Source organism: Streptomyces sp. NPDC017448, from assembly GCF_044330565.1.
Lineage (GTDB): Bacteria > Actinomycetota > Actinomycetes > Streptomycetales > Streptomycetaceae > Streptomyces.
The window spans coordinates 1-57671 of sequence record NZ_JBIRLM010000015.1 but is presented as its reverse complement, the minus strand read 5'-3'; the positions used below and the strand labels follow the sequence as shown (position 1 = coordinate 57671).

Annotated in this window: 23 protein-coding genes (1 of these 23 running past the window's edge); 14 read left to right on the top strand and 9 right to left on the bottom strand. The window is 76.1% G+C overall.

Features of this window, described 5'->3' with window-relative positions; all coding sequences use genetic code 11:
* Window positions 1–685: the final stretch of a pyruvate dehydrogenase (acetyl-transferring), homodimeric type gene (gene aceE / locus ACH4K1_RS23025; protein ID WP_398091157.1), read on the top strand. 2048 nt of this gene lie to the left of the window's left edge; 685 of the gene's 2733 nt are visible here — the last part of the coding sequence; its start codon lies beyond the left edge, outside the window; its stop codon occupies window positions 683–685.
* A gap of 65 nt (window positions 686–750) precedes the next feature.
* On the opposite strand, the gene ACH4K1_RS23020 is transcribed toward aceE, so the two are convergent.
* Both ACH4K1_RS23020 and ACH4K1_RS23015 read right to left on the bottom strand, forming a co-directional pair.
* Window positions 751–1164, bottom strand: a complete 414-nt coding sequence (locus tag ACH4K1_RS23020; RefSeq protein ID WP_398091156.1) for a peptidase inhibitor family I36 protein — start codon at window positions 1162–1164, stop codon at window positions 751–753.
* Window positions 1165–1343: 179 nt separating this feature from the next.
* On the bottom strand, window positions 1344–2837 hold the full coding sequence (locus ACH4K1_RS23015) for an MFS transporter (RefSeq protein ID WP_398091339.1): 1494 nt from the start codon (window positions 2835–2837) through the stop codon (window positions 1344–1346).
* 250 nt (window positions 2838–3087) lie between these two features.
* On the opposite strand from ACH4K1_RS23015, the gene ACH4K1_RS23010 reads away from it, so the two are divergent.
* From ACH4K1_RS23010 to ACH4K1_RS22980, 7 genes are all read left to right on the top strand, one after another.
* Entirely contained in the window at window positions 3088–3750 is a 663-nt protein-coding gene (locus ACH4K1_RS23010) for a TetR family transcriptional regulator (protein ID WP_398091155.1), read from the top strand.
* Window positions 3751–3887: 137 nt separating this feature from the next.
* Window positions 3888–5096, top strand: a complete 1209-nt coding sequence (locus ACH4K1_RS23005; protein WP_398091154.1) for an alpha/beta hydrolase — start codon at window positions 3888–3890, stop codon at window positions 5094–5096.
* Window positions 5097–5182: 86 nt separating this feature from the next.
* Window positions 5183–6148 (top strand): DUF4429 domain-containing protein, encoded by a 966-nt coding sequence (locus ACH4K1_RS23000; RefSeq protein WP_398091153.1) that lies wholly within the window; start codon window positions 5183–5185, stop codon window positions 6146–6148.
* A 130-nt stretch (window positions 6149–6278) separates the two neighbouring features.
* Entirely contained in the window at window positions 6279–7628 is a 1350-nt protein-coding gene (locus ACH4K1_RS22995) for a sensor histidine kinase (protein WP_398091152.1), read from the top strand.
* Window positions 7625–8314 carry a response regulator gene (locus tag ACH4K1_RS22990; protein ID WP_398091151.1) on the top strand — a complete coding sequence of 230 codons (690 nt, stop codon included), beginning with the start codon at window positions 7625–7627 and terminating at the stop codon, window positions 8312–8314. The genes ACH4K1_RS22995 and ACH4K1_RS22990 overlap by 4 nt, the downstream gene beginning before the upstream one ends.
* A 165-nt stretch (window positions 8315–8479) precedes the next feature.
* The gene (locus tag ACH4K1_RS22985; protein WP_398091150.1) at window positions 8480–9658 is read left to right on the top strand and encodes an alpha/beta hydrolase; all 1179 of its coding nucleotides are present in this window, start codon (window positions 8480–8482) and stop codon (window positions 9656–9658) included.
* Between the two features lie 11 nt (window positions 9659–9669).
* Window positions 9670–10902 carry an acyltransferase gene (locus ACH4K1_RS22980; protein ID WP_398091338.1) on the top strand — a complete coding sequence of 411 codons (1233 nt, stop codon included), beginning with the start codon at window positions 9670–9672 and terminating at the stop codon, window positions 10900–10902.
* 74 nt (window positions 10903–10976) lie between these two features.
* Here the strand turns inward: ACH4K1_RS22980 and ACH4K1_RS22975 are convergent, their stop codons facing one another.
* Both ACH4K1_RS22975 and ACH4K1_RS22970 read right to left on the bottom strand, forming a co-directional pair.
* The gene (locus tag ACH4K1_RS22975) at window positions 10977–11990 is read right to left on the bottom strand and encodes an aldo/keto reductase (RefSeq protein WP_398091149.1); all 1014 of its coding nucleotides are present in this window, start codon (window positions 11988–11990) and stop codon (window positions 10977–10979) included.
* A complete protein-coding gene (locus tag ACH4K1_RS22970; protein ID WP_398091148.1) occupies window positions 11990–12484 on the bottom strand; it encodes a MerR family transcriptional regulator in 495 nt (164 codons plus the stop codon). The genes ACH4K1_RS22975 and ACH4K1_RS22970 overlap by 1 nt, the downstream gene beginning before the upstream one ends.
* 157 nt (window positions 12485–12641) lie before the next feature.
* Between ACH4K1_RS22970 and ACH4K1_RS22965 the strand changes: the two genes are divergently transcribed.
* The 6 genes from ACH4K1_RS22965 (at window position 12642) to ACH4K1_RS22940 (ending at window position 18987) form a co-directional block, all read left to right on the top strand.
* Window positions 12642–12962, top strand: a complete 321-nt coding sequence (locus tag ACH4K1_RS22965; RefSeq protein WP_398091147.1) for a small hydrophilic protein — start codon at window positions 12642–12644, stop codon at window positions 12960–12962.
* Window positions 12952–14406 (top strand): sensor histidine kinase, encoded by a 1455-nt coding sequence (locus ACH4K1_RS22960; protein WP_398091337.1) that lies wholly within the window; start codon window positions 12952–12954, stop codon window positions 14404–14406. The genes ACH4K1_RS22965 and ACH4K1_RS22960 overlap by 11 nt, the downstream gene beginning before the upstream one ends.
* Window positions 14403–15062 (top strand): response regulator transcription factor, encoded by a 660-nt coding sequence (locus ACH4K1_RS22955; RefSeq protein ID WP_398091146.1) that lies wholly within the window; start codon window positions 14403–14405, stop codon window positions 15060–15062. Before ACH4K1_RS22960 ends, ACH4K1_RS22955 begins: the two co-directional genes overlap by 4 nt.
* A gap of 338 nt (window positions 15063–15400) precedes the next feature.
* Entirely contained in the window at window positions 15401–16834 is a 1434-nt protein-coding gene (locus ACH4K1_RS22950; protein ID WP_398091145.1) for an SLC13 family permease, read from the top strand.
* Entirely contained in the window at window positions 16831–18072 is a 1242-nt protein-coding gene (locus ACH4K1_RS22945) for a glycerate kinase (protein WP_398091144.1), read from the top strand. The genes ACH4K1_RS22950 and ACH4K1_RS22945 overlap by 4 nt, the downstream gene beginning before the upstream one ends.
* Before the next feature lie 102 nt (window positions 18073–18174).
* Window positions 18175–18987: a serine hydrolase domain-containing protein gene (locus ACH4K1_RS22940; protein ID WP_398091143.1), complete on the top strand. Its 813-nt coding sequence runs from the start codon at window positions 18175–18177 to the stop codon at window positions 18985–18987.
* Between the two features lie 114 nt (window positions 18988–19101).
* Here ACH4K1_RS22940 and ACH4K1_RS22935 read toward each other — a convergent pair whose 3' ends face one another.
* The 5 genes from ACH4K1_RS22935 to ACH4K1_RS22915 form a co-directional block, all read right to left on the bottom strand.
* A complete protein-coding gene (locus ACH4K1_RS22935; protein ID WP_398091142.1) occupies window positions 19102–20412 on the bottom strand; it encodes an RICIN domain-containing protein in 1311 nt (436 codons plus the stop codon).
* Between the two features lie 162 nt (window positions 20413–20574).
* Window positions 20575–24168 (bottom strand): hypothetical protein, encoded by a 3594-nt coding sequence (locus tag ACH4K1_RS22930; protein ID WP_398091141.1) that lies wholly within the window; start codon window positions 24166–24168, stop codon window positions 20575–20577.
* On the bottom strand, window positions 24165–24992 hold the full coding sequence (locus ACH4K1_RS22925) for a type VII secretion system-associated protein (RefSeq protein WP_398091140.1): 828 nt from the start codon (window positions 24990–24992) through the stop codon (window positions 24165–24167). The genes ACH4K1_RS22930 and ACH4K1_RS22925 overlap by 4 nt, the downstream gene beginning before the upstream one ends.
* A 407-nt stretch (window positions 24993–25399) precedes the next feature.
* Window positions 25400–26197, bottom strand: a complete 798-nt coding sequence (locus ACH4K1_RS22920) for a type VII secretion system-associated protein (protein WP_398091139.1) — start codon at window positions 26195–26197, stop codon at window positions 25400–25402.
* A 16-nt stretch (window positions 26198–26213) separates the two neighbouring features.
* Entirely contained in the window at window positions 26214–57623 is a 31410-nt protein-coding gene (locus ACH4K1_RS22915; protein WP_398091138.1) for a lonely Cys domain-containing protein, read from the bottom strand.
* Between the last annotated feature and the right edge of the window lie 48 nt (window positions 57624–57671).

Genomic DNA, 57671 nt, shown 5'->3' with positions numbered 1-57671 from the left:
CGCGCACATCATGAAGGACGGGCTGCGCCGGATGTACGGCGAGGCCAACGAGGACGTCTTCTACTACCTCACCGTCTACAACGAGCCCATCCAGCACCCGGCCGAGCCCGAGAACGTGGACGTCGAGGGCATCCTCAAGGGCATCCACCGCTTCAGCACCGGCGAGAAGGGCGAGATCCCGGCCCAGATCATGGCGTCCGGCGTGGCGGTCCCCTGGGCCCTGGAGGCGCAGAAGATCCTCGCGGACGAGTGGAACGTGAAGGCGGACGTCTGGTCGGCGACCTCCTGGAACGAGCTGCGCCGTGAGGCGGTGGACGTGGAGCGCCACAACCTCCTGCACCCGGAGGAGGAGCAGCGCGTCCCGTACGTGACCAGGAAGCTCGATGGGGCCCGGGGCCCGTTCGTGGCGGTCTCGGACTGGATGCGTTCGGTGCCGGACCAGATCGCGCGCTGGGTGCCGGGCGCCTACCAGTCGCTCGGTGCGGACGGCTTCGGCTTCGCGGACACCCGGGGCGCGGCCCGCCGGTTCTTCCACATCGACGCGCAGTCGATCGTGCTGGCGGTCCTGACCGAGCTGGCCAAGGAGGGCAGGATCGACCGGTCCGCCCTCAAGAAGGCCGTGGACCGCTACGAGCTGCTGGACGTGACCGCGGCCGATCCGGGCGCGGCGGGCGGCGACGCGTAGCCGTAGGAGCGAAGTCCGGAGGGGCGGTGGCGCGAGGCGTCGCCGCCCCTCCGGCGTTTCCGGGCTCAGTTCTCCCAGATCTTGAAGGCGCGTACCTGGTACGGCGAGCGGGGCGTCCAGGTCCCGCCGCCGGGGTACGTCTCGAACTCCCCGGTCTCCGCGCACTCGGCGGACTGGTAGGTGGTGACGGGCCGGCCGGTGCGGTTGGCGAGGGACTGGGCGTCACCGCCCCGGGGCAGCGGGACGCAGCTCTCGATGTCGACGCCGGAGAGCTCGAAGGTGTGGCGGGCCCCGGCGAAGTCGGCCTTCTTCCAGAGGCAGAGCCGGCCCGCCTCGCAGCTCCCGAGGCCGGTGCCCGGCGCCCGCTCGGGAGCCGCAGCCGCCCGGTCGGGGGCCAGGGCCTGGGGAACGAGGGCGATGACGGTCAGGGCGGCCGCCGCGAGAACGGTCGTACGCAGGGTCGGAGCAGTCGTGCGCATGGTGGGTCAACCCCCGTGGTCGTTCGGTGATGTTCTTCCGTCGCTCACTCTGAGTCACCGAGCGAGGGGGGCGGAAGAGGGGCGGGGGTCCGCCACCCTGATAGGCGACAGCCCCGCCGAAAGGATTCGGCGGGGCTGTGACCTGCGCTGTGTTGACGGAAGACGCCGCTTCGGCCGGGTCAGATGTGACCGACGCCGGCGCCCGCCTCGGCGTTCTCGCCGCGCTTGGTGAGGGTGGCGACGAGGGCGGCGACGACCGCGACGACGCCCGCGACCGTGAACGCCAGGCCCATGCCGGACATGAAGGTGTCGTGGATGACCCCGCCGATGCGGGAGGCGATCTCCGGCGTCATGCCGGGGGCCTGGTCGAGCCCGCCGGGGACCATGCCGAACTCGGCGGCCTTCTCCAGCCCCGGGTCCGCCTCGCCGGGCAGCCCCGCGTCCTTCCAGTTGCCCGCGAATTCGGCGCCGACCTTGGAGGACATGACCGCGCCGAGGACGGCGGTGCCGAGCGCGCCGCCGACCTGCATGGCGGCCTGCTGGAGGCCGCCGGCCACACCGGACAGCTCCAGCGGCGCGTTGCCGACGATGACCTCGGTGGCGCCGACCATGACCGGGGCGAGCCCGCAGCCGAGGAGGGCGAACCAGAGGGACATCGCCAAGGTGCCGGTGGACTCGCTGAGCGTGGTCATGCCGAACATCGCGGTGGCCGTGCAGACCATGCCGCCGACCAGGGGAACGCGCGGGCCGAACTTGGTGATCAGCAGGCCCGCCACCGGCGAGGAGACGATCATCATGGCGGTCAGCGGCAGCAGGCGCAGCCCGCTGTCGACCGGGCTGAGGCCGTGGACGCCCTGGAGGAAGAACGTCACGAAGAAGAGGCCGCCCATGAAGGCGAAGGCCATCAGGACCATGAGGACGGTGCCGGCCGTCAACGGGACGGAGCGGAACATCTTCAGCGGGACGAGGGGCTCCTTCGTCCGGTTCTGCCAGATGCCGAAGGTGATGAAGGCCGCGACGGCGGCGCCCAGCCAGGCCCAGGTCCGGCCGTCGCCCCAGCCCCAGGACTCCCCGGCCTTGATGATGCCCCAGATGAGGGCGAACATCGCGCTCGAAAGCAGCACGATGCCGATCAGGTCGAAGGACCGCGGCGCGTTGGGGGCGCGGTGGTCCCGCAGGATCACCAGGCCGAAGACGAGCGCGAGGACGCCCACGGGCACGTTGATGAAGAAGACCGACTGCCAGCTGACGTGCTCGACGAGGAGGCCGCCGACGATCGGGCCGCCCGCGGTGGACGCGCCGATGACCATGCCCCAGATGCCGATCGCCATGTTCAGCTTCTCGGCGGGGAAGGTGGCGCGCAGCAGGCCGAGGGCGGCCGGCATCAGCAGGGCGCCGAAGAGGCCCTGGAGCACGCGGAAGAGGATGACCAGCGAGATCTCGCTGGAGAGGCCGATCGCGCCGGAGGCGAGCGCGAAGCCCGCGATGCCGATGAGGAAGGTCTGCCGGTGGCCGAAGCGGTCGCCCAGCTTGCCGGCGGTGATCAGCGCGACGGCGAGGGCGAGCAGGTAGCCGTTGGTGATCCACTGGACGTCGGCGAGCGAGGCGTCGAGGTCACGCTGGATCGCGGGGTTCGCGATGGCGACGATGGTGCCGTCGAGGGCGACCATCATCACACCGATGGCGACGGCGAAGAGGGTCAGCCAGGGGTGGCCGCGAAGCCCCTTGACCGGGGCGGGTACTGCGTTGTCTTCAGGCTCCCGCGGCGCCTTCTCGACGGTGGTCTGACTAGTCATAACGGGGAGACTAGTGACAGTCTCTGACAGTTGACAAACCAATTCACAAGACAGTAACTGTCACGTGGCTCACACAGGACACAAAGCTATGCTGAGCTGGAGAAATACGGAAAAGAGGGACGGCTACGTGACCGACGGGCAGGCAGGCGCGCCCCGAGCCGGACTGCGCGAACGCAAGAAGCAGCGCACCCGTGACGCCCTGGTGCGCGCCTCCCTGGAACTGTTCACCACCCAGGGGTACGAGCGCACCACCGTCGACGAGATCGTCGACGCCGTGGAGGTCTCGCAGCGCACCTTCTTCCGCTACTTCGCGAGCAAGGAGGACGCCACCTTCGCGGTGCAGGAGCTGGTCGAGTCCCGTTTCCTCGCCGAGCTGCGCCGCCGCCCAGCGCACGAGGCCCCCTTCGAGGCCATGCGCCGGGCGGTGCTGTGCGCGTGGAACAGCATCGGCGAGGCGATCGAGGAGGTCGTCACCGTCGACCTCCACATGCGCACCTACCGGATGATCGAGTCGACCCCCGCCCTGCTCGCCGCCCACATGCGGCGCGGAGTGGCCCTGGAGAACCAGGTCGCCCGGCTGATCGCGGAGCGCGAGGGGCTCGACGTGGAGCGGGATCCCCGGCCCCGGGTGGCCGTCGCCGCGTTCTCCGCGGTGATGCGGGTGACCGGCCAGCTGTGGGGCCGCGGCCACGACCCCAGCGTGGAGGCGTTGCGCGATCTGACCGAGGAGTACCTCGACCAGCTCGTCCCGGCCCTCGCCCGCGACTGGCGGGGGAAGGAACAACCGTAGCGCCGGCCGGCGGCGGTCGCCCGGACGGCGTACCGGGGTGACGCTCCGTGAGAAATCGGGGCTCAATCCTTCGCGGACGGGTGATGTGCCTCACCTGGAACACGGAGGCCGATACGCGTCTCCTAGGGTGTGGCGCAGTGACTTCCTTCGACACCTCCCCGACGTTGGCCGTATGGCGCGCGCTGCTCGCCGTAGCGGTGGTATTCGTGATGCTGGCGACGACGGGCTGGAGCGCCGTCCGCGATCAGCACGTGGACGGGGAGCGCGAGCTGGCGCTCGCCGCCTGGGCGCGGGACCGGACGGCGGGCCGGGAGCTGCCGGGGGCGGACGCTCCCCCCTCCCGGCTGGCCCGCTTCTTCGCCACGCTCACCTCGGCGCAGCGCATGGCGCTCGCGGTCCGGCACCCCTCGGTGGTGGGGAACCTGAACGGAGCGCCGGTCACCATGCGCTACCGCGCCAACCGGGTGGCTCTCGGACGGGCCGCGGCCCTGGAGCGGGCGCGGGCGCACGACCCGGAGCTCTCGCCGGACGGCCGGGCCGAGGCGCAGGCCCGGTACGGCCGGTTCCGGTCCCTGCTGAAGGAGAGACGCCAGATCCTGGCCTTCGATCCGTCCGGGCGGGGCCGTGCGGCCGAGGTGTTCGGGAACCTCGACCGGGCCTCCCGGGTCTCCGTCGTCGTCCCCGGCGTGGACACGCACCTGCTGACCCTGGAGCGCAGCAAGCGCCGGTACGCCGCGCCGGTCGGCATGGCCGAGTCCCTGTACGGGGCGGAGCGTTCGGCCGCGCCGGGCACCCGTACCGCCGTGATCGCGTGGGCCGACTACACCGCCCCGGCCGGCGTCGGCATGGACGCGGCGCTCGGCGGGCTCGCCGCCGAGGGCGCGATCCGGCTGAACGCGCTGGTCGGCGCTTTGCCCGGCGGCTCCAAGGTGTCGCTTTTCTGCCACAGCTACGGTTCCGTGGTCTGCGGGGTGGCCGCGCACCGGGCCCCGGCCCGGGTGGCCGACATCGCGGTCGCGGGCAGTCCCGGCATGCGGGCCGCCCATGCCTGGCAGTTGAGGACCGGCGCCCGGATCTGGGCGACGCGCGACGGGGACGACTGGATCGAGGACGTACCGCACCTGGAGTTCGGCGGGATCGGTCACGGGGCCGACCCGGTGGACCCGGCCTTCGGCGCGCGGGTCGTCTCGGCGGCCGGCGCCGCCGGGCACAGCGGCTACTTCGTGCCGGGCACCGAGAGCCTGGACAACTTCGCCGCGATCGGCGTCGGCGCCTACGGCTCGGTCCGCTGCGCGAGCGCCGACAGCACGTGCCACAGCGGTATTTCCGGCGACCCGGAGGGCTGACGCGCGTAGAGGAGCGTGTCGGGCGGATGGACGGGGAGTTGCTTCGAGGGGGGACGTGCGCGGCCGTGCCGCATACGATGAGGCACATGGGTGATGTGCTGGCCGGAATTCATGCCACCTGGGAGTTCGACGCCGACTCCGTTCTCATCCGCTTCGAACGGGGCCTCCGCACACCGAAGCTCTTCCAGAGCCTGCGGGAGCGCCGCATCCCGTATGCGGCGCTGTCGTCGGTGACGCTGACCCCCGGCAAGCGGGGCACGGTGGTTCTGCGTGCCGTGCCGAGGGCGGGCGCCGATCCTCTGGTGGAGGCTGCCTCCGGGCAGCTCAAGGAGGGGTGCGACCCCTATCGGCTGGTGCTCCCGGCGGAGCGGGAGGTGCTCGCCGAGTACTACGCGGACGAGCTGCGGGCCGCGCTGGACCCGGCGCACGACGAGCCCGCCGACCGCTTCCTGGTGGCGGCCCCCGAGCCCCCGATGCACTTCAAGGCGTACGACGGCCGGGCCGGTTTCGACGGTGAGCGGATCTCCTTCCGGTGGTCCTGGACCGGGGCCTCCAGCGCCAAGTGGAAGGCGGGCGACCAGACCTTCCGCGTGAGCGAGCTGGCTGGAATCGTGTGGCGCTCCCCCGAGGCGTTGGACGGCTATCTACGGCTGATACCCCGCTCGGCGGCCCCGCTCGACCCCCGCTCCGGCGGCAGCCTGGGCGATCCGCTCGGACCCGGCTGCCACACGGACGCGGACGGCGTGCCGGTGGCCGACGCGCCGGGCGAACCCCCGGCCGCCCGGGCCGCCGACCAGGACCCGGCCGCGGTGCTGTTCGGCCTGGGGTACGGGCCGGTGCACGAGTCGCTGCCGTTCGCCGCCGCCGTCCTGGAGTCCGTACGCCGGAGCCAGCCCCCTCCCGCCGCCGCCCCCGCTCTGGTGAGCGCCGGGCGGCGCGACCCGGCGGACATCGCCGAGCGGATCCACCACCTGGGCGAGCTGCACCGGGCCGGCCTGGTGACGGACGCCGAGTACAGCGCGAAGAAGGCCCAGCTGCTCGCGGAGCTGTGACCGCCGGTGACCCTCCGGCGCCGCGCCGCCGGAAAGCAGGACCCCGTACCCGGGTATGAGACGACCCGCCCCCGGTCGGAACCACGGTATGACGCCGCCGGCCCCTCGGCCTGCCTAGGCTGACCGGGTCATGTCCACTCCCCCTGCCGGGCCCCCGCCGCCCGCAGACGGCCTGCTGAGCGCCGCCCGCCGCAATCTGCGCGAGCTGGCTCACGGGCTGTCCCACGCCTCCCACCCGTCCACCCCGCTGCTCGCGGACGCGCCGAAGCGGTGGCACCGCCTGCTGCCCTACGTCGTGGTGCTCGCCCTGGCCGCGACCTTCATCCCGGTCACCATCACCGTCCTGGCCTCGGACTACGGTGTGCCCGGTGCGCTGGCCGGGGCGCTCGGGGTGGCCCAGGCCGCCCCCCTGCTGATGCTGGCCCACCGGCCCCTCCAGGCGTGGTGGATCATCTTCCCGGCCGACGTCGTCGGCGCGCTGGTGCTGCTGGTCCACGGCCCGGGGCGGCACGAGACCTGGCCCTGGCCCCCGCCGACCCTGGTCGCCTACCTCTTCCTGCTGCTGGCCCTGGGCCTGCGCGAGACCCGGCGGACCGTCGTCGCCGTCTGGGCGATGACGGCGGCGGCGGGGGCGGCGCTGCAGCTGATCGCCCCCGCGGACCGCAGCACCGGCAGCGCGCTGCTCCTGCCGGTCCTCGGCGCGGTGGTCCTGGTGATCGGCGGGTCGGTACGGGAGCGGGGCGAGGCGACCCGGCGGCTGGCCGAGCAGGAGACGATCAGCGAGGAGGAACGGGCGCGGCGCACGCTGCTGGAGGAGCGGGCGCGGATCGCCCGCGAGCTGCACGACGTCGTCGCGCACCACATGTCGGTGATCACCGTGCAGGCGGACTCCGCGCCGTACCGGCTCCCCGGGCTGCCGGAGCCCGCGCGGGAGGAGTTCGCGTCCATCGCGGCGGCGGCGCGGGAGTCGCTGGGCGAGATGCGGCGGCTGCTGTCGGTGCTGCGCAGCGACGGCACGGAGGGCGACCGGGCGCCGCAGCCGGGGCTGGACCGGCTCCAGCAGCTGGTGGAGGCGACGGTACGGGCGGGGCTGCCGGTGGAGTTGTCGCTCGCGGCGGAGCTGGGCGAGGTGCCGCCGGCGGTGGACCTGTCGGCGTACCGGATCGTGCAGGAGGCGCTGGCCAATGTGGTGCGGCACGCTCCCGGGGCGCGCACCCGGGTGTCGGTCCGGGCGTCGCGGGGGCATCTGGACGTCCTGGTGGTCAACGGGCCCGCGCCGAAGCCCACGTCTCCGCTGGAGAGCGCGGGGACCGGGCACGGGTTGGTGGGGATGCGGGAGCGCGTACGGTTGACCGGCGGCTCGCTGGACACCGGGCCGCTGCCGGACGGCGGGTTCCGGGTGGCCGCCCGGATGCCGCTGCCTCCGGCCGTTTCCCCGTCCGCGTCCCCTTCCGTACCCCCTTCTCCGGAGGATCTGTGACCATCCGCGTGATCATCGTCGACGACCAGGCCATGGTGCGGGCGGGGTTCGCGGCGCTGCTGGCGGCGCAGAGCGACATCGACGTGGTGGGCGAGGCGGCGGACGGCCGCCAGGGGATCGAGGTCAGCCGCAACCAGCATCCCGACGTGGTCCTGATGGACGTGCGGATGCCCGAGATGGACGGACTGGCCGCCGCGCGCGAGCTGTTGAACCCGCCGGTGGGGGTGGTGCACCGGCCGAAGGTCCTGATGCTGACCACGTTCGACGTGGACGACTACGTGTACGAGGCGCTGCGTGCCGGGGCGTCCGGGTTCCTGCTGAAGGACGCGCCGCCCGCCGATCTGATCGCGGCGGTACGGGTGGTGGCGGCCGGGGACGCGCTGCTGGCGCCCTCGGTGACCCGGCGGCTGATCGCGGACTTCGCGGCGCAGCGGCCCGCCGGGGCGACGCGCGGCGGCCAGGCGCTCCGGCTGAACGGGCTGACCCCGCGCGAGAGCGAGGTGCTGGAGCTGATCGCCCGGGGGCTGTCGAACCAGGAGATCGCGGAGCGGCTGGTGCTGGCCGAGCAGACCGTGAAGACGCACATCGGGCGGGTGCTGGCCAAGCTGGAGCTGCGGGACCGCGCGCAGGCGGTGATCTTCGCGTACGAGTCGGGGCTGGTGGCGCCGGGCGACGCGAGGACGTAGCCCCCGCCGGGGCGGGAAGGCCCGGGGCGGGCCCGCGATCCGGCCCACCCCCTACCCCGGTATCACTCCGCGGTTGGCTCCCCGGTGTGACGCCGCGTCACCCGTTCCCTTCCTACCTTCCTCCCGGCCGCACCGATCGGTGCGGAGCAGGAGAGGGAGGGAACCATGCGCCGATACGCGAGGGCTCTGGTCGCGTTCGCCCTGGCCGCCGGGGTGGCGGCGGGAACGACCGGCTGGGTGTCGGGGGATGCGCAGCAGCCGCTGACCGGGCCACCGCCGGGCAGTGCGCAGTGGCGGGCGGACCGGGCGCTGGGCACGGAGCTGCCCGACCCCGAGCGGTCGACGCCTGCCGAAGTCGCGGTGTTCTTCGCCGGGTTGAGCGCCGAGCAGGGCCGCCTCCTGGCCCTGCGGCACCCGTCCGTCGTCGGCAACCTCGACGGAGCACCGCTGGAGCTGCGCTACCGCGCCAACTCCCTCGCGCTGGCCGCCGAGGACGACCCCCGTTACCGTTCGCTCGCCGCCCCCGGCCGCCGCATCCTCGCGTTCGACCCGCGCGGACGCGGCCAGGCCGCCGAGGTCTTCGGCGACCTGCGCACGGCGTCGCGGGTCGCGGTGGTGGTGCCGGGGAACGACAACGACGCCGGGACCTTCGACCGGAGGACCGTCGCCCACGGGGCCCCGCGCGGCATGGCCAGGGCCCTGCACACGGCGGCCGGGCCGGGGACGGCGGTGGTCGCCTGGGTCGGGTACACCACCCCGGTGGGCGTCGGCCTCGACGCGGCGACCGGCGACCTCGCGGAGGCGGGGGCCGGGCGGCTGACCCGGTTCGCCGAGGGCCTGAGGGCGGACGGGCTCCCCGAGCCCGCCGTGTTCTGCCACAGCTACGGCTCGGTGGTCTGCGGTCTGGCCGCGCACCGGCTGCCCGCCACCGACCTGGTGGTCCTCGGCTCCCCCGGCATGCGGGCGGACGATGTCACGGGGCTGCGGACGAAAGCCCGGGTGTGGGCGGCCAAGGACCCCACGGACTGGATCGACAACGTGCCGAACGTGCGCTTCGCCGGCCTCGGCCACGGGACGGACCCGACCGACCCGGCCTTCGGCGCGCGGCGGGTGCCGGCGGACGGGGCCCGCGGCCACGCGGGGTACTTCGCGCCGGGAACGGATTCCCTGCGGGCCTTCGCCGCCATCGTGCGCGGCGACGCCGCCCCCGAGGGCGCGCGGGCGCCGGTGAGCGCTCGGGCCCGGCAGGACCGGCCGGCCCCGGGGGGCGCCCGCGCCGACGCGGGCGTACGGGCGCCGCAGAGCACACCCGGCGCGCCCCTCCCGGAAGGTGTCGCCCGATGACCGCCCTGTCGATGTACGCCGCCCGCGACCACGCCCGGCGGTTCGCCGCCCGTGTCGACGCCTCCACCCCCGCCCACCGCGACCGCGCCCTCGACGGGCTGCGGGCGCTGGCCCTGCTCGCCGTGCCGCTCGGCCACTGGATGCTCGGCGGGTTCCGGCTGGACGCCGACGGCCTGCACAACGCGAGCCCGCTGAGCACGTTCGGCGGACTGGCGCCCGCGAGCTGGGTCCTCCAGATGCTGGGGATCTTCTTCCTGGTCGGCGGGTACGCCTCGGTCCTCTCCTACCGCCGCCGGCCCTCCACGACCGGCGCCTGGCTGGGCGGGCGGCTGGCGCGCCTGGGCCGTCCGGTGCTCGGCGTGACGGCCGTCTGGGCGGTGCTGCTCTCGGTCCTGTCGTGGCTGGGCGTGCCCGGCGACACCCTGCGTACGGCGTCGACGCTGGTGATCCAGCCGCTCTGGTTCGTCGGGGTGTACGCCGTGGTCACGGCCCTCACCCCGCTCTGCGTCGCCCTGGCGCGGCGGACCGGCGGCTGGGCGGCGCTGCCGCTGGCGGCATCGGTCGCGGCGGTGGACTTCCTGCGGTACGGGCCGTTCGCGGAGGCGATGCCCTCCTGGCTGAGCCTGCTCAACCTCCTGCCCGGCTGGCTGTTCGCGTACCAGCTCGGCGTGGCCTGGGGGGAGGGCCGGATCGGGAGGAACGGGGCCCGGCTGCTGCTGGTCGGGGGCGGGGTGCTGTTCGCCGTGCTGCTGCTCGTCTTCCACTATCCGGCGTCGATGGTCGGGGTGCCGGGCGAGGCGCGGACCAACTCGCATCCGCCGTCGCTGCTGGTGGTGGCGCTGGCGGCGACGCAGAGCGGGGCGGCGATCCTGCTGCGCGACCGGCTGGGGCGGCTGCTGCGCAGGCCGCTGCTGTGGGCGCCGGTCGTGGTGGTCAACCTGTCCGCGATGACGATCCTGTGCTGGCACCAGAGCGCGATGCTGGCCGCGGCCGTACCGGCCTCGCTCGCCGGGGCCGGGGGCGTGGCGGTGGCGGGGCTGACGACCGCGCCGGAGACGGTGGGCTGGCTCCTCGCCCGCGCCGCGTGGCTGCCGGTGTTCGCCGGGCTGCTGGTGCTGATCGCCCGGTACGCGCGCCGCTTCGAGGCCCCGTGGCGGGCGGGCACCCGTGCCGCGAACGCCCGGCGCGCGCTGGCCGGGCTGCTCGCGGCGGGGTTCGCGGTGTTCGCGCTGGGGCTGGCGTGAGGGGGCGGCCCGGCCCCGGCGCCGTACGGAGGTCCGGCTCGGCGCCGTGCCTCCCGGGGGCACGGGTGCCGTGCCTACTCCCGCGCCGCCGCCGTGCTGCTCATGTCCGGGTAGCGGTCCCCCGCCACCCGGTCCGCGATCGGCTCCAGGGCGGCCAGTTCGTCCGCCGTCAGGGTCAGCCGGGTCGCCGCCGCGTTCTCCAGGAGGCGGGCGCGCCTGCGGGTGCCGGGGATCGGGACCACGTTCAGGCCGTGCACCTGGGCGCGCTGCTGGACCCAGGCGAGGGCCACTTGTGCGGCCGTCGCCCCGTGGGCGGCGGCGATCGTGCGGACGGGCTCCAGCAGAGCCGCGTTCGTACGGGCGTTGTCGCCGTTGAACCGGGGCTGGCGCCGGCGGAAGTCGCCCTCGGCCAGCTCCTGGCCCGCGTCGGTGAAGGCCCCGGTGAGGAAGCCCCGGCCGAGCGGCGAGTACGGGACGAACGTGACGCCCAGCTCCGCCGCCGCGCCGACGGCGCTCTTCTCGACGTCCCGGCTGAAGAGGGACCACTCCGACTGGAGGGCGGCGATCGGGTGCACGGCGTGCGCCTCGCGCAGTTCGGCGCCGGTCACCTCGCTGAGTCCGAGCTGCTTGACCTTGCCCTGCTCGACCAGCTCCGCCAGCGCGCCGATCGATTCGGCGAGCGGGACGGCCGGGTCGCGGCGGTGCATGTAGTAGAGGTCGATGACGTCGGTGTCCAGCCGGCGCAGGCTCGCCTCGACGGCGCTGCGGATGTAGGCGGGGTCGTTGCTGACGCCCCGGTGGAGGGGGTCGTCGGTGCGGACGAGGGCGAACTTGGTGGCGAGGGTGATCTCGTCCCGGTGGGCCCCGACGAACGGGGCGAGGAACTCCTCGTTGGCCCCGCGCCCGTAGGCGTCGGCGGTGTCGAGGAGGGTGACGCCCGCCTCCAGGGCCGCGTCGAGGGTGTCGCGGGCGGAGCGTTCGTCCGTCTCGCCGTAGAACTCGCTCATCCCCATGCAGCCGAGGCCCTGGACGCCGACCCGCGGTCCGCCCGCTCCCAGCTCCACCGTGGTGATCTTGTCAGTGGTCATCAGGCGCTGTGCCTCTCCGGCGCCCTGCGGGCGCCCGCATAGAACTCGATCTTGTGGTCGAGGACGGCGAGGGTGCCGTGGAGCTCCGCGATCCGCGCGATCACGTCGCGGCGGGTCGCCTCCAGCAGTTCACGCCGTGCCCCGAGGGTGGACTCGCCCTCCCGCAGCAGCTCCGCGTACCGCACCATGTCGGCGACGGGCATCCCGGTCATCCGGAGCTTGCCGACGAAGGCCAGCCAGGCGAGGTCGCGGTCGCTGAAGCGGCGCTGCCCGGTGTGCGAGCGGTCCACATGTGGCATGAGCCCGATGCGCTCGTACCAGCGCAGGGTGTGCGCGGTGAGCCCGGTGCGGGCGACGACCTCGCTGATCGTGTAGCTGTCCCGGCCCGCGGGGCGGGGGGAGGGAGCGGCCGTGCAGGCGTCCGCCGTCCGGGCGGGCCGCTTCCGCGCGGGCGTCGCGGGAGTGCTCCGGGAGGTTCCGTCGATCACCGTCATGCCCTCCACGCTAGATCCTTGGAGCGCACTCGAAGCAAGCGCGACCGGCGGTTCTTCCGGACCGGGCCGCCGACCGGGAAGGTCCCATATGTCGAAGATGAAGGAATGTTCATCCTCGCTTCATCTTCGTACTGTCCGGGACCGCCAGGGTGAACGCATGGCTTTCTCACCTCGTCTGGCGGCCCTGGCGGCCGTCGTCGCCGTGCCCCTCGGCATAGCGGCCACCAGCTACGCCATGACCGACACCTCGGAGGCGCCGAAGGTACCGCCCGCCGTCCGGCTGGAGGAGAGCCCGCGCGGCACTCCGCCGGCGAGCGGCGGCCCGGCGCCGAGCGGACCGGTATCGAGCGAACCGGCGCCGGGCGGACCGGTGCCGAGCGGTTCCGCCGCTCCGTCCCGTACACCCGACGGCTCCGTCGTCCCGGGCCCCTCGGCGGCCGACGACGACGATGACGACGACTTCGGTGATGACGGTTAGCCTGCCGAGGATCTCCGCCCGGGTCCGCATCCTGCTCTGGCTGCTGGTCGTGATGGCGGTCGCGCTGGGCGCGGTCGCCGTCACCGTGCGCTCCATCCTCCAGCGGGACGTGGACCACCGGATCAGCCAGCTGCTCACCCAGGAGACCGGGGAGTTCGCCAACTTCGTGCCGCAGGGCGTCGACCCGGAGACCGGCGGCCGGTTCGGCACGGCGGACCGGCTGCTCCGGATCTATCTGCAACGCCAGTACGCCGACCCCGACGAGGAGTTGCTGGGTCTCACCGGTCGCCCGGGCGACCGGCCCGACGCCATCCGCCAGCGGCGCGACCTCCCGCCGGACACCGCTCTGTGGCGGGACGGCGCGTCGCTCACCCGCATTCGCGCCTCCCCGGACTCCTTCGGGACGCTGGAGCGCCCGCAGGGCGAGGTGCGCTGGGCGAAGGTCGAGATAGGGCCGTCCGCGGGCGGGCCGCCCGGGGCGTTCGTCGTCGCCTTCCACCCGGAGCGCGAACGGGCCGTCGCCGACAAGACGTTCTGGACGCTGCTCGCCCTGTCGGGGGTGGCGCTGCTGATGACGACCGGGGTCGGCTGGGCCGTCGCCGGACGCATCCTCGCGCCCGTACGGCTGGTCCGGGCGACGGCGGCCGAGCTGACCGAGCAGGACCTCACCCGGCGCATCCCCGTGGAGGGCCGGGACGACGTCGCGGCCCTCGCGGAGACCTTCAACGCGATGCTCGACCGGCTGGAGCGGGCGTTCGCCGCGCAGCGGGTCTTCGTCGACGACGCCGGGCACGAACTGCGCACCCCGATCACCATCGTCCGGGGCCACCTGGAGCTGATGGGCGACGATCCGGCGGACCGGGAGGAGACGGTGCGGCTGGTCACGGACGAGCTGGACCGGATGAGCCGCATCGTCGAGGACCTGCTCCTCCTCGCGGGGGCCGAACGACCCGACTTCGTCCGCCCCGAACCCGTCCAGCTCGCGGAGTTGACCGCCGACGTCTTCGTGAAGGTGCGGACCCTCGGCGACCGGGAGTGGCAGCTCGACGGCGTCGCGGACCGCGAAGTACGGCTGGACCCGCAGCGGATGACGCAGGCGATGGTCCAGCTCGCGCAGAACGCCGTCCAGCACACCGTTCCCGGGCAGCGCATCCGGATCGGCTCCCGGTTCGAGGCGGGCCGGGAGGGGACGGACCGGCCCGGGACGGACCGCGTCGAGCTGTACGTCGCGGACCACGGGCCCGGCATACCGCCGGAGGACGCCGAGGTGATCTTCGAGCGGTTCCGGCGGGGCACGTCCCGGCGCGGCACCCGCACCAGCGGCGCGGGGCTCGGCCTCGCCATCGTCAAGGCCATCGCGGAGGGCCACCACGGACGCGTGGAACTCCGCCGGACCGAGGGCGGCGGAGCCACCTTCGTACTCACCCTGGAGACCGATTCATGAACCGCATCCTGATCGCCGAGGACGAGGAGCGCATCGCCTCGTTCGTCCAGAAGGGGCTGCGCGCCAACGGCTTCACCACCGTCGTCGCGGAGGACGGCGACCTGGCGCTCGGCCACGCGCTGACCGGCGGCTTCGACCTGATGGTGCTCGACATCGGGCTGCCGGGCCGGGACGGCTTCACCGTGCTGCGGGAGCTGCGCGAGGCCCGGGTCACCCTGCCGGTGATCGTGCTCACCGCCCGCGACTCGGTCCGGGACACCGTGGCGGGGCTGGAGGGCGGGGCCGACGACTGGATGACGAAGCCGTTCCGCTTCGAGGAGCTGCTCGCCCGGGTACGGCTGCGGCAGCGCACCGCCGCCCGCGCCCCCGAGGTCACCGTGTTGCGCAGCGGCGGCCTCGCCCTGGACCTGCGGACGCGCCGGGCCCGGGCGGAGGAGCGGACGGTGGACCTGACGGCGCGCGAGTTCGTGCTGCTGGAGATGTTCCTGCGCCACCCCGGCCAGGTGCTGTCGCGCGAGCAGATCCTGTCGCACGTGTGGGGGTACGACTTCGACCCCGGCTCCAACATCGTGGACGTGTACGTCCGGGCGCTGCGCCGGAAGTTGGGGGCGGAGCGGCTGGAGACGGTACGGGGCATGGGCTACCGGCTGCCGTAGGCCGCGGGCCACGCCCGGACCGGCGCCGGGGTCGGGGCCGACGCGCACACCCGGACCGGCGGCGGGCGGCGGGGCCGACGCACACGCCCGGACCGGCGCCGGGCGGCGGGGCCGACGCGCACGCCCGGACCGGCGGCGGGCGGCGGGGCGACCGGACGGCTGGGGGACCGGGCGGCCACGTGATCAGGCCACCCGACGGCGCGGTGACCGGGCAGCCGGGCGGCGGGGGCGGTCCGGCGGCGGGGGCAGTCCGGCGGCCGAGGGCGGCCGGGCGGAGATGAAAAGTCCTTCACCGGCCGCTCATCGACCGCTCACCCCGCCTTCCGAGGCTGTACAGCGTGCCTCTCCCCCTCCGGCAGACCGCCGGCCTCTGCGCCGTCCTCGGACTCTGCGCCCTCCTCGCCGTACCCGGCGCCGCCCCCGGCCTCGGCGTCGACGGGCGGCTCTCCCTCGCCGTCTTCGTCCTCGCCACCGCCGCCTGGATCGCCACCCCGGTGGACGACGCCTACGTCGCGCTCGGCGCCGGCCTGGCGCTGACGGTGACGGGGGTGATCAGCAGCGAGACCCTGTTCGCCACCTTGGGCGACGAGACGGTGTGGCTGCTGATCTGCGCCTTCGTCCTGGCCGCCGCCGTGACCCGGACCGGTCTGGCCGGCCGGGCCGCCGTCTTCCTGGTCGGCGGGGCCCGGACCGTACGCCAGCTGGTGCACCTGACCACGGCCGGCCTGGTCGTCACCGCGTTCGCCGTACCGGCCACCTCGGGCCGGGCCGCGCTCGCCCTGCCGGTCTTCCTGGCGCTGGCCGCCGCACTGCGGGAGCGGGCGCGCCTCGTCGTCATGCTCGCGCTCCTCTTCCCGACCGTCATCCTGCTCTCCGCCGTGGCGACCCTGATCGGGGCGGGCGCGCACCTGATCACGGTCGGGGTGCTGTGGGAGCAGACCGGGGAGCAGTTGGGCTTCGTGCGCTGGCTGGTCCTCGGGCTGCCGCTGGCGGTCGCCTCCTCCCATCTGGCCGCCGAACTGGTGCTGGTGACGACGGTCCGGCGCGCCGACCGCAAGGGTCCGGTCAGGATCACGGCGGCGCAGATCCAGGAGCACTCCGAGACGGCCGTCGAAGGGCCGTTCACCCCGGCGGAGTCGCGGTGCCTGCTGCTGCTGGCGACGGTGGTCCTGCTCTGGTGCAGCGAGCCGCTGCACGGGGTGTCGCCCGCCGTCGTCGCGCTCATCGGCGCGCTCGTGGCGACCTCGCCCGCGCTCGGCACCGTGCGCTTCAAGGACGGGCTGCGGACGGTCCCCTGGCCGCTGCTGCTGTTCATGGCCGCCACCATGGCGATGGGCGTCGCCCTCTCCGACTCGGGTGCGGCCGACTGGCTGGTGGGCTGGATACCCCTGGGGGCGTCCACGCCCCCGTGGGTGTTCCTCGCCGGTGTGGTCGTCGTCAGCACGGCCGCCCATCTGGCGCTCCAGTCGCGTTCCGCCCGGTCCTCCGTGCTGGTGCCGCTGGTGGTCGCGGCGGCGGCCGGGGCCGGGGTCAACCCGGTCACGGCGGCGCTGGCGTCCACGGCCGCCGCCGGTTTCTGCCACACCCTGCCGTCCTCGGCCAAGCCGGTCGCGCTCTTCGCGGACGTGCCCGGCACCCCGACGTACACCCCGCGCGACCTGCTGCGGCTGTCCGCCTTCCTCGCGCCGCTCACCGCCGCCCTCGTCCTCCTCTTCGCCCTCGCCGTCTGGCCGCTGCTCGGCGTGCCCGTCCTCCTGGAGACCCAGCCATGACCACGCGTACCCACCGCACCGATCGCCCCCACCGCATCGCCATCGCCCCCAGCGGGTTCAAGGAGTCCCTGTCGGCCGCCCGGGTCGCGGAGGCCATCGCCGCCGGCGTGCGCCGGGTGGCGCCCGATGCCGAACTCGACCTGATCCCCCTCGTCGACGGCGGCGAGGGCACGGCGGAGGCGCTGGCCCTGGCGGGCGGCGGCCGGCTGGTGCCGGTGACGGCGACGGGCCCGGTGGGCGACCCGGTGCCCACCCACTTCGCCCTGCTGGACGGGGCCGGCGCTCCGCCCGGTCCGCTCACCGCCGTCGTCGAGATGGCGGCCGTCGCGGGCCTCGCCCTGGTACCGCCGGACCGCCGCCACCCGGGCGCGACCACGACGTACGGGGTCGGCGAGCTGATCCGGGCGGCCCTGGACGCCGGGGCCCGGCGCGTCCTCGTCGGTTGCGGCGACTCCGGTACGTCGGACGGGGGCGCGGGCGCGCTCCAGGCGCTCGGGGCCCGGCTGGCCGACCGGCACGGCCGCGGGCTCCGGGCGGGCGGCGGCGCGTTGCACGAGCTGGAGCACATCGATCCGTCCGGCCTCGACCCCCGGCTGGCCGACGCCGAACTGCTCGTGGCCTGCAACCCGTACAACGTGCTGTGCGGGAAGCGCGGCGTGGCCCGGGTGTTCGGGCCGCAGAAGGGGGCGACCCCGGCGGAGGTGGAGCTGCTCTCGGCCGGCCTGGAACGGCTGGCCGCCGTCCTCACCCGGGACCTGGCCCCGCTCTTCGCCCGGCCGGCCGGCGTCCCCGTCGACCTGCGGACGTCCCCCGGCACGGGTGCGTCGGGCGGTCTCGGGGCCGGGCTGGCCGCCGTGGGGGCCCGCCTCCTCCCCCGTTACGACGTCCTGCTCGACGGCCTCGACCTGGACGCCCGCCTGGCCCGCGCCGACTTCGTCATCACGGCGGAGGGGGCGCTCGACCACCAGACCGTACGGGGGAAGATCCCGGCGGAGGTCGCCCGCCGGGCCCACGCCTCCGGGGTGCCGGTCCTGGTGCTGGCCGGGACGATCGGGCCGGGGGCGCAGGACGTACGGGCGGTGGGCGTGGACGCGTACAGCGCGATCCTGCCCGCCCCGATGACGCTGGTGGAGGCGATCGGCCGCAGCGGCGAACTCCTGGCCGACGCCACGGAACGCGCGATGCGCATCATGGCGCTCGGCACCCGGCTGGCCCCGATCGCCCCGCTGGCCGCGTGAGCCCGCCCGGGCCGGGACGCGGGGGCGCCACCCCGGGGCGCCGGGGGGCGGGGGCGCGGGGCCGGGGACCGGGCGTCCCGCACGGCCGTTAGGCTCGGATACATGGAGAGCCTGCGCATCATCGACACCTGGCCGGTCACCACGGCGGCGGCGGCCGTCGTCCGGGCGGACGGCACGGTCCTCGGCACGCACGGGCCGACCGGCCACCGCTTCCCCCTCGCCTCGGTCACCAAGCCGCTCGCGGCCTACGCGGCGCTGGTGGCGTACGAGGAGGGGGCCGTGGAGCTGGACGAGCCGGCCGGGCCGGAGGGCTCCACGGTGCGCCACCTCCTCGCCCACACCAGCGGCCTCGCCTTCGACGAGCACCGGGTGACGGCCCCGCCGGGCGAGCGCCGCCTGTACTCCAACGCGGGCTTCGAGGTGCTGGGCGAGCACATCGCGAAGGCGTCCGGCATCCCGTTCGCGGAGTACCTGCGCCAGGCGGTCCTGGAGCCGCTGTCCATGACGTCCACGACCCTGGACGGCTCCCCCGCCCGCGACGGCGTCTCCACCGTGGACGACCTGGTCCGCTTCGCCGCCGAGGTGCAGGCTCCCCGCCTGCTCGACCCGCGTACGGTCCTGGAGGCCCAGAGCGTCGTCCACCCCGGTCTCAAGGGCGTCCTGCCGGGCTACGGCCACCAGAACCCGAACGACTGGGGCCTCGGCTTCGAGATCCGCGACTCCAAGTCCCCGCACTGGACGGGCGTCTCGTCCTCCCCGGCGACCTTCGGGCACTTCGGCCAGTCGGGCACGTTCCTGTGGATCGACCCGGCGGCGGGTGCCGCCTGCGTCGCGCTGACGGACCGCGCGTTCGGCCCGTGGGCGGCGGAGGCGTGGACGCCGTTCACGGACGCGGTCCTGGCCGAACTGTCCTGACCCCTCCGCCACGGGACGGCGGACGCCTCCCGGGCGAAGGGGAACGCCCCCGTTCCCGCCGTGCGCATCGCTGCACCGCGGGAACGGGGGCGTCGGCTCCGCCGGGGCGGATCCTCAGACGATCCAGTGGTCGCCGTACCCGCAGGGGGCGATTTCGAGCCGGGCGTCGTTTCCGGCGGAGGCCCCGCCGGTCGGACGCAGGCACAGGTCGTTGCTGACGGCGTTGCGGATCCAGTTCGTGCCGTCGCCGCGGGGGTCGAGCCACCACAGCTGGTTGTCACCGGACGCGTTGCAGTGGAACTGCCCGATCTTCGTCCCCGCCGAACGGGCGTTGTAGTAGCCCAGGTCCAGGCAGAGCCCGTCCTTGCTGTTGCGGATCAGGAAGAGGGGCGCGTTCTGGGGGCCGCCGTCCTGGTCCACGATGTCGAGGTTCCACAGCTGGTTGTCGCCCGTCGTGCCGTTGCACGGGTACTGGTTGACGGCGTTGTTGATCTGGCCCTTGCCGTAGCCGCCGATGTCCACGCACTGGCCGGTCGACGCGTTCTTGATCACGGTGTTCTGGACCCCGGAGCGTCCGTTGGCCCACTGGCGGAGCTGCTCGGCCGGGGTCAGCGCCTGGGCCTGGGCCTTGGGCTTGACCTTGGGCTTGGGCTTCTCCTCGGCCTTGGACTTCTCCGGGGAGGGGCTCGGGGAGGGCGTGACCGTCTGCTGCTGGACCACGGGCCCGGCCGGTTTCTCCTTCTTCTCCTCCTTCTCCTTCTTCTCCTCCTTCTTGCTCGGCTTGGCGGAGGGGACCGGCGACTGGCTGGTGTAGGTCTCCGGAACCGGAGGACGTTCGCTGTCCAGCACCGTGCCGGCCGCGTTCTCGGTCCGGGTGCGCTCGGGTTCGCGGTCGTCCTGCCCCGCCAGCAGGAAGGGCACCGCGATCAGGATCGCGCCGACGATCCCGGCCGCCGCCAGCATCGGCTTCTTGGGCCGGCTGCCGGGCGGTTCGTCGCCCTCCTGCGAACTCGCGCCACCGCCGCCACCGGTACCGGTCGCGGCCGCGGCAATGCCCGGGACCGGGCCCCCGACGCCGGCGGTCGCCGGCTCCGCGGTGGGGACGGACGCCGACGACGTCGAGGCGGAAGCGGTTCGGGACGGTGCCGCGGCCCAGGAGGGCGCGGAGGAGGCGACGGGTTCGGCGGTGCTCTCCGCCTCTCCCCGGGGCGTGTTGGTACGCGCGGCAGTCGCCTCGCCGGCCTCCGCCTCGCCGCTCGTGCTCGTGGGCGGGTTCGTGGTCGTGGGCGCGGAGCCTCCGGACGCCGTGCCCTCCGCACGGGCGGCGGCCTCCGGGGCGGCTCCCGCGGCAGGCGCGGTCGTACCGCCCGGCCGCTCGCCGCCCGGGGTCAGAGCGCTGCCGGGGTCGCCGGGCGCTCCGGGCATGGCCACCGCTCGGCGTACCGATACCGATGGGCTCCCGGCGCTCCGGCTGGTCCCCTGACCGCCCTCGCCGGTGGACGTTCCCGACCGCGTGGGTATGCGGGGGGATGGATCACGGTCTCTTGCCACGTAAGGTCCTCACTCTTGTCGGGGTTGGGTGTCGCGTCACGGTCCGGCCCCCACGGCGCCCGCGCAGCGTTCCGGCCAGGGGCCGGCGCCCGGGGGCGTCGCGTCGGGTCCGGGCGCGACGGCATCCAGCCGGGCGAGCACGGCCCGATCCCCTTCGGGATCGGGCGCGGCCGTCTCGGCAGGTCCGGTCAGTTCACGCAGATGGATCTGTACGCCGGGCTGCGCGCGGCGGACGGCCAGCACCCGGAAGAGCGTCCCGGGGGCGAACACGACCTCCTCCGGCCCGCGTTGCTCGGAGAACTGCCGCACGCGGCGGCCGGCCACCGACCAGATGACGTAACTGTCGCCCGGCGGTGGTGCGGTGCCGGGATCCAGCCGCACGGTGCTCAGCAGCGCCGCGTCCCGCAGCAGCGTCCCGGGGCGGGGCGGAGCGGAAACGCCTCCGGAAGCGGCGGGACCACCGCCGGTGCCGCGCATCACCGCGCCCCGGTAGGACGGCATCCGGTTCAGCGCCGAGGCCACGCAGGCGCCGTACGGCATCAGGTCCAGCTCGCGGTCGCGCAGACTCCGGGTCAACGCGCCGTGGCCGAGTGGCCCTTCGGGGAGGTGCAGGTACATCCGCAGCGCGATGAGATCGGCGCGGGCCGCCTCCTGCTCCTTGCCGCGCAACGCGGGCATCCGGGCGAGCGCACGCGCGACGGCCGCGCCGTGCCGGTCCCACATCTCGCCCGCGAGCGCGCGGAAGGCGGTCCGTTCGGCCTCGGAGCTGCGGTGCCCGGGGCCCAGCAGGACCGGGGGCAGCGGCGTCGGAGGGACGTCCTCGCCCGGGTCCTCGGCGCTGCGGCCGGTGCCCGCCGGGCCGGGGCCGCTCTCCGCCGGACCGGGGCCGGGGCGATCGGGAACGGCTCGGGCTTCCGGTACGGGCGGCAGCCGGACGGCGCCGGAATCCGAGGAGGCGGTCGAGGTGATCGGCGCCGTCGCGGGCGCCGGGTCGTCGCCCGCGACCGGTACCCCGCGCGTCCCCGGTCCCGGGGACGCCGGAGCGGGCTCCGGAGCGCGCACGTCCGTGCCGGCCGTGCGGGAACCCGGCACGGGCCCCTCGGCGGGGCGCGGTCCGGTGGACGGTTCCGGGGCCCCGGCGGATGCCGGATCGGCCGCGGCGGACGGCTCCGCACCGTCGTCCTCCGCCGGGGCCCCCTCCTCCGCTCCCCCGGAGCCGGGCGGCCGGGGCGGCTCACCGTCCGCTCCCGGCCCCTTCGGGCCGGCGGCGGGGGCGGCTGCGGCGTCCCCGCCGCCTCCGGCCCCGTCCGCCGCTCCCGCACGGCCGGGCGCTTCCGGTCCAGGGGGCCGGGTGGGGTCCTCGTCGGGACCGGCGGTGGCGGTGTCCGGCCGCGGAGCGTTCGCATCCGGCTCCCGTCCTTCCGGACGGCCTGCGGGGCCGGGGTTCCGATCGGGCGCCGGGGCCGGAGCCGCGGGGGCGGCACCGGGGCCGCTCGCCGGGGCCGTCCCCGGGGAGCGGGGACGCCCGGCGAACCCCGTCGGAACGCGGTCGTCCGACCAGTCGAACGTCTCCGCCCGCCGCTCCCGCTCCCCACGCGCCGCACTCCTGCCGGACGCGCCCGAGGCGCCCGGCCCACCGGGCGTGCCCGACACCGCGGACGCGTCGGGTGCGCCGGTCGTACCCGTGGCGCCCGCTGTACCCGCCGTATCCCTGGCCCCCGACATACCCGGCGTACCCGTGGCCGCCGGCATACCCGGCGTACCCGTGGCCGCCGCCGTACCCGACGCGGCCGAAGGCGCCGGCACACCGGGCGGGAAGGACGTGCCGGACGTGCCCCGCGTCCCGGGCGCCGCCGCCTCGCCCGGTCCGCCGGACGTACCCGCCCCCGGTGCGGCGTGCGTCTCCGTGCCCGCCTCCGCACCAGCGGTGGCGGGCTCCCCGGGCTGCCGTGCCCGGTCGGCCCCCGCGCCCCTGCCACCGGTCCTCACCGGAGCGGCGGGGGCGGTTCCGGAGGTCCGTCCCGGCCGGTGGGGAGCCGGGGCCCCGGGCCCCTCGGCCGGGCGCTCCGCCGGTCCGGCCGACGCCGGGCGCTCGGGGCCCCGTGCGGGGGCGGCCGGTGACAACGATGCCGGTGCGGGCGCGCCGACCGCCTCGGCCCGGGCGGGCCGGCCCGCGGTCGTCGGGCCGGCCCGGAGCGGCGCCGGGGCGGCGTGGCGCAGGGTGCGCACCCCGTACCGGGCGGCCAGCCGCCGCAGTTCGCGTCCGCCGTCGCGGGCCACCCCGTGCACGTGGAGGGTCGCGCGCCCGCGCAGGTCCGGCGCCAGGGCTTCCAGGACGTTCGACAGGACCGGCCACAGCGAGGCGTCGAGGAGTTCGCCCGGCCTCCCCAGCTCGATCACCGGGCCGCCCGGGTCCACCGGACGTGCCGTGAGGGACGGCTCCGGGCCGCCGCGCGGGCCCACCCGCATACCGGCCCGCGTCACCGTGAGCTGCCAGTCCTCGCTCAGGCCGACCACCCCCTCCTCCGGGCGTGCCGGTCCCGGCAGCGGAGGGCTCCAGCGCAGCAGCCGGGGCGGCCGGGCACGGCCCTCCGCGTCGGGCGGGCCGCACCTGACGGCGTCCACGAACGGTATCCACGTCGGCGCGCCGTCCGGCGAGGCCAGGACCGATCGCACGGAGTACGTCCCCAGCGGCCCGGCGGCCGCGACGAGCGGCAGCCCGGTCATCACTTCCACCTCGACGTCCAGCCGGTCGGCCACCGACTGCGCCAGCGGGAGCAGGTCGCGCCGCCCGCCGGGCACGAGCCGCACGGCGACCCGCACGTCCTCCGGCAGGGCCTCCAGCACCTCGGCGACCTCCTCGGCCGAGACGTCCTCGCCGAAGGGCACGCCGACCACCACGGCCAGGCGCCGGGGGTCGACCGGTACGGCGTGGTAGAGGTCGCCGGGCCGGGCCGGCGCGGCCCCGGAGGGACGCACCAGCACCCCGGCGGGTATCTGCTCGACGACGCAGCCGCCCGCCATGGCCGAGGGCAGGCCGCTCAGCGCGGACTGCCAGGACGGCTCCGGGCTGCGCGGGCCCAGGGGTTCCGGTCGCCGCCCCGGCGCGAACCGCCACCAGCCGCCCGTCGACGGGCGCCGGCCGGCGCCCTCGGCGGGCGGGACGAAGAGGGAGCCGCCCGGCACGACGAGCGGCGGTCCGTCCGGCGCCTCGACCTCGATCCGCCAGGCGTCGGCGATGCGGCGCGCGGTGGCGGGCCGGCCCTCGGCGTCGTGGCCGGCCCCCGCCATGACGAGCCGTACGCTCCCGTCCCCCGACTCGCCCAGCGTGTCGAGCAGTTCGCTCAGCTTCGACCAGAAGGCGGCGGAGCCGGCCCCCTCGGCGCCCGCGACGACGGTCACGGTGCCCTCGTCCGCGCCCATGGTGCGGGCCAGGTCGGCGACGTCGGCCGGGGCGAGCGTGTCGTCGGAGAAGGTCCGCAGCAGCAGCATGCCGTCGTGGTCCTCGACCAGGAACCCCTCCCCCGTCCCGTCGTCCGGTCCGGTGGAGGCGGCCGGGACGGCGTCGGCGCGGTCGCGCCCGGCGCCGGTGTCGCGTCTGCGTGCGAAGAGCCCGCCCCTGCCCCTCATGCCCGGGCCTCCGTCGCGGCGGAGGACGCGGCCGGGGAAGCGGCCGAGGAGGCGGCGGCTTCCTTCGGGGCAGGCAGTTCGGTGGCGGCCCGGTCGGCTCCGGCCGCGCCCGCGGCCGGCGGTTCGGCGTCGGCCGCGCCGGTGGCGAGCCGTTCGGCGTCGGTCACGTGGACCGCCCGGATGCGCGGCGCACTCGTCCCTTCCGGGCCGTCCGTGCTCACCGGCCGGGCCTCGCCGCGTTCCTGGGCGGCGATCTCCTCGGCCAACGCCTCGGTCTCCATGATCATCCCGGCCGGCCCGGTCGGGTTGACGTAGAGGGAGTGCCCCTCGGGCAGCCCCGCGACCACGTCGGCCACCGGGACCAGCCGGGCGGCGAGCGATCCGAGGGCGCGGAGGTGGGCGGGGCTGGTGAAGACGGGCACCACGGGGTCGCCCTGGGCCGAGCGGAGCGCCGCCGGTTCGCCGCCGGGGCCGATGAGCACCGCGACCTTCGACGCGGCCAGGGTGCGCAGGACCTCGCCGGCCGGTCCGTAACCGGTCACGGCGCGCTGGACGGCGGATTCCACCGGGTCGGTGGCCCTGGGCCAGCCGAGCGCAGCCGGGGAGGGGCGGTAGCGGTCGTTGTCCTCCCACGCCACGATCGTCCCCGTGGAGTCCGTACGCCACCGGCCGGGAACCGCCCAGTCCGGCGGTGCGCCCTGTCCCGCCCACGCGGCGTCGGGAACGCTCAACCAGCGGCCGGGCAGCTTCCGGGCCGCCTCGACCACCTCCGGGGGCGGCTCGGGCAGCGGACCGGTCGGGTCCGCCGGTCCACCGTTGGTCAAGACCGCTTCTGCCGCCGGGGGTTCCGACGCCGGTACCGCCGGGTCGTCCTCGGCGGCGGGGAGGGGCTCGGGCCCGGGCGCCGGGGGTATCTCCGGGGCGGACCTGTCGACGTACTCACTCACCGGCGGCCACTCCAAGAACAGAAGACACGAGCCATCGTTGCGAACTCACCCTCATCAGTTGACAGTCCGTGGGCGCGGGCCGGCGGGCGGGGCTCCCTCGGCCGTGGGGCGGGGGGCCCGGCGAGCGGGCGGCAAACGGAATCCCCGCCCGGGCGACGAGACCGCTCACGGGTGAACCGTACCCGCACGAAGCGGAGTTCGAAGAGGGAGATCCGCGTCGTCCCGCCCTCTCCGCCGCCCGGCCCCGCCGACGCCGCCGGGACGGGCGGCCGGGGCCCGCGGGCTCAGCCCTCTCCCCGGAAGAACTCGGGCCGGGCCTCGGCCGGTCCGGGCGGCCGGAGGGCGGCCCCGGGGCCGTCCCCCGCCGCCGGCGCGGGGGGCCACGCGTCGGCCTCCTCCAGGCGCGCGAACTCCTCCAGCTCGGTCCGGGCCGCCAGCAGGGCGCTCGCCGTGACGAGTTGGCCGACCGGGGCGGACGAGCTGAGGACCAGGACTTCCTTCCCCTCGGGCAGGCGGTCCAGAAGGTCGGGGACGAGCATCGTCTCGTGCGGCGGCAGCCTGTCCCGGTCCAGTTCCGGTGAGGTCGAGAAGACGGGGACGGCCTGGGTGCCGTCCTGCGCGTCGGTGACGGCGAGGCCGCCCTCGTCGTCGAGGCACACCGCCACTTCGGCGTCGGCGACCATCAGGGCGAACAGGTCCTCCGAGGCGTATCCGGTGGCGACCAGCTGCACGGCCGCGTCCACGGGGCTGACCGGCGGGGCCCAGCCGTACGCGTCGGGCGAGGGACGGTACCCGGCGTTCTCCTCCCACTCCACGATCTCGCCGTGGGCGTCGCTGCGCCAGCGCCCCAGGATCGCCCAGGAGGGGGCGGGTTCGTCCTCGTCGCCGCTCCAGTGCCGGTCGATCACGGACAGCCAGTGGCCGGGGGCCGCCCTGGCGGCCTCGACGTACTCCTCGGGCGGCTCCCGGAACCCCGGCCGGCCCCTCAACACGGCGGACGGGCCTCCCTGTACGCCGGAAGGGCGCGGGTCCGGGGCGGCGGGTCCGCCGGTCGTCTCCGCGTCGGCGGTGTCGTCGTTCATGGGCTCCTCGCTGCGATCAGGCACGGGCGTCGTCCAGTATGCGGCGGATCCGGTCGGCCAGGCTGCCGGAGGGGTCCTGACCACGGGCCCGGAACCAGGCGGTGACCAGCAGCTCCAGCCGGTCCTCCGTCAGCGGCCCGGAATCTGAAGGGGATGCGGGTCCGAGCGCCGCCAGGACGCGCAGGGCGTCCTCCAGGACGGCGTGGTGGCGCCGCTCCCACGCGGCGGCCTCAGGACCGGACGGCCGGGGCCGGGGGTGCTCGGGGTGCGCGGCCTCCCCCGGACCCGCGAGCGGCGGGCCGGCGGGCGGCGGGGCCAGGACGGATTCCGGCGCGGAGGACAGGGCCTCCACCACCTGGCCCAGCCGTGCCACGGCGTCGGCGGGCGGGCCGCCGGCCCCCTCCGGGGCGGCGACCGGCGGGCGGTCCGGACCCTCCGGGGCCCCGGCCAGGTAACGGTCCCCGTCGAGCACCAGCAGGGCGGTGGGGGCCCCGCCGCCGCGCTCGCCGTGGTACGTCACCCCGCCGTCCGGGCCCGCCACGGCCACCGTCACGCCGAGCCCGCGCGCCGCCGCCGCCGCGAGCGGGCCCACCGGCAGGGCCGGCGCCCCGTCCCCGTAGGACGGGTCGGCGAGCAGCACCCTCAACCGCTGTACGGGGGTCAACTCCACCCGGGAGGCGGGGATGCGGTCGCCCAGGAGCAGGGCTTCCGTGCGTACGGAGAGGCTGAGGGAGGCCCCGACCCGGTCCAGGAGGGCCAGCGGGAGGTCGCGGTCCGCGGCCAGTCGCCGCACATCCTGCCCGGCCACGTCGTCGGCGGTGACCTCGCCCTCCAGCCAGCCGCGGAACTCCTGTGCCGTTCCGACGCCCGCCTCCCCGAGCGCGCCGCCCGCCACCGGGCGCACGGCGAACAGCAGGGCGTCCACGGCCCGTTCGCCCTCCCCCGGCACCTCGTGGAGGGCGAGGGCCGCCCCGTCGAGTACGGCGGTGTCCGGCCCGGTGCGCCGGAAGCTCTCCCTGGGGTCGGAGGGCTCGGCGGAACCCGGGAGTTCGGCGGGCCCCATGAGCTCGGCGGAGCCCGGGAGTTCGGCGGAATCGGGGAGTTCGGTGATCCGCGGCGATGCTCCGGTCTTCACGGCCGGGCCGGGCGTCCCCGTCGCGGGCCCCTGGGCCGGTCGCCGGGGCCTCCAGACGGTCCTGGACCACTGCCCCAGCTTCTTCTCCCGCAGGGCGGTGATGCGCAGCGGGTCGAACGGGTCGTCCTCGACGAGGTCCAGCGGCCCGGAGTAGCCGAAGGCGGTGCGGCCGGTGCGGTCGGTGAACGGCTGGGTCCGCTGGGCGTCGCCCTCCGTGAAACCGGCCATCGGGAAGACGACGGGGACGTCGACGCCCGCGTCCGTCACCAGCGGGGCCAGGTCCAGCAGCGCCCAGAGCTCCTCGTCGGGAACGGGCAGCGGGGCGTGGCCGGGCAGGTGGATGACGATGCCGCCGTCGGCCGCCCGGACCCCGGTCCAGATCACCAGGGAGGCCCCGCCCGGCTCCGTGGACCTCCACAGGGCCGGGTGGGGAAGGGTGAGGACGTCGCTGCCGGCCTTGACCCGCGCGTACCACTGTCCGCTCTCCACGCCGTTCGGGGCCGGGCGTCCGCTCCAGTTGTAGCCGGTCGGTTCCGTCCCGTCGGTGAGGATCTGCCGGAGGGCGCCCCGTTCGCGGAGGTGGTGGGCGGCGAGCAGGTGCGGGTCGGTGATGTCGATCCGGCGTGCGTGGGCCCGTACCGCGAGGAACGTCAGCTCCGCCGTCGTCTCCTCGGTCCACGCGTCCGTGTCCGCGAGGTGGAGGGCGCGGCGGCCCAGCTTCTCCTGCTGCGCCGGGTCCATCCGGAACAGGACCAGGTCGACGGCGGCCGCCATCGCCCAGAAGGCTCGGGCGATGTCCTTGGGGCGCAGCGTCACGGGTTCGGGGAGCCCCACCGCGTCCCGGACGAGCTCCGTGCCCTCGCTGCCGGAGAGTTCGTCGGCGGTGTACGTCAGCGCGGTGTCCGGGAGCATCCCGGCGAGCGTGCTGTCGGGCCGCAGGTCGATCTGCTGCCGTGCGGCGTCCAGAACGCTCAGGTAGGCGTCCCGGCCCGGGGCGTCCCCGCCCACGCGCCGGGCGAGGAACGTCCACAGCTCCATCCGGAACGGGGTGAACCGCCGCATGCCGGGGTCGTTGGCGCGCAGGGCCTCCAGCGCGGCGATGCCCCTCAGCACCCGCTCGTACCGGCCTCCCGGCGCTCCCCGGTCGTCCTCCACGTCGTGGCCGAAGACCAGGCGCAGCGCGCGGACCAGCCGCAGCGTGGCCGTCCGGACTTCCGGCGGCACGGTGCCCGGGTCGCCGTGCAGGCCCGCGACCACGGCCAGGCGGTCCAGTTCGGCGTCGGTCGGTTCGGGCCGGACGCGTACCACGCGGCCGACCACGCCGCCGGGGGTGTCCTCCAGCAGGTAGGAGTCGTCGTCCAGCCCCGCGGTCAGGGTCGGTCCCTCGACCTCCAGCCGGCTGGCGTTGGCCGTGTGCTGGATGAGGGACACCTCGTCCAGCGGGTCCTCCACGGGCGGTGCCGGGCGGCCCTCCTGCGGTTGGTCGAGGGGGTGGCCCGGCGAGGCCGCGTAGCAGACCTGCAGGCCGATCCGGTGGCCGGGCGGCAGCTCGTGGACCTCGCGCAACCCGCCGATGTACCGCCCGGCGTCGGCGGCGTTCAGCCATACCGCCGAGCCGTCGCGCAGGACGATCTCCAGCGCGCCGGGGGAGCCGTGCCCGTAGTAGGTGTAGACGGCCGGGTCCGGGGTGTACGGCTCGCTGCTGACGACCTGGTCGCCCAGGGTGGTGGCCGCGTAGTGGAGGCGCTGCCGCCGGTGGAAGAGTCCGCGCAGCATCCTCTCGCGCTGGTCCAGGTCGTCGCCGACCGAGACCCTGCCGTAGCGGGCGCGGCGGTCGAAGACCAGGGGCCGGGTCGCCACGTCGCTGTCGCGGAAGGTCCTGCCCTCGACCGAGGTCCACTGCCGGTCCTCGAAGGGCGCCGGCGCCGCGGGCGGGTCGAACGGCACCCAGTCACCGTGCCAGCCGGCGGGGTCGTGGACCGTCATCGTCGGGATGCGGGCCCGGAGGGCGGAGTCGTGGCGGAGCCGCCCGTCGCCGCTGGGCGCCCACACCCGTCGGCCCAGCCGGGCGGCGACCGCGCGCACCGGCTCCAGGTACTGCGAGCCCGCGTACGGGATCGCCAGGACCACCGGCACGTGGAGCGGCAGCGCGGCCAGTTCCGGGTCGCCCGCCAGCTTCTCGGCGAACGCCTCCGGGGTCAGCCCCCGGGCGTCGAGGGCGCTGTCCCCGACCAGGTACGCCTCCCCGCCCCACGGGGCGGGCTCGTCCGGCTCCCGGGTGCTCCCCCCGTCCACGGCCTCCCGTACCCGGTCGGTCCGCACCCGGTCGGTCCAGGCTCCCGTCAGGTCGCGTCCGAGGACCGCCCCGGCGTCGTCCCGCAGCACGGTGGCGGGGTCCTGGAAGGGGTCCGTCCCCAGGTCGGCCGGGGTCGGCGGCCCGAAGAAGGTCAGGTGGTCCCGGCCGGGGACGGTCGGGCCCGCGAACTGGCGGGCTGCGGCGGCCCAGTGGCCCGGGGCGCCGGTCTCCGGGTCGGGCAGGGTGACGATACCGAGCAGGGCCCGGGGGCTCGGGGCGGTGAGCGCCATCGGGGCGCTGTATCCGTAGGCGGGGCGTCCGGTGCGCTGGGAGAACCGCCGCACCAGCTCCGGGCTCAGCGCCCCCGGCCCGGTGGTCAGGAACAGCACCGGGATGCCGAGGGGGAGCGTGCGCAGCGCGGGGGCCAGCTCCAGCAGGGCCAGCAGCTCGTTCTCGGTCACGGGGACGGGGCCGCGGCCGGGCAGGTGGAGGACGGGGGCGCCGGACGGGTCGGCCTCGATGACGGTGAGGACGGGCATGGGCTTGCCGGGGCCGGTCCACTCCGGTGTGAGCCGCTGGGTGGTCGTCCCGTCGGACCGGTGCACGGCGCCCCAGTCGATTCCGGCGGGGGCGGTGGCGCCGGACCAGTTGACGCCCTGGACGTTGGGCCCCTGCCGCAGCAGCGCCGCCGGGGAGAAGGCGCCGCTCTCCGCCAGGTGGAACGCGGCGAGCAGGTCGTGGTCGGTGGCGTCCAGGCCCCGCGCGATCGCCTTGGCCGACACCGCCCACACGGCTTCCTGCCGGGTCCGGTCCCAGGCGGTGGCGGCGTCGAGGTGGAGGACCTTGCGGCCCATGGCCTCCCGGGCGGCCGCGGTCATGGGGCGGAACAGCTGTGCGGCCCGTGCCGTGGCCCAGAGGGTGGACGCCACGTGGCGCGGGGTGAAGGCCGCCTGGGGCGGCAGCGACTGCACGTGGCGGATCATCTGCTCGCCCGCGCCCGTCAGTTGCTTCAGGGTGATCTGGAGCGCGGGCGAGGGCACGGCGTCGGTGAGCCGGGCGGCGGGGTCGGCCGCGATGCGGGCGGCCGCGTGGTCGAGGAGGGCCTGGTATCCGGCCTGGTCCGGGGCCCGGCCGGTGTGCTCGCGGACGAAGAAGTCGAACAGGTCGCCGCGGAACGGGGTGAAGGGGCTGATCGCGGTGTCGTTGGCGCGCAGGCGTTCCAGCGCGCCGATGCCCTTCAACGCCCGTTCGTAGCGCCCGCCGGGGGTGGAGCGGTCGTCCTCGATCCCGTTGCCGAAGACCGTCCGCAGGGCGCGTACCAGCCGCAGCGTCGCCTCCCGGGTCTCGGGCGGCACGGCGTCCGGGGTCCGGTGCAGTCCGGCCTCGCGGGCCAGCCGGTCCAGCTCGGCGTCCAGCGGTTCGGGGCGGCGCAGGACCCTGCGGCCCCGCTCCCCGTTCGCCGCTCCCATGGCGGAGCGCTGCGTGGCGTCCAGGCCGGTCATCCGGGTGGAGCCGTCGGTCTCGCGGCGGGTGAGGTTGGCGACGTGCTGGTCGAGGGGGACGTCGCCCAGCGGGTCGTCGACGTGCGGGACGGGGGCGAACGACGGCTGCTGGTGGGCGGGGTCGCCGTCCGAGGCGCTCCAGCAGACCTCCAGGTGCATGCGGTGGCCCGGCGGCAGCTCGCGGACCTCGCGCAGCCCCGCGATGTAGGCGGCGGCCTCGCGCTTGCCGAGCCAGACGGTCCGGCCGTCGCGGAGCGGGAGCTGCATCCGGCCGGGTTCGCCGTGGCCGGCGTAGACGTAGACGGCCGCGTCCATGGCGACCGGTTCGGAGGCGGTTTCCTGGGCGCGGGAGCCGGCGGGCGTCCAGTGGACGAGCCGCCGCATCCTGCGCAGGGCGCGGAAGTTCTGCTCCCGCCGCCGCATCCCGTCCTGCCGGTGGACGGCCATCCTGCCGAACCGCTCGTGGTCCTCGTCGGCGAGCGGGCGCGTGACGACGTCGCTGTCGCGGAACACGGTGCCGTCCAGCGCCGTCCACGTCCGGTCGGCGTACGGCCCGGACACCGGTGACGGGGCGACGGACACCCACGCCCCGACCGGCGCGTCGGGGTCGGCGTCCACCGTCACCGGGACGTGGGCGTCGCCGGTGCCGTCCGGGACGATCCGGCCGAGCCCGCTGGGCCCCCATACGGTGCGGTCCAGCCGGTCGGCCACCGCCCGGAGCGTCTGCTGGTAGCGGTCGCCGGTGTACGGGACGGCGAGGACGACGGGCACGTCCTTGGGGAGCTTGGCCAGTTCGGGGTCGGCGGCCAGCGCGTCGGCGACCGCCTCCGGGCCCAGGACCCGGCCGTCCGACAGCAGCACCCGCCCGTCCTCGCCGTCCGCGCTGACCACGTACGCGGTCTCCGGCCACGGGGCCGGGCCGGTCGCGACGACCTTCGGGGCGGCGCCCGGCCGCTTCTCCACGGTCCGCAGCGTCCCCGGCAGGACGCGGTCGACGCTCGCCCGGGTCCAGTTGCGGCCCTGCGCGTCCCCGGACGGGCCGGTCAGCAGGGTCTTCGGGGCCAGCAGCGGGTCGTTCGGCCCGGTGAACGTGCCGGACGCCGGGGGCGGCGCGGCGGCGGTCGGCGCGGTGGCGGGGGCGGGGCCCGTGGGGGCGGGTGCGGTGCCCGTGGGGGCGAAGAAGGCGGGGCCGGCGGGGTCGGCGGGGGCCGTGTCCCAGGCGCGCACGCTGTGGTGGAGCGGGGCGATCGCCTTCCCCGACAGCTCCAGGTCGACTCCGGCCGCCCCGGCGGCGGAGAGCAGCAGGAACTGCAGGGCCACCGGCAGCGGCGGCTCCACCTGGCCGTTGGCGGCGAAGTACGCGCTGACCGCGGTACGCAGGTCGCTCCAGGTGAGCGGGGTGAGGACGCCGTTGGCCGCGCGGGTCCGCTCCAGCGCCCAGAAGCCGCGCAGCAGCGCCTCGAAGGCGTTCGCGTCGTTCTCCAGCAGGGGGCCGTAGACCAGCCGGATCGCCCGGACCCAGCGCAGGACGTCCGGCGCCCGGCCCCGGTCGCCGGTGACCTGCTCGGCCCACCGGCCGCGTTCGGCGCTCGACGGCTCGGGGCGGAACCCGGCCCACCAGTCGCCCTCGGCCAGCTGCCAGCGCGGTCCGGCCAGCTGGTCGGCGGCCACCAGGAACGCTTCCGCGCCGCTGCCGGTGGTCCAGACCCAGCGGTCCAGGCCGTTGGCCAGGATCTGGCCGGCCAGCGGCGTCTCCAGCGGATCGAGGGGCGGCGGGCCCGCCAGGTCGGCCCCCGTCACCACGACCGGCCGCTCGGGGGCGAGCGCGGTGAGGTCCCCGTCCACCGCGTAGAGGAAGTCCACGATCCGGGCGTAGTCGAACGCCGCGTCGGCGCCGTCGGTCAGGGCGAGGAGCGCGCCGCCGGGGCCGCCGCGCAGCCCGACCAGGTAGGCGTCGTCGAAGGGCAGGGTCTGGACCGGGCTCTCCAGGGCCACCGGGCCGGGGCGCACATAGGTGAAGCCGACCACCTCGGGCAGCAGGCCGTACGTCTGCCGCAGTCCGTCCTGCCAGGCGTGCAGCGGCAGGGAGGACGTTCCCACCGGCCTCTCCTGCGCGTCGCGGTGCCGGATCGCCATCACGCGGTCCAGGAGGACGCGGGAGCCGTCCATCGCGACCACTTCCGCGTACCACGGCATGACCGGCGGGGTCCGCACCGGGTCGCTGAGGACGGCCAGGGCGTCGCGTGCCGCGCCGAAGATCTCCCGGGCCCTCGCCTGCCCGCCCGGGGGGATGTTCGGCAGCAGCTCGTACGCCTCCACGAGCGCGGCCCGCAGAGCCAGGTGGGCGGGGTGGTCGGCGGGCAGCGGCCGGCCCAGGGCGTACGCGCCGAGCGCCAGCGCGACGGCCCGGCCCTCCCACTCGGTCAGCGGCCTGCGGGTGGCGCCGCCGACCTGCGGGATGCCGGCCCGTGCCGCCACCACCAGGAAGCCCGCGACGCCCTGCACCACCGGGTTGTCCACGATCCGCCGGACGGACTCGCGCAGCACGTCGTCGGGGAGGGGAGCCCGGGAGCCGAGGGCGCGCTCGTAGGCGGCGCGGCTGAGGGCGGACAGCTCGGTGACGGCGCGCTGGATCTCCTCGGGCGTCATGAACTGGCCGGTGTAGCCGAAGTGCCGCAGCTCCGCGAGGACCAGGGGGACGGCCAGCCGGCCGTCGTCGGTGTCCAGGGTCGGGTAGTCGCCGTCGTCCATGCCGACGGCGTAGCGCTGGCTGATCGCCTCGCCCCGGGAGGTGCGCCCGGTGAGGACGGCCGTCCAGTGCTCGCGGGGCGTCGGCACCTCCGTGCCGGCGGTGTCGAAGAAGGCGGGGTCAGCGGGCAGGTGCGGGGCCAGCCGATGCCGGAAGAACTCCAGCAGTCTGCCCAGCTGCTCGGCGGCTTCGGCGGAGAGCTGGTCGTGGCGCTCGTCCAGGAACGCCCGGGCGCGGGGGCGCAGCGCCCGCAGGATCCGGTCCAGGGCGTTGCGCGAGGCGGCGGGCAGGAGGTTCTTGATCAGCTCCGGATCGGTTCCCGGCGGGCGGGCGTGGTCGAAGACGTCGCCGATCGGCGCGGCCACCATGTTCTGGAAGCCCAGCCATCCGTAGCCCCACACCTCGTCGATCTCCGGGACCGCCGCGAGGAACGGGGCGATGTGGCTCTCCACGGCGGCCGTGCCGAGGACGTGGTTCGCGTACGTCGTGATGAGGGCCTGGCCGAAGCTCCGGGCGCCGGCGATCGCGGTCTCGAACTTCGGGACGGTCAGCCGCTGGTGGGCGATGTCCTGGAGCTCCCGGAGGCCCACGGTGGGGTAGCCGAGGGTGAGCTGCCCGTAGGCGGTCCGGTCGAAGCCCTCGGGCGCGGGGTTGACCGCCGTCTTCAGGCCTACCTCGGTGAACGTCCAGCCGCCGAGCGGGCCCAGCATCTCGGTGAGCGGGACGGCGGCCTGCCGCTCGTCCGGCAGCCTTCCCACGGCACGCGCCCGCTGCAACTGGGCCATGCCCTCCTCCTGGGACTGCCGGCGCTCCCCCGGGAGTACGGCCATGGGGTCGAGGACGAACTCGCCGATGACGAAGTTCCGCCGGATCGGGCGCGGTTCACCCGGGGCCACCCGCGGCTCGTTGACGTGGAGGAGGCCGTCGGCCGTCATCCAGAAGCCGCGGCTGTCGGTGACGAGCGTGATGCCGGGGCCGTGGGCCAGGACCAGCGTCGCGGAGTGGCGGCCGGGGATGTCGAGGAAGAGGTCGCGGCGCTCCTCGACCTCCAGGCCGATGGCGCCGTAGCCGGGCTGGACCGCCGCGTCCAGCCCGGCGAGGGCGGTGGAGGAGGACGGGGAGAACTCCGGCAGCGCGTGGGCCAGGGCCTGACCGGCGGGGCCGACGACCACGGCCCGGGCGTCGGACGCCGCGACCGCCGGGGGGAGCGACGACACCTGGCGGCCGGTTCCGGCCGCCAGGTCCACCCACACCACGCCGCCGCGTCCGCCCAGGTGGTAGGCCGCCCAGGCGTGCCCGGTCGCCGCTCCCTGACGGCGCGCCAGGACGAAGGCCGCCGCGCCCGGGCCCTGGGCGGCGACCGCCCCGGCCACCGCGTCCCACGTCCGGACCCGGCGCCACCCGGCGCCCACCACCAGCGACGATTCCGCCACGGGTACGCCGATCACCGAGTCGTCCACCGTTCCGGCCGGGCGCACGCCCTGCGGGAACAACGCGCCGCGCAGCGCCCCCAGCAGCACCAGGCACCGTTCGGCCGTCAGGCCGCGCAGCGGCTCCCGGCCCGTCACCCGGGGCACCAGCGCGGCCAGTTCCGCGCGGCTGAGCGGCGGCGGCGGTACGGGGGCCTCGGCCCCGGTCAGGCTGCGCGGCGCCGTGAGCGCGGTGGTGGACGGGGGCGCGGCGGGGGCGGTGGGCGGCTCCGTCTCCGGTACGGAGGTGAGCCGCGCGGGCGGCTTCGGCGAGGAGAACAGGGCGTCGCCGTACGGGGCGGGCACGAGGACGCTGGAGTTCAGGCCCCGCAGCCACGCCTTGTGCCAGACGCCCTGCTGCCCGCCCGCCGTTGCGGGCCGCCCGATCAGCCGCAGCGGAGCGGGCGCGGCGTCCGGCGGCGGGGTGGTGGGGGCCACCGTCAACGCGCCGCCGTAGGACCAGCCGTTGCGGGCGGTGCGCTGGGAGAACGCCTCGGACAGCGCGGCCGCGCGCCCCGCGCCGCTGCCCGCGCCGGAGAGCACGAACAGCACGGGCACGCCGAGCGCGACGGTGCGCAGCGGCGGGGCCAGGTCCAACAGGGCCAGGAATTCGCGGTCGGCGACCCGGAGGGGCCGCATGCCCGGCAGGTGGAGGACCACGAAGCCGTCGGCGTCGGTGTCGGTCCACGCCACCAGGGCGTCGGCGGGCTCGCCCTCGGCGGTCCACGGCGCGCGGAAGTGCTGGAGCGGGGCGCCGTCGTCCCCGGTCTCCTGCCGGCCGACGACCCGGAGGTCGATCCCGGCCGGCGCCGGGGTGCCGCTCCAGTTGAACCCCTGGAAGCCCTCTCCGGACCGGAGGTGGTGGGCGGGGCCGAACGCGCCCCGGGAGGCGAGGTGGAAGGCGGCCAGGGTGAAGAAGTCCGCCGGGTCGAGCCCGGCGGCGACGGCCTGGGCCGTCAGCACGTACAGCTGCTGCTTCCATGCCGGGGCCCACTGCTCGTCGGGGAACAGGTGCAGGACCCGGCGGCCCAGCTTCTCCGTGAACGCCTCGTCCCGGCCCGCCATCTGCTGGGCGGCGCCCGCCATCGCCCAGAAGGCCCGCGTCACGGCGCGCTTGGTCACCGGGACGTTCTCGGGCTGCCGCAGCACGTTCCGGACGAGCGGTTCGCCGAACTGCGTGACCTGCCGCACCGCGTGCTGGATCGCCGGATCGCCGATGGCCTCGCCGAGGGCGGCCTCCGGCTTCCGGTCGAGCAGTCCGGCGGCCAGGTCCAGGACCTTGCGGTAGTCGTCGGGGCCCGGGTTCTTCCCCCCCGCCCGCTGGGCGATGAAGGTCCACAGCTCCATGCGGAAGGGGGTGAACCGGCTGAGCGCCGCGTCGTTGGCGCGCAGGGTCTCCAGGGCGCCGATGCCCTTGAGCAGCCGGGCGTGCAGGGCCTTGTCCTGCTCGGCCTCGGGGCCGAGGACGAGGCGCAGGGCCCGCACCAGGCGCAGGGTGGTCGCCCGCACCTCGGGCGACGCTTCCCCGTCGTCGGTGTGCAGGCCCGCGGTCCGGGCCATCTCGTCCAGCTCGTGCGGCAGGGGTTCGGGGACGACCCACCTGCGCCGCCCGACGACTCCGCCGGGGGCGTCGTGCAGGATGTGGGCGTCGGTGTGGAAGCCGCTGCTCATCAGCGACCCCTCGGTGACCCGGCGGCTCGCGTTCGCCGTGTGCTGGGCGAGGGAGACCTCTTCCAGCGGGTCCTGGACGGCGGGCGCGGGGCGGTTGTCCAGCTGGGGCAGGGCCGGGTTGCCCGCCGCGTCGCTCCAGCAGACCTCCAGCTTCATCCGGTGGCCCTCGGGCAGTTCGGTGACCTCGGGCAGTCCGCCGATGTACCGTCCGCCGTCCGCCGCGCCCAGCCACACCGTCCGGCCGTCGCGCAGGGCGAGTTGCAGGCCGCCCGGCAGCCCGTGGGCGACGTACACGTACGCCGCCGGGTCCGGGGTGCGGGGCTCCTCGCTGATCAGCGCGGTCCGGCCGCCGGATGCCATCAGGTGGACCTGTTTCCGGGCGCGCTGGTAGGACCGCATCAGCTCCTCGCGGCCCCGGACGTCGTCCGCGTGCGACATCCGGCCGAACCGCTCGTTCCGGTCGGAGACCAGGGGCCGGGTGAGGACGTCGCCGTCGCGGAAGGTGGTGCCGTCGAGCGCCGTCCAGACGCGGTCCGGGAGCGGTGCGACCGCCTTCGTCGGCCGGAACGGCACCCAGGAGCCGAGCGGCTGGTCCGGCCCGTGGTCGATGAGTGCCGGGACGTGCTCGCGCTTCTTGTCGCGCACCAGGCGGCCGTCGCCGCTGGGCGCCCACACCGGCCGCTCCAGCAGGTTGGCGACCGCCCGCAGGTAGGCCAGGTACCGCTCGTCGGCCAGGTGCGGGACGGCCAGGACGACGGGGACGTCCCCGGGCAGCTTCGCCAGCTCGGGGTCGGCCGCGAGTTCGGCCGCCAGCTTCTCCGGGTCCAGCGTCCGCCCGTCGGGGAACCGCACCCCGTCCGGGCCGCTCCCGCCCCATACGACGTACGCGGAGTCGCCCCAGGGTGCGGCCTCGTCCGTGCCGGCCTTCTCCTCGGGCGGGGTGCCCGGCCGCTCCTCGTACACCCGGACGCGTCCGATGCGCAGGCGGCGCACCTTCTGGCCCGTCAGGTTGCGTCCGCGCGGCGCGCCCGAGGCGTTGGTCATCAGCGTCCCGGGCGCCAGGAGCGAGCCGGCCGGGGACGGGTCCTGCTCGCCGATGCCCAGGGAGGCGATGTCCGGCAGCCGGCCGGCCTTCCGGTCCGACGGGCTGAAGACGATCAGGTCGCCCGTGCCGGAGGCGGCCGGGGCGGCGCCGGTCTGCCGGGCCGCGCGGGTCCAGACGCCGGGGGCCTTGGTGGCCGGGTCGGTCAGCGCGAGGATGGCGAGCGGCGTGGCGGGGTCGCCGGAGGTGAGCATCATCGGCGCGCTGTACCCGTAGGCGGGGCGTCCGGTGCGCCGGGAGAACCGCTGCACCAGCTGGGGGCTCAGCGTGCCCGGGCCGGTGGTCAGGAACAGCACGGGGTGCTTCAGCGGGAGGGTCCGCAGCCCCGGGTCGCTCTCCAGCAGGGCCAGGAACTCGTTCTCGGTCACGGGGAGGGGCGTGCGGCCGGGCAGGTGCAGCACGATCCGGCCGGCCCCGTCGACCTCCACGACGTTCAGCATCGGCATCGGCTTGTGCGGCCCGGTCCAGGCGGGCTGCACCGGGCGGAGGCTGCTGCCCTGGGGTCCGAACACCATCTGCCGCACGCTGCCCCAGTCGACCCCGGCGGGCATGGCGGTCCCGGACCAGTTGACCCCCTGGACGTTCGCCCCCTGCCTGAGCAGGGCGGGCTGGGAGAACGCGCCGCTCTCCGCGAGGTGGCGGGCGGCCAGCACGTCCTGGTCGCCGGGGTCGACGCCTTCCGCGATCGTCTTGGTCAGCAGCGCCCACAGCGACTCCTGCCGCGAACGGTCCCAGGGCGTCGCGGCGTCGAGGTGGAGCACCTTGCGGCCCATCGCCTCGCGGGCGGCGGGCGTCATCGGGCGCAGCAGCCGGGCGGCGCGGGCCGTGGCCCACAGGGTCGAGGCGGTCAGGCGGGGGGTGAACGGGGCGGGGGCGGGCAGCGACTGCACGTGGCGGATCATCTGCTCGCCCTTGTCCGCCAGTTGCTGGAGGGCGATCCGCAAGGACGGCGCGGGCACCGCGTCGGTGAGCGCGGCGTTCTCGTCGGCGTCGATCCGGGCCGCGGCGAAGTCGAGCAGGTCCACGTACCCGCGCGGACCGGGGGCGCGGCCGGTGTGCTCCTGGACGAAGAAGTCCAGCAGGTCCAGCCGGAACGGGGTGAGGTGGGCGATCGTCCCGTCGTTCGCCCGCATCCGCTCCAGCGCGACGATGCCCTTCATGACCCGCTCGAACCGGCCGTCCGGCCCGCCCCGGTGGTCCTCGAACGTGGTGCCGAACACGGTGCGTACCGCCCGGACCAGCCGCAGCATCGTCTGGCGCGTCTCCGGGGGGACCGGGTCCGGGCCGCGGTGCAGTCCCGTGTCCCGGGCCAGGGCGTCCAGCGCGGGCCCCAGCGGCTCGGGGCGGCGCAGGACCCTGCGCCCCCGTTCGCCGGTGGCCGAGGCCAGGACGATGCGCTGGGTGTCGTTGAAGCCGGTCTGGCGGGTGGAGCCGTCCGTCTCCCGGCGGGTGAGGTTGGCCACCGCCTGGTCGAGCGGGACGTCCTCCAGCGGATCGTCGACGTGGGGCGTCTCCCCCAGGTAGGGGTACTGGCGGCGCGGGTCGCCGTCCGAGGCGCTCCAGCAGACCTCCAGGTGCATGCGGTGGCCCGGCGGCAGCTTCCGTACCTCGGGGAGGCCCGCGATGTACGCCGCCGCGTCCCGCTTCTCCAGCCACACCGTCCGGCCGTCGCGCAGCGGGAGCTGCATCCGGCCGGGTTCGCCGTGGCCGGCGTAGACGTAGACGGCGGGGACCGGGGAGACGGGCTCCGAGGCGACCGGCTCGTTCTCGGTGCCCGCGTCGGTGCCCGCGGGCAGCCGGTGCGACAGCTCCCGCAGCGTACGGAACCTCCGGAGCCGCTGCGCCCGCCGCCGCAGCCCGTCCTTCTGCTCGACGGCCAGCCGCCCGAAGTGCCGGTGGTCCTCGTCGGTCAACGGCACGGTGAGGACGTCGCTGTCGCGGAACACGGTGCCGTCCAGCGCCGTCCACGTCCGGTCGAGGTAGGGCCCGGTCGCGGTCGAGGGTTCGACCGGCACCCAGTCGCCGACCGGGGCGTCCGCGTCGCGGTCCAGCAGCGCCGGGACATGGGCGCCCGACCCGTCCGGGACGATCCGGCCGAGCCCGCTGGGCCCCCATACGGTGCGGTCCAGCCGGTCGGCCACCGCCTGCAGCGTCTGCTGGTAGCGGTCGCCCGTGTAGGGGACGGCGAGGACGACGGGCACGTCCTTGGGGAGCCTGGCCAGTTCGGGGTCGGCGGCCAGCGCGTCGGCGACCGCCTCCGGGCCCAGCTCCCGGCCGTCCGGCAGCAGCACCCGGCCGTCCTCGCCGTCCGCGCTGACCACGTAGGCGGTCTCCGGCCACGGGGCCGGGCCGGTCGCGACGACCTTCGGCGCGGCGCCCGGCCGCTTCTCCACGGTCCGCAACGTCCCCGGCAGGACGCGGTCGACGCTCGCCCGGGTCCAGTTGCGGCCCTGTGCGTTTCCGGACGGTCCCGTGATCCTGGTCTTCGGGTCGAGCACGGGGTCGCTCGACCCGGTGAACGCGTCCGACGCCGGGGCGGGCGCGGGCGGGGCCGGTACGGACGGCTGTGCGGCGGGCGGGGCCGGTACGGCCTGCTGTGCGGCGGGGGCCGGGGCGAAGAGGGACATCTCCTCGTCCTGGTCGGTGACGTCCTCGACGACGCCGCTCGCGGTGGCCGTGTCCCAGGCGCGCACGCTGTGGTGGAGCGGGGTGATCGGTGTTCCCGAGAGCTCCAGGTCGACTCCGGCCGCCCCGGCGGCGGAGAGCAGCAGGAACTGCAGGGCCACCGGCAGCGGCGGCTCCATCTGGCCGTTGACGGCGAAGTACCCGCTGATCGCGGTGCGCAGGTCGCTCCAGGTGAGCGGGGTGAGGACGCCGTTGGCCGCGCGGGTCCGCTCCAGGGCCCAGAAACCCTGGAGCAGCGTGGGGAGGGCGGCGCCCTGGTCGTCGACGGTGGGGCCGTAGACCAGCCGGATCGCCCGGACCCACCGCAGGACGTCCGGCGCCCGGCCCCGGTCGCCGGTGATCCGCTCGGCCCACCGGGCCAGTTCGGGGGTGGTGGGCTCGGGGCGGAACGCGGCCCACCAGTCGCCCTCGGCCAGCTGCCAGCGCGGTCCGGTCGGCCCGTCGCCCGGGGCGAGGACGGGTTCGATGCCGCTGCCGGTGGTCCAGATCCAGTGGCCCAGGCCGTTGGCCAGGATCTGGCCGGCCGGCGGCGTCTCCAGCGGGTCGGCGGACGGCGGGCCCGCCAGGTCGGCCCCCGTCACCAGGACGGGTCGCTCGGGGGCGAGCGCGGTCAGGTGGCCGTCGAAGGCGAAGAGGAAGTCCACGATCCGGGCGTAGTCGACGACGGCGTCGGTGCCGTCGTCGAGGGCCAGCGCGGCGGCGGCGGGGCCGCCGCGCAGCCCGACCAGGTGGGCGTCGTGGAACGGCAGGGTCTGGACCGGGCTCTCCAGGGCCACCGGGCCGGGGCGCACGTAGGTGAAGCCGACCACCTCGGGCAGCAGGCCGTACGTCTGCCGGCGGGCGTCCCGCCACTCCTGGTCGGGGCGGGAGGAGATGCCCAGCGGGGCGCCGTCGGGGGCGCGGTGCCGGACCACGAGGACCCGGTCCAGAAGGACGCGGGAGCCGTCCACCGCGACGAGTTCGGACGCCCACTCCAGCGGCGGCGGTGTCCGCTCCGGGTCGGCCAGGATCTCCAGGGCGCCCTGGGCGGCGGTGACCATGGCCCGGAGCCGGGGCCGGTGCGGCGGGGGAAGCGTCTCGACGGCGTCGGACGCCTCCTGGACCGCCGTGCGCAGCGACCGGTGCAGGGGGTGGTCGGCGGGCAGCGGGGTTCCGAGCGCGTACGCGCCCAGCGCGCGGGAGATCCGCTGGCTCTCGCCCACCGGCATCAGGCGGCGGGCGGGGCCCGACGGCTGGGGCAGGCCGGCCATGAGGACCATCTGCACGAAGTGCGCGAGCCCGCGGACGGCGTCGTTGTCCAGGATGCGGTTCAGGGACGCGGTCAGGACGTCGTCGGGCAGCGGGGCCCGCTGCGCGAGGGCCCGGCGGTAGGCCTCGCGGCTGAGCTCCGACAGTTCGGCCACGGCCTGCCGGATCTCCTGCGGCGTCATCAGCTGCTCGCCGTCGTAGGCGAAGTGGCGCAGCTCCGTGAGGACCAGCGGGATGTCGAGGCGGCCGTCGTCGGTGTCCAGGACCGGATACCGGTCGTCGTCCATGTCGACCATCTGCTTCTGCGTGACGGCCTTCCCCTCGGAGGTGCGGCCGGTCAGCACGGCGGTCGTGTGCTCGCGCGCGGAGGGGACGTCGCCGATCGTCGCGTCGAAGTAGCCCGGGAAGAGGGGCTGGTCCGGGGTGATCGTCCTGCGGTACAGCTCCAGCAGCCGTCCGAGCGTGGCGGCGAGCCCCGTGGCGATGCCGTCGTGGTGGCGGTCGAGGAAGTCCCTGGCCCGGGGGCGCAGCGCCCGCAGGACCCGGTCGAGGGCCGGGCGCGCCGCCACCGCCAGGCCGTTCTTCACCATGAACGCGGCGGGGCCCTGGTTGAGGATGACCCCGGTCGGCCGGGCGACGACGTGGGCGTAGGCGAACCGGAGGTAGCCCCACAGGTCGTCGACGTCCGGGACCGGGGCGAGGAAGGGGACGACCACGTCGGGCACGTCGGTCCGCCCGGTGACGGCGCGGACGAAGTCCGCGGTGGCCTTCATCGCGAACTCGCGGCCCGACGCCTCCACGGCCCCGATCGCGCCCTTCGGCAGCCGGTCCACCGCCCGGTCCTGGAGCACGCTCAGCCCCAGGGCGGGGAAGCCCGTGGTGGGCTGCACGTAGGCGCGGTCCGTCCGGACCGGGGTCTGGCCGACCAGGGCCCTGCCGCCCAGTTCGGTGACCGTCCAGCCGTCCTCGGCCGGCAGGAGGTCGGCGAGGGCGGTCTGCGGGGCGGCGCCCGGCTCGTCGCGGCCGTCGAGGGCCCGCTCCACCCGTGCGAGCCGCTCCAGCGCCGCCTCGGGGGGCTGCCGCCGCTCGCCCGGGAGCACCGCCATCGGCTCGACGACGATCTCGCCGATGAGGTAACCGAACTGCTGGGGCTTCGGGTCGCCCGGCGCCAGGGGCGGATGGGTCAGGTGCAGGCGGCCGTCGGCCGTCCGCGTGACGCTGGCGTGGTCCGTGACGATCGAGAAGCCGGGGGCGGTGGCCAGGACCTCCTTGGCCGGGACGTCGCTCATGCCGCTGATCACGAAGACCAGGCGCCGCTCGATCTCCAGGCCGAGGGCCCCGTAACCGCGCCCGGTCGCCGCATCCACCAGGGAGTGCGGGGTGGACGACGACGCGGCGAAGGCGGGCAGGGCGCCCTCTACGGCCTGTCCGGCGGGGTTCACGACGACCGCCCGGGCGTCGGACGCCGCGACCGGGGGCGGGGCGGAGGAGAGTTGGCGGCCGTCGCGGGCGGACAGGTCCAGCCACATCACACCGTCGAAGCCGCCGAGGTGGTAGGCGGCCCACGCGTGGCCCAGCAGGTCGCCCTGACGCCGCGCCAGGACGAACGCCGCCGCGCCCGGCCCCTGGGCGGCGACCGCCCGGGCCACCGCCTCCCACGCGCCCACGGGGCTCCAGCCCGGCCCCGGGACCAAGGCGGACGCCGGCGACGTACCGCCGAGCACCGCGTCGTCGACCGTGGCCGCCGGACGGACACCGCCCGGGTACAGCGCGTCCCGCAGTGCGCCCAGCAGCACCAGGCACCGCGGCACGGTGAGGCCGTGGCGCGGCGCGGGGCCCGCGATCCGCCGGGCCGTCGCCGTCAGCCGGGCGCGGCTGAGCGGGGCGGGCACGGGCGGGGCGGGCGGCGCGGGGACGGGGGCGTGGGGCTGCGGCTCGTACGCGCCCCCGGTCTCGTCCCACAGCGCGCGGAAGGCGGCCCAGGCGTCGTCCTCGGCCCGGGGGTTGGCGCCCCACGGGTGGACGGCCTTCGGGTCGGGTCCGTACAGCTCGCGGAGGAGCGGCAGCAGCTTCGGCTCGTTGCGGCGGACCCACTTCGCCCCGTTGTTGCGGGGGCGGCCGGTGTACGGGTCGGTGCCGGTGTTCGTGCCGAGGTAGGCGTTGGTGAGCTGGGCGAAGTACTCGAACTCGTTCCGGGCGGAGTAGTTGCGACGGGTTCCGGTGCGGTCGTACAGCGGTCCGTCGGGCCAGGCGGCGAAGCCGCCCGCCAGCACCTTGTCGTGGTACGCCTCGGTGATGAGGCGGCGCTGCTCGTCGGTGAGGCCGTGGCGGTGGAGGGCGTGCGCGAACTCGTGGGTGGCGGCGGAGTATCCGTCGGCGTACAGCCCCGAGCCGGGTACGGCGGTGGCGCCGCCCAGCAGGTTCTCCTCGCCGACCGCGGCCAGCCCGCCGGTCTCGACGCCGCGCAGGGTGGCGAAGGGGCGCGCGTTCTCGTCCGTCTCGCCGCGCAGGGCGCCGAACGCGTCGAGGGAGGTGGCCGCGGCGTCCTTGGGGACCACGATCATCCGCGCGCCCTCGTTCAGCATGCGCTCGGCCACGGCGGGCGAGCGCAGCATCCGGGCCACCTGCGCCCGCGCCTCGATGCCCGCGGAGACGGGGAGGTCCACGCCGGGCGGCACGTCGACCGTCAGGAGGGCGGCGGTGCGTGCGAACTCCTCGGCGGGCAGGGTCCGGCGCAGCCGCGCGGTCAGCGCCCGGTCGGCGGCCAGCGCCACCCGGTCGGCGGACGACAGCGGCAGCAGCCGGGAGGTGCGCTCGTCCTCGGTCATCGCGGCGAGTCCGGCGGCCAGTGCGGTGCGTTCGGCCGGGGGCAGGTCGGGGCGCGGCGCGGACGCCGGGGTGGTCGTCGGGGTCGGGGTGACGGCGGGGGCCGGGGTGACGGCCGGGGCCGGGGTGACGGCCGGAGCCGGGGTGACGGCCGGAGCCGGGGGGACGGCCGGGGCCGGGGTCGGCGTCTCGGGCGGCGGCGCGGGCAGGGGCTGTCCGCGCAGCCGGCCGGCGCGGGTGGGACGGGCGGGCGCGGAGGAGACGGTGCCGCGCAGGGACGGGCCGTCGCCGAGCCCCTCGGCGCGGCGGCCGGTGTCCAGGGCGTCGGCGAGGGCGGGCAACTCCTCCCACGCCTGACTGTGACGGCGGGCCTGCTCGTCCAACTCCTCGCGCGTTTCGGCCAGTTCGATCTCGATGCCGTCGACCTGGTCCTGGATCGCGTCGCGCGCCCCGGTCGCCCGGCGCAGAGCGGCGTCCGCCTGCCGCAGGACGCGGGCCGCCCCGGCCACGACCTCCTCGGCGCGGCGGAGGTTCCCGGCGAGCGTGGTCTCCCGTCCGAGGGCCCCTTCCAGGCCGGTCCGCAGCTCCCCCGCCGTCTCGCGGGCGGTGTCCGCCGCGTCGAGGTCGTCCTGACGCCGCTGGTGCAGGGCGCGGCCCCGGTCCCGGAGCGCGTCGGCGCGCTCGACCGCGGCGTCCAGGGCCGTCTGTCCTGCCGGGTCCTCCGGATCGGTGTCCGAGGCGTCCGAGGCGTCCGAGGCGGCGGTCGTATCGGCCTTCGGCGCGTCCGGGCCGGTCTCCGGCGCGGCGGCGGCGAGCTCCTCCAGCCGTGCCACCTCGGCCCGCGCCTCCTGCCACCGGGCGTGGAGGCGGCGCTCCTCGTCGGCGGTGTCGTCGTACCGGGCCTGTGCCTCGCGGGCGACGGTGTCGAGCCGTGCGATCTCCGCCCGCGCCTCGGCGATCCGGCCCCGCAGCGCGGTGAGTTCCGTCCGGACGGTCGCGGCGGCGCGGCGGGCGTCCGTGTGGGCCCGGTCGGCGTCCCGGTGCGCGGTGGCGGCGGTGTCCAGGGCCCGGTGGGCGGTGTCCAGCGCGGCGAGCGCGCCCGGCTGCCGCCGGGTCAGCCGCCCCTCGCGGTACCGGGCCGCCGCCTCGGCCCGTACGGCGTCGAGGTGGACGCCGATGGCGTCGGCCACGTTCCGCCAGGCGTCGTCGGTGGCCGCGGTGGTGTCGGTGAGCGAGCCGTCGGCGGCGAAGGGCCAGATCCGCAGCCCCCGGCCGGTACGGACGACCAGTTCGACCGGTTTCCCGGCGCGGGCGGCCGTGAGGGAGCCGACGAAGAGGGCGCGGGCCAGCCGGGCGCCGTCCGGGTCGGGTCCGAGCGCGAGCCACAGCTCCGCCGACGCGTCCTCCGCGTCGATGGCGTCCGCCAGCACGTCCGGCAGGTCGGTGGCGGGGTGCCGGGCCCAGTCGCGCAGGTCGTCCGCGCCCTGGTCGGCGAGGATGGCGGGCAGGTCGTAGACGCGGGGGCCCGGGCGCGCCGGGGTGACGCCGAAGCCGAGGACGTCGCGTTCCCACAGCCGGGTGGTGGAGCTGCCGGTGACGTACCGGACGCCGCCGGGGCCGCTGACCTCGATGACGGTGTCGACCAGGGTCTCGTAGGTGCGGGGGATGCGCCGGTCGGCCGGATCGCTGGTCGCCCCGGTCCGCAGCCGGTTGAAGGAGAAGGCGGAGGCGTTGCCGCCCGAGGAGAGGGCGTGGGGCTGCTGCGCCGCCAGCGGGAAGGTCACCCCGAGCACGTGGCTGTTGCCGTCGGCCAGGCTGTAGGAGCCCTGTTGGTTGAGGACGAAGGAGCCGGCTGCGGACGAGGTCGTCGCCGAGGTGCGGTTCTGCCGGCGGACCCGGTCGATGGCGACGTCGCCCGCCTCCGTGACCGGTCGCGGGTTGTGCAGGGATATCCGCAGGGACGGGGCGGTGCCGGGGCTCTCGACCGGCCAGCTGCCGGGCATCCTGTCGGTGAGGCCCGCCGCCGTGCGGGAGGGGTCGAGGGTGATCTCGCCGGCCTGGACCAGTTCGGCGAGCCGGGCGGCGAGGGCCTCCGCCGAGGCGTTGGCGGGCAGCCCCCACGAGGCGGCCATGCGCGGGTCCACGTCGTGCAGCGCCTGCGTCAGCTGCGGGGCGGCGTTGTAGTCGTACACCGGCGTCGGGCCGGTGGTCTCCAGGCGGACGCCCTGCGGGAAGGGCGTGGTCCCCTGGGCCGCGGCGTCGGCCGGCGTGAGCAGCAGCGGGTCGCCGCCGAGCAGCGCGGGCGGGCGGGGCCCCTCGTGCCGCCGCGGCCGGTCGGCCTCGGAGGCGACGAACCGCAGGGCGGTCGCCGCCGGTACGGAGACCCGGCCGACCGGGCGGCCGCGCAGCAGGCGCCCGATCCAGGCGCGGGTGCGCTGCGCCACGTCCCCGTCCAGGCCGGACAGGTTGAGCAGTCCGGCCTGGAAGAGGGCGCCGGGGATGTTGGCGGGCCACTGCCACACGGCCTGGGAGCGGACGGTGGCGGTGTAGCGGTAGTCGACGGTGAAGTCGGCGACGCTGCCCGACCGCGTCCAGAAGCGGTCCTCCGTCGCGACCTCGGAGCGGGCCGTGCGGGCCCGGGTCTCGGCCACCGCCAGGGACGGCCCCTCGCGGTCGGTCCACCCGGTGGCGCCGGGGCGGGGGTAGCGGGAGACCAGGTTGGCGGTCGCCTGGCGGGTGGTGGTGGTTCCGGATGTGGTCGCCCTGGACTGCGGGGTGTGGGTGTCGACCTGTTCCAGGCCGGTGCCCGCGCCCGCCCTGCGCCCGCGCAGGCCGCGCAGGGCGGGTGTCTGGAGCACCGGTTCGGCGGTCAGGGCCACTTCGACCAGGCGCGCTCCTCCGAAGGCGACGTGGAGGAAGTGGAAGCGCACCTGGCCGCCCGGCCCCCGGCCGGGCAGTGCGCGCAGGGCGGCCGGCTCGGTGACCCGGGCGATCTCGGTCGCCACGCCGGGGAGGTAGGAGGCGTGGGCGGGGCGGACGACGCCCGGGGCCTCGTTCTCCACCAGGGCGGTCAGTTCCTGGCGCATCCGGTCGCGGCGCTCGCGGCGGTCGGCCGTGCCGTCGAGCTGGGTCACCGACATGACGATCGCCTTGCCCAACTGGCGGCTCCGGGCGTACCGGTCGGGCAGCGGCACGTCGAGCGGGTTCGGCGTCAGGGCGGGGATGCCCGGCATTCCCGCGAACCAGGCCGCCAGTTGGGCCACGGCCTGGGCGGGCGCCAGGTACGTGACGGCGCGCGGCAGATCGACGGCGACCGTGACCGGGGCGTAGGCGCCCAGGCCGAGGGTGTTCCCCGCGACGTTGCGCACCCCCCACCTGACGGTCATCAGCAGCGTCAGGTCGTTGCCGATCCACAGGGTGTCGCCGCTGTACTCCGTGGCATGGGTGATCTTCGTGGCGGAGCCCACGGTGCCGGTGGCGTCGGTGCGGCGGGACTGGGAGTAGCGGCCGCCCGGGTTGGCCTGGTGGACCAGCAGATCGGGCGGGGTCGGGGCCGCCTGCAAGGCCGTGACCTGGAGGTTGCCCTGATGGGTGACGCCGACGCCGCGCTGCCGTCCGGCGGTGTCCCCGCTCAGGACGTCCTGCTCCGAGTAGAGCGATTCGGAGCCCAGGGGGCGGGGGTTGGAGAGGTAGCCGGTGATCTCCAGCATCATGACCTGGTCGGCCGCCATGCCGGGCAGCGTCAGCCCCTCCACCACGTAGGCGCCGCCCAGGATCTGCTGGGCCCGGGAGATGAGCTGGCCGGGCCTGATCGCGTCCTGCCGGGCCTCGGCCGCCATGGTGCCCCGGTCGTTCAACGAGGCGCCCGCCACGGCGACGGAGGTCCACTTGTAGGTCGATGCCACGCCGTCCGTGGATGTCCTGGCCGCCCAGATCACCGGCGTGGCGGCCCAGTTGACGGCCGAGCCGGCCCGGTTGACGGCGCCGGACAGGCTCGCCGGGAGCGCCTCCTTCACCGCGGAGCCCCGCCGGGCGGTCTCCGTCGCCAGCCCGGACAGCGTCGCGGAGGCGCGCTGGACCGCACGCCCGACACGGCCCCTGCCCGGGCTGCCCGGGTAGGTGCCGGCCACGATCTGCCGCAGGGCCTCCATCAGCGCGGTGGTGCCCCGGAAGGTGTCGACGAGCGCGCCTTCCGGCAGCCGGGTCAGGCCGGGCAGCGGGCGGCCGCGGTCGTCGACGAGGGCGAGGCGCCGCTGGTCGTCCGCCGGTCCGCCGTCGGTGACCGGCTGCCGGATCACATGTCCCGGGCGGGGGGCGGGCGCCGGGGCCGGGGCCGGGGCGGGGGCGCGGGTGCGGTAGTGCGGCACCAGCAGCCGGACGCTTCCCGGCACGGTGTGCGCGGAGGCCGCCTGGAGCTGCATCTCCACGTCGTCGTCGGCCTCCGCCTCCTCGGCCCGCACGGGGTTCCCCTCGGCGTCGACGTCGGCGAACCGGACGAGCGGGTCGTCACCGGTGCCCTCGTACAGGTCGAGGCCGAGCCTGGCGGGCACCTCGAACAGCTCGCCGCCGTTGCGGGTGGTCATCATGAACTGGTCGTAGCCGACCTGTCCGGCGCTGGAGGAGGCGTCGGTGAGCTGCCGGGTGCCGAGGTAGTCCGGGGCGGTGTTCAGCCCCCACGAACCCTCGGAGAGCGGGGCGTTGAGGCCGCCGCCACCACCGAGGGCGCCGCTGAGCGCCGTGCCCCGCTGACGGGCGCCGCCGGACTCGTACGAGCTGGAGCCGACGTGCAGCACGTCGGGCAGCCGGCGGCTGTGGACGGCGGGCCGGGCGGTGTCGCGCGCGGCGGTGAAGACCAGTTGGACCCGGCGGGTGCCGGAGACCGCGTTCGGCCGCTCGAACCAGACCGACTCCCCGCCGTCCACGGCGTCGGGCGCCGAGGAGGCGAGGCCGAAGGTCGAACGCATCTGCCGCAGCCGTCGCAGGTTCTCCAACTGGGCCACGACGAGCGGTTCGTCCAGCCGGAACGCCGGCTCCCTGCGCCGGGGCCGGGCGGGCGGCAGGAACCCCTCCCGGCGCAGCCACGCCTCGGCCGCCGTGAACAGCGGGTCCGCTCCGTCCACCTTGAGGGGCGTCTCGGTGTACCCGATGCTCTCCAGGTTCTCCAGGTGCTCGGGGAGTTCGCGCAGCTCTGCGGGGGTCGGGCGGTGGCCCGCCATGGTGGTCCGCTGGGCGATCCGCAGCCGCAGGCCGTCCTCCCACGGGCCGAACGTGCTGCTGACCCGGCCGCCGCCGGCCCGGTGCAGCGTCACGGTGTAGGTGACCCGGCCGCTGGTCAGCAGGTGGCTGCTCTTGGTGCGGAGGCCGTGCATGAGCGTGGCGCTGCTGACGTTGCTCAGCTGTTCGTTCAGCTGCCAGTTGACGGCGGCCTTGCCCATCAGGTTGCCGCCGAAGGACGAGCCCGCCGCGGGGTGGCCCGGGGCGTGGTCGGTGGTGAACGACGGGCCGCCCGCGCCCTCGACCCCCACGCCGCTGGTCAGCTTCGCCGACTTGTCCACGCTGGAGGCGTGCGAGAACCACGTCTCCAGGGTGGACTTGCCCTCGGCGCTCCGGCGCATCGGCCGTCCCGGCTCGATGACCGCGGTCAGTTCGAGGACGCCGACCGCGTTGCCGTCCTCGTCCAGGAGGGTCGGCGAGAACACCCCGCCGTCGCGCTGGAGGTGCGGGGTGCCCCGGAGCATCCGCTGCGAGAGGAAGTTCTCCAGCGCCTCTTCCGAGTCGCCGTCGAGGCTCCGCAGGGCGTCGAAGGCGTCGTCGCGGAGCAGTTCGGTCAGCAGGCGGCGCGGTTCGGCGACGCTGTCGCCGCCCCACAGCGGCAGGTCGTCGACGTCGCCGGGCTCCGGCAGCCCGGCGGGGTCGTCGCCGTCGAAGGCGAGGTGTTCGTGGAACCAGATCGTGAGGGCGCCGTGCGACCGCTCGGGCAGCCAGTTGTCGGCATCGCCGTCGCGGGGGGCGTCCAGCCGGATCTGCCACCGCCCGTCCACGTCCATCGGGTGGGCGGGCTCCTCGGCCTGCTGTTTGCTGGTGACGAGGAAGGTCTCGCCCACGGTGACGGACTGGGTGAGCTGGTTGTGGGTCGCGGAGACGTTGACGGTGCTGTCCCACCAGCGCAGCGCTCCGGCGCTGTCGTCCGGGAAGATCCCGCTCCACGGCACCGAGCCGGTGCGGATGTTCCCCGCGCTCTCCGCGTGCGAGGACGACTGGCCGCCGCCCGTTCTGGCCTCGACCCCTATGTCCGGGAGGGTCGGCGGACGCTGGCCGGTGTCCCCGCCGTACTTCACGGACCGCACCGGGTCGGTGTAGGAGAGGCGTACGTCCACCGTCCGGTCGCGGCCCGCGTGCCGGAGCGTGATCCGGTGCCCCTGGCTGCTGCGCAGGTACGGCCGGTTCAGCTCGACCTCCTCGGCGCTCAGCACGTCCTGGAGCCGGGTCAGCAGCCCTCGGCCGTCCGTGCTGTCCGGGTCGGCCCCCAGGGCGGTGACGATCCGCCGGTGCAGTCCCTCCAGGACGGTGGCGGGGGTCGGCTCGTGGATGACGAGGCCGATGTGGCCGTCGTGGCGTCGGCCGTGGTCGCGCAGGTACGGCGAGAGTGCGCCGGGCGCGGCGGCGGACCCCGCCGCGGACGAGCTCCCGAGCGCCCGTCCGGTGAACGTGTGGAGGGAGCCCTGCTGGGCGGAGGCGCCGGGCAGGGCGGCGGGCCGCCGGGTCTGCCAGTGGTCCGCCCCCGGGGTCGTGCCCCCCGTCAGGACGATCACGTTCCGTCCGCCGGCCGGGTGGGGCGCCAGGGCGCCGGGCAGCTCGGACAGCAGCGTCGTCCGGGCCGTCCCCGCACGCCCGGCGACGTGCTGGGCGAGCCCTCCGGGGTTGGTGTGGGCGCCGACCATCAGGAGCGGGGCGTGCAGGGCGATCTGCTGGTGGACCCGGTCGTGGCGGAGCAGGGCGGCGATCTCGCTGCCCTGCACCCAGCGGATGGAGCCGTCGGTCCAGGGCATGGAGAGGTGGCCGTTGGTGCTGTCGGCGTGGACCACGTACGCGTTGGCGGCCGATCCGGCGGGGGCGCCGGGCCACGGCGCGGGGTGCGGGGCGGCGCCGTCGGGGCCGCCGTCCGGCGAGAGGAGGTAGCCCCCGGTCTCGATGTCGCCGGCGACGGGCCGACGGGTCCAGTTGCGGCCGGTCGGCACGCCCCGGGCGGTCAGCCGGGTGCTGTCGTCGAGGGCGCCGTGCCGTACGAGGTCCCAGGCGGCGAGGTCCGCGGGGTCGGCGGGGTCGAACCCGGAGACCGCCGCGCCGGCCATGAGCCACAGCAGGCGGTCGCCCGCCTCTTCCGGCGTCGGTTCGGCGGACGGGTGCAGGTGGAGCGCCTTCTTCGCCAGGGCCACGGGGTCGGTCGTCGTCCGCAGGGCCTCGGCGCCCCGGACCGCGCCCCACACCAGCCGGCTCACGTCCGTGCGCGTCACCGCGCCCGCGTCCGGCAGCCGCAGCACGTCGGCGGCGAGCGCGGCCAGCTCCCGCCCGGCCAGGCGCTTCAGCGCCCAGTCCAGCGACGGCAGGGGCGTGTACTGGTGCAGCGTCAGCCGCCCGGCGGCGGCCTCGTCCTTCTTCGTGGCGGCGTCGAGCAGGACCCGCCGGATGTCTCCCTCCGACGGCGGGTCGTTGCTGATGCGCCGGTGGCGCGCGTGGACGGCCAGGTGCAGGTGGTGCAGGGTGAACGGGCCCGCCACCCGCAGATGCGGATCGGCCCGGCGCATGTTCTCCAGGGCGCCGATGCCTTCGAGCAGGGTCCGGAACTGCGCGTCCGAGGCCACGTCGGCGCCGAACGACCGCCGTAGGGCCTTCACCAGCCGCAGCGTCGTGGCGAGGACGTCGGCGGGGACCGGGGCCTCCCCGGTGTGCAGCCCCGCCGTCCGCGCCAGGGAGGCCAGTTCGGCCGGGCCCGGCTCGGGGAGCAGCAGGCGGCGCGCGCCCTGTTCGCCGGACGGGCTCGCCAGCACACCCGCCTTCGGGGTCTCGGCGCGCATGAGCACGTGGACGCGGTCCACGGCCATGACGGCGGCGCCGCTGCCGTTCGCCACTCCCTGCGCGTACGAGGTCACCCCGAGGACGTCGAACACGTACGGGGGTTCTGCCGCGTCCGTCAGGTAGGGCAGGTCCTCCGCCGACGCGTCGGCCCAGCACGACCCGAGGTCGATGACGGCGTTCGGGCCGAGCTTCCTCATGCTCGGACGGCGCCGGATGTACCGGCCCGTCTCCTCCCCGCCGACCTGGACCGGCGGGCGGCCGTCCGTCACCTCCATCACCCCGCGCAGCGGCATGCCGTGCTGCGCGAAGTGGTAGACCGGCCGCCCGTTCTCCAGCAGCGCGGCCGGTTCCCCGATCGTCCCTTCCGACACCGGGTCGAACTGGGCGAACTCGGTGATCTCGGCCATGGCTTCGAACATGGGCTCGTTGGTGACCAGGTCGGGGTCGGACATCGTGACGCGGCCGAAGGACCGGCCGTCGTCGCCGATGGTCCGCGTCTTGATGGAGGCGTCGGGGAGGATGGTGCCGTCCAGGGCGGTCACGAAGCCTTCGCCGGCGGCCCCGCCGGGGCCCAGGTCGGCGGCGTCGCTGCCGAACCAGCCGCCCAGGGGCAGCCCTTCGGACCTCCGGTTCTCCACGACGATCCGTTCGGTGCCGGAGGCGGGGTCGGCGACCAGGCCGACCCGGCCGCTGTGCGCCCAGACGCCGTCGCGGCCCGCCCGGAACGCCAGGGTGCGGGGCAGCACCAGGCCCTGGTCGCCGCCGTGGGCGAGCACCAGCACGACGGGGGCACCCGCCGGAAGTCCGGCGATCCCGGGGTCACGGGCCACCAGCTCCGCGAACTCCTGCCAGAGCACGCGGAGTTCACCGCCCCCCCAAGGGAGCATGACGTGGTCGTGCCCGCCCTCGGCCACCACCACGTACGCCCCCGAGTCGGCGTCCCACAGTGGCTCCAGCGGCCCCTGGAACTGACCGTTGCGCCGCTGCCACACCTGGGAGGTGTCCACCGGCCCCACGGGGCGGCCGGTGAGGTTCAGGCCCTGGTAGGCCCCGTCGCCCGTCAGGATGTGGCGCCCGTGGTCCAGTGCGCCCCCGGCCGCCAGGTGGTAGGCGCCGAGCGAGGCGAGGCTCGTCGACCAGCCGGCGGCCATCGCGTTCTCCACCGTGGCGAGGAGTCCGGACCTCAGCTCGGGCGAGACGTCGGTGCCGGCGGGCAGGTGCAGCACGCGCCGGGTCAGGGCGTCCAGGTCCAGCGCCCCGCCGGGCTCCTCCAGCAGCGTCAGCCGCTCCAGTTCGGCGACGGCCTGCGCGTGCGGCTGCGCCGTCGTGGGCGCTCCGCCCAACAGCCTGGTCGGGAGCCCCAGTTCACGTCGTATCCGGCCGGCCAGCTCCGTACCCGACACCGCCTGCGCGCCGTGCTCGGCGAGGTGTCGGGCCACCTGCCGCACGGCGTCGAGGTAGTCGCCGCGCGCGTGGCGGGAGTCGGCGAGCACGGGGTGCAGCTCCAACGGCAGCACCAGCGAGACCGCCCGCCGCCACGCCTCGGCGGGGTCGGCGCCGGCCGGGGCTCCGGCGGCCCGGTGCGTGGCGAGCGCGAACTCCTCGTAGGCGGCGTGCCAGGTACGGCGGGAGGCGCGGGCGGCGATGCCGTCGAGCGCCTCGGTCCAGGGGCCGGGCCGGTTCATCAGCAGGCGCACCTGCTGGACGGGGTCGGTGATCCCGCTGTCCGCGAAGCGCACGGAGCCGTTGAGGGCTGCCTGGAGGGCGGGGCCCTGGCCGGGGGTGACCCCGGCGGCGGCCAACTCGTCCCCGGTGATCAGGTCGTCGGGCGCCGGGCGCGGCGGGTCGCCGGGCAGGTCCTCGGCGGTGACCAGCTCGGCCGTGGACCGCCGTTGGGCGTCCGTACGGTGGACCCGCGGCACGATCGCCGCCACCGCGGCGTCGAGGGCGGCGTCCGCGCCGAGGTCGCGCAGCCGGTCCAGGGCCGCGTCGAGCCGCCGCTGCGCCCGGTCCACGTCCTGCCACGCGCCGTACAGCCGCGCGGTGTCGCCGCTGCCGCCCCGGCCCTCGGCCACCCGCTCGCCGAGCGCCCCGGCGGTGCGGGCGGCCCGGCCGAAGGCGGCGAGGGCGTCCTCGTACTCCCGGCGGGCCGCCTCGACGGCGTCGTCGGACGCCGCCGTGGGGGCGGGGAAGTCCAGCAGGACCGGAGCGTCGGCGGCCGCGCTCTCCGGCTCGCCGCTCCGGCCCTTGCCCTTGCCCGCTCCCGGGGCGGGGCCCGCCCCGGCGCCCGGGCCGTCGGCGGTGGCGGTGGCGGGAACGGCGGCGGGCGGGGCCGCCTCGGGGCCCTGCCCGGGGGCCGGGCGGCCGTCCGCGTCCGCGTCCATGTCCACGGACATGGGCGTGGGCGTGGGCGTGGAGGTGACGGGTGCGGTGGCCTCGGCCGGTCCGGTGGTCTCCGCCGGTGCGCCGGACGTGGTGCGCAAGGGGACGGCCGCCGCGACCGGGGACTCGGGGTCGGCGGCGCCGGGAGCGGGCGTCCGCAGAGTGTGCGCCGGGTCGTCGATGCCGCTCGGGGGGCGGGTGCCCCGGGCGGTGAGCGGGTGGTCGACGGCGGCGGCGCTGGTGACGACGGCCTCGACCGCCTCCAGGAAGCGCGGAGGAACGGCGGGGCCGGGCGTCCGCGCCTCCGCGCCGTCCTGCCGTACCAGTCGGCGCAGCAGCGCCTCGGCCGCCGGGCCCCGGTCCGGTACGCCCGCGTAGCCCAGCACGTACTGGAGCACCGCCGCGTCGTCGCGGACCCGCCGCTCCGCCGCTTCCTCCGGGGAGGCGGCCGGATCGGCGGTGTGGAGCCGCCAGTTGAGGTGGTCGGACCCGTCCGGGCGTGCGGTACGGCTCAGCTCGACGGCCTCGGGGTGGTCGGGCGCGGCCGTGAGCGTGAGGTCGAGGTGCACCTGGTCGCCCGAGGCCGGGAGCACGAGGCCGTGGTTCAGGTGGGTGTCCAGGAGCGTGCGCATCCGCTCCTGCAGGGCGTCCAGCTCGGCCGGGGGGAACCCCTCCCCGGCCCGGACCGGGAGGTGGAGGGAGACGTTGCTCAGCCAGCGGCCGTCGTCGGCCTGGACGCGCTGGACCCAGGCCCGTACGGGGGTCTCCGGGGCACGGGGTGCAGCCGTGTCCTCCGGGGCGCGGCCGGGGTCGAGGGGCGGGTCGGTCCGTACGGCCGTGGCGGGCGCGTCGTGCCGCCCCGCCCGCCACTGCTCGGGCCGCACCGGATCGGCCACCGGAACGGCGGCCTCGGGCGCCGGGCCCGCCGGGACGTCCGTACCGGACTCGGCTCCGAGGTCGGCGGTGAGGTCGGCGGTGAGGTCAGCGGTCGGCAGGCCCGAGGAGGTGCGCACCGTCTCCGGCGGGGCCGGAGCGGTCTCGGGACCGGTCGCGTTCCGGGCCGTCCCCGGTGCGGGGGCGGTGTCGCCCGTGCCGGTGGCACGCGGCTGCGGAGCGGCCGGAGCCGCCGTCCCGTCCGCCGGGTCCTGCCGACGCTCCGGGTCCGTCGGGTCCGTCTGGCCCGGCTGGTCCGGCTGGTCCGTCTCCTGCTCGCCCGGCAGGTCGTTCGTGTCGCCGCGCCCGCCCTGCCCGTTCTGGGAGGGCTGCTGCGACGGGCTCCCCGTCCCGGAGCCGCCCTGCTGCGTGCCCTGCTGCGTGCCCTGGTTCCCGGCTGCGGGCGCCGGGGCGTTCGGCCCGGCAGAGGTGGCGACGGGGGTCGGAGGGGCGACGGCGTCCGTGTCCGCGCCGGCCGGGGCCGGGACGCCGCCGGTCTGCTGGTGGGCGGTGGCGTCGGGGTCCGTCTGCCCGCCGGTGCTCCGGCCGCCGGCCCCCCGCCCGGCCACGTCCTGGCCGGTTCCGTCCTGGTCGGCCCCGTCCTGCCGGTGGTCCCGTACGCCGTCGCCGTTCCCCTCCGCCGAGGCGTCGTCGGGGAGGTCCGCGGTGCCTGTGCCGTTCGAACCGCCGGCCGTGCCCGGGCCCGGCGCGGTGGACGAACCCTTCGGCCCAGTGAGGCTGTCGGGAAGGTCGTTCGCCGATCCCGAGCCGTTCGGGGTGGTACCCGGCAGGAGGTCCGGCGCCGGGTCGACCGCAGGGTCAAGAGCCGGGTCGGGTCCGGCGTCGGGCGCCAGGTCGTACGCGGTGGGGTCGGTGCTCGTACCGGTCCCGGGCGTGCGCCCCGAGGTCGGCGGGGGCGTCATCGGCGTGGTGTCGGGCAGGGACGAGGACGGCAGTGTGGAGGGCGTGGACGTCGAGGACGAGGGCAGCGACGACGTGGGCGGCGGCAGGTGGGGCAGGGGCGAACCGCTCGTGCCGGGCGTCCCGCCCGTGCCGAGGAGGCCGTTCGTTCCGGGAAGGCCGTTCGTACCGACCACGCCGTTCGGGCCGGTGAGTCCGTTCGGGCCGTTGACGCCGCCCGTGCCGCCCGTCTTCCCGGCGGGGCCGGTCGGCGCGTCGGAGCCCGCCTTGGGCAGGGGGCTCCCACCGGTCGGGGACGACGCGGTCGGCGGCGGCGTGAAGGGGGGAGGCGGCAGGACGCCGGTCCCGCTGCCCGGACCGTTCGACAGGTCGGCCGAGACGGTTTCGGGGAAGGAGGCGGCGGGGCCGGGGGTGAAGAGGTCGGCGTTCACCGGCGGAGGGCTCTTGACGCCCGGCCCGCCCGCGGGGCCGCCGGACTT

Excerpts from the sequence above, each read along its gene's own strand:
- ACH4K1_RS23020 (WP_398091156.1), bottom strand. The coding sequence starts at position 1,164 with ATGCGCACGACTGCTCCGACCCTGCGTACGACCGTTCTCGCGGCGGCC.
- ACH4K1_RS23015 (WP_398091339.1), bottom strand. The coding sequence starts at position 2,837 with ATGATGGTCGCCCTCGACGGCACCATCGTCGCCATCGCGAACCCCGCG.
- ACH4K1_RS23000 (WP_398091153.1), top strand. The coding sequence starts at position 5,183 with ATGGGTGATGTGCTGGCCGGAATTCATGCCACCTGGGAGTTCGACGCC.
- ACH4K1_RS22995 (WP_398091152.1), top strand. The coding sequence starts at position 6,279 with ATGTCCACTCCCCCTGCCGGGCCCCCGCCGCCCGCAGACGGCCTGCTG.
- ACH4K1_RS22985 (WP_398091150.1), top strand. The coding sequence starts at position 8,480 with ATGCGCCGATACGCGAGGGCTCTGGTCGCGTTCGCCCTGGCCGCCGGG.
- ACH4K1_RS22980 (WP_398091338.1), top strand. The coding sequence starts at position 9,670 with ATGTACGCCGCCCGCGACCACGCCCGGCGGTTCGCCGCCCGTGTCGAC.
- ACH4K1_RS22975 (WP_398091149.1), bottom strand. The coding sequence starts at position 11,990 with ATGACCACTGACAAGATCACCACGGTGGAGCTGGGAGCGGGCGGACCG.
- ACH4K1_RS22970 (WP_398091148.1), bottom strand. The coding sequence starts at position 12,484 with ATGACGGTGATCGACGGAACCTCCCGGAGCACTCCCGCGACGCCCGCG.
- ACH4K1_RS22965 (WP_398091147.1), top strand. The coding sequence starts at position 12,642 with ATGGCTTTCTCACCTCGTCTGGCGGCCCTGGCGGCCGTCGTCGCCGTG.
- ACH4K1_RS22960 (WP_398091337.1), top strand. The coding sequence starts at position 12,952 with ATGACGGTTAGCCTGCCGAGGATCTCCGCCCGGGTCCGCATCCTGCTC.
- ACH4K1_RS22955 (WP_398091146.1), top strand. The coding sequence starts at position 14,403 with ATGAACCGCATCCTGATCGCCGAGGACGAGGAGCGCATCGCCTCGTTC.
- ACH4K1_RS22945 (WP_398091144.1), top strand. The coding sequence starts at position 16,831 with ATGACCACGCGTACCCACCGCACCGATCGCCCCCACCGCATCGCCATC.
- ACH4K1_RS22940 (WP_398091143.1), top strand. The coding sequence starts at position 18,175 with ATGGAGAGCCTGCGCATCATCGACACCTGGCCGGTCACCACGGCGGCG.
- ACH4K1_RS22935 (WP_398091142.1), bottom strand. The coding sequence starts at position 20,412 with ATGCCCGGAGCGCCCGGCGACCCCGGCAGCGCTCTGACCCCGGGCGGC.
- ACH4K1_RS22930 (WP_398091141.1), bottom strand. The coding sequence starts at position 24,168 with ATGAGGGGCAGGGGCGGGCTCTTCGCACGCAGACGCGACACCGGCGCC.
- ACH4K1_RS22920 (WP_398091139.1), bottom strand. The coding sequence starts at position 26,197 with ATGAACGACGACACCGCCGACGCGGAGACGACCGGCGGACCCGCCGCC.